The organism is Hoylesella buccalis ATCC 35310 (assembly GCF_000177075.1).
Lineage (GTDB): Bacteria > Bacteroidota > Bacteroidia > Bacteroidales > Bacteroidaceae > Prevotella > Prevotella buccalis.
In genome coordinates, this window is record NZ_ADEG01000039.1 from 57,672 (window position 1) to 115,342 (window position 57,671).

The window sequence follows — 57,671 nt, forward strand, 5'->3', positions numbered from 1 at the left end:
CTCTTCCTCGGCGATCAGCATTTCCAACGCTTCATCTAATTGGCGTCTTGCAATGGACAGTTGATGGAGTTCCGTCAGGTGATGCTTCTCCCCGTCGTTCAAAAAATGCTTGATTTGGTCTTGTGCTGGCTTTATTTTTTCTTCTGAAGTCTGGTCTGTATAATGTTCCAGACACACATCACAGCGCATACATTCCTGCACATCGGTCTCTCCGAAATAGCGTAAAAGCTGCTTACTTCTACACACCTCATCATTTTTGGCATAGTTGATGACCGACCGGACGCGCTTGGTGTATTCTTCTTTTCTTTGCTCGTATACCTCAGCAGGAATGATAAGCCGGTCAATCTCCTCGCGGTCACGGGTGTAAGTGATGAACGGCATCTTGCGTTGTGGTATGAAATGAACGATACGTCGCTGCGTCATTCCACGCAACAGCAGATACACTTGCTCTCTCGTCAGTTCGGTTTGCTGGGCCAAAAGGCCTTCATCAATGTAAACATAATCAGTGAACAATCCGCCGTAGTTGCGCAAAAGGGCCGTGAGGAGTTTCTCTTCATAAGGTGTGAGATGTTCCAATTTGTACAGCTCATTTCGTCCAATGAGGAACATAAGACGCGCGCTGGAGTCTGGATCAGTCTCATAAACGAGATAACCCGCGCGTGCCAATAGATGTAAGGCCGAATTGACAGGCACGGGAAAGTACTTGTATATCATGCAAAATTTGCCGATATCAAAGGTGAATGTGTGTCCTTTGCCACTGTGGATGCCTATTTCATAATAGAAAGCCAGACTCTGATAGACATTCTTGATATACTCCTTTTCCGGGAAGTTGTCCACTATTCGCTTGTCCAATTTGCGTTCATCGCCGCCATTGTAGAGCAAAACAGCGTAGGAACGGTTGCCATCTCGCCCTGCACGACCCGCCTCTTGGAAATAAGCTTCCAGCGAGTCAGGGCAGTCCATGTGCACCACGATGCGCACGTCGGGCTTGTCAATGCCCATTCCGAAGGCATTCGTGGCTACGATGACACGCACCACATCGTTTTGCCAAGCTGTCTGTCGTTCGTCTTTCACGGCGGGTTCAAGCCCTGCATGATAAAAGGTTGCAGTAATGTTATTAGCGTTCAGTATCTCTGCAATCTCCCTGGTACGCTTCCTACTTCGCACATAAACGATGGCGCAGCCACGCACAGAGTTGAGAATATGAACGAGTTCTTCATTCTTGTCCTGTGCATTGCGTACCACATAGGTCAGGTTTTTGCGCTCAAAGCTCATGTGGAACGCATTCTTCTCTTTGAACTCCAGCTTTTCTTGGATGTCTACAATAACCTTAGGAGTGGCTGTTGCGGTCAAAGCCAATAGGGGAGTGTCGGGCTTTTCCTTGCGGATGTTCGCTATTTGGAGATATGCTGGTCGGAAATCATAGCCCCACTGACTGATGCAGTGAGCCTCGTCGATGGTGATGAAGCTGACGTTCATGCGGCGCAACTTCATCAAAAACAGTTCTGAACCGATGCGTTCGGGCGAGATATACAATAACTTCACACCCCCGAAGATGCAATTATCGAGCGCCGTGGTAATCTCCCGTTGGCTCATTCCTGAATAGATAGCTGTGGCCTGTATGCCTTTTTCCCGAAGATGTTGCACCTGGTCTTTCATCAAGGCGATGAGCGGAGTCACCACGATGCACACGCCTTCCTGTGCCAGGGCCGGCACTTGGAAGGTAATAGACTTGCCTCCTCCGGTCGGCATCAGCCCCAGTGTGTCTTTTTGCTGCCCGATACTTTCGATGATATCACGTTGTATGCCACGAAAATCGGCATACCCCCAGTATTGGTGCAGTATGTTCAGGTATTTATCTTCGGCCTGCATGTCGTTAGAAATCCTGCTCCTCTTCTTCGATAGGACGTATATCTTCTATTTGCAATTGCACGGCATTGCGCTTGAATACGTTGTCCTCAAGCGTGTAGGCAATGTCAAAACCGCGCTTTGACTTGATGTATCGTGCCGACGCACTCTGTCCGAAGGCAATGCCGTTGACGATGTTACTCGACTTAGAATCAACCAACTCAAGCTTGATGTGCTCTTGTTCGCGCCCTACCACCTTACTGGTGCCGTAGTCGAACACGCCGAGTGTGCCGAAAAGAGGTTTAGAATTACCCGGTCCAAAGGGTGAGAATTTTTTCAAGTCAGCATGCAACCTTTTGGTGATGTCCTTGAAATCGATGATGGCATCGATGTCTAAGATAGGCTCAGTTTGTTCGGGTTCGATGTGTAGATCCACGTATTTCTGAAACCGTTCTCTGAATTTCTTGATGTCATCCCATCGCAAGGTCAAGCCGGCGGCGTAGGTGTGTCCGCCGAAATTGACAAGCAAATCTCGGCAACTCTTGATGGCCGAATAGACATCAAAGCCCGTTACACTGCGTGCTGAGCCTGTGGCGAACTCGCCGTCGCGTGTCAACACAACCGTTGGACGAAAGTAAATTTCGGTCAACCGCGATGCCACGATACCGATGACCCCTTTCTTCCAGTTCTCATCATACAGCACGATGGACGAATGATGCTTTTGGCTTTCCAGTTTGGCGACTATCAGGTTGGCCTCTTCAGTCATCTGTTTGTCAATGTCTTTGCGCTGTTCGTTGTATTCGTCGATGTGTTTTGCTTGTCTCAGTGCACTGGCAAAGTCTTTCTCAACCAAGAGGTCCACACTCTCCTTGCCATTCTCCATGCGTCCCGAAGCATTGATGCGTGGCCCAATTTTGAACACGATGTCACTCATGGAGATGTCCCTTCCATTAAGGTTGCAAATGTCTATGATGGCCTTCAAACCCACACTTGGGTTCTGGTTCAGTTGTTTCAGACCATGAAACGCCAGTATCCTGTTCTCGTCTGTCACGGGTACAATGTCGGCCGAGATGCTCACTGCGCAGAAATCGAGCAGTGGGATGAGCCGTGAAAAAGGAATGCTGTTGTTCTTGGCAAAGGCTTGCATGAACTTAAAGCCCACTCCACATCCCGACAGATGCTTGAAAGGATAGCTGTCGTCTGGGCGCTTTGGATTCAAGATAGCCACGGCGGGAGGCATCACTTCGTCAGGGACGTGATGGTCACAGATGATGAAATCAATTCCAAGGCTTTTGGCGTAGGCGATTTCGTCAATTGCCTTGATGCCGCAATCCAGAATAATAATCAGTTTAACACCCGTTTCCTGCGCATGGTCTATTCCCTTTTTGCTCACACCGTAGCCCTCATCGTAGCGATCGGGGATGTAATAATCAATGTTGGAATAGAATTGCTGCAGGAACTTATACACCAATGCGACGGCTGTACAGCCATCCACATCGTAATCACCATACACCATAATACGCTCTTTGCGTCCCATGGCGTCGTTCAATCTGTCTACGGCCAGGTCCATGTCTTTCATCAGGAATGGATTGATGAGGTCTGCCAGTTGTGGGCGAAAGAATCGCTTGGCGGCAGACTCCGTAGTGATGCCACGACGGATGAGCAATTGAGCGAGAAGGGGGCTGATGTTCAGTTTCTCTCCTAACTCATTGGCTGCCTTTGTTTCTTCTGATGTAGGTGGTACATAATTCCATTTGAAATGCATTTATATTGTTTTTTTATTTTGTCAAGTTGTACTCGCATGCGGCCATACGAGTGATGGCCTTCATAATAATGAAGACTTATTTGTGTGTAAAGTTACAAATAATTTACCGTAACTCATCGTAATTGTCACAAATAATTGCATCCTTCCCCAGGAATTCTTAAAAAAGTGTCTTGTAATGCCTGTTCTTCTTCCATGAAACTTTCCTGCTTTGTGCTTTTCGCTCCATGTTTTTACTGAAGAAATTAGTTGTCTGTCTATGTGCTGGTAGGAAAAAATAGGTTAATAAATGATATCTTTTCTTTTATAAGGTTGTAAAATACAAAATGACATATTACCTTTGCAAACAAGCTAAACACTATAGAGGTTGGAATCAGGATTTTCACATAGCCACTTACAGTCTTTCCCCAAATATTCTTTGGGGGTGGATGTGTTGCAAAGAAAAAACAACTTTATTTTTTCTTTTAATGCAAATTATTTGGTAGTTCCAAATAATTTTGTACTCACTCATATATATAATAGGTATACCTTCCCTTAAACCTTTTTCTGCGCATCATGTTTTAGTGCGCAGCGAATCTTTGTGTCTGTTAGAGGAAGGCAATTCGTGGCATCCTTATTGGTAGTATATTTAGAAATTAAAAGTCATATTAAAAAATTATTTTAGCGTTATGAGTAAAACAGAAACAAATGACGAACGTATAAAGGCGGCATACATTTGTCCTAATATAGTTTGCATTGCAGTAGAGTCCTCGCTTTGTGCCGGAAGTCCTTTTAATATTGGACATGATCCTGCTCTTCCCGGTGGACCAATTGAGGAAGATGAAGATGAAGTGGAAGAGGCCCTTATGTAGTATGAGGTCAAATCTGAAAAACTTTATGAGTAATCACCATTTTTTATGAATTAATTTTATAAGCGATTGATACAAATGAAAGCAAAATTATTTATCTCATTTGCAGCTTGCGTGGCTGCATCTGTGCTGATGAGTAGCTGTTCTAATGAAGAGAGCACACCTACTAACGATCAGCTTACTGCCTTTACAGGTGGTATCGTAACAGAGGCTCCTATGGAGCGTGTACAGATTGGTACAACTGAAATTTCAACAGTAGTTCCTGGTTTTCTCACTCGTACTTCTATGAATCGTGACGCCATCGGTGGTGAAGGAGCCTTTCTTTGGGAGCCTGGCGACAAGATCTATGTAGAGGACGATAAGAATAAGCTACAAAAGAGTAAGAATGCTGTCACAGAGACAGCTCCTCGCACAACATTCTTATTAGGTGGTTCTTACACCACTAAGGGTCAATACGATGTGTACTATTGTGGTACAAACACCAATGCTGGTGCAAAGAAAGTTGTTATTGCCGGCAATCAGACCCAAGAAGCCTTTAACAATACAAAGCATTTTGGTGCCGCTGGCGATTGCGGTGTAGCAACGGCAACGAAGGTTACAGCTGAAGGTAAGAGTGGTTATAGTTTCAACTTGAAGCACAAGGCAGCTTATCTTTGCTTCCTTCCCTTTATGTCTTCTCAGGAGGATCGCGCAAACTATAAGATCAAAAGCATAGAGATAACCTCTAAAGAAACCAATATCTCTGGTACTTATGATCTTAGCCAAGATGGTCTTTCCGGTACAGGTGATGCAAAGACAATTACACTGAATGTAGGTACTGATGGTCTTGTGCTTGCTGATCAAACTGTAAATGCTGAAAGTATTAAGAACTCACTTTATGTAGTGATAGCTCCCGGCAACCATAGATTGAACGTGAAATTCACAGTCTTCGACAAAAAGAATAATAAGGAATTGACACTGATCAAACACTATAAAACACATGCCTTTGATGCCAATAAGATTTGTGATATTCCCGTTAGTCTTGGCTATGCAGATTTTAACGCTGGACATGACGATACTGATGGCTCTTATGAATTAGAAGATACCGACGTTGCTTTTTATTACACCGGTCACGAATATTATGCGTGGGATGCTAAAGAGAACTATTGGTCTGGTCACGAGTGGGACGTTATTGATGACAAGAAAGACGTTTGGCAGCCAACAATTAATAATGGAGCTAACTCAAATTATCCTAAGGATTCAAAAGATCCTCGTTATTGTCACGATGGTAAGACTATTGAGCCAGCTACCCAAAACTCTCTCTTTGTTAATGAGCTTCCTAATGTTAACGAAATGACTTGGTACGCAATGAAGGGTGATGCTCATTGGGATGAAAGTACTCGGTGGTCAGTTTTCGGTAGGATTTACAGAGGCGGTATATGGTTGAAGAAGCTCAGCGTTATCGCTAAAGAACAAGGCAAGAGTCTTGCTGAGTTAAAGGAGAAAGATCCCGAGGGTACCGATTGGCGTACAACTTCCAATGACAAAGAAGTTATTGCTACAAAAGGCAAGCCTAAGAATAGTGAGATTGATAATTACTTCTTCCTCCCTGCGTTGGGCTATTACGAACTTAATAAATTATTAGTTTTTGGTACCAGCGCATACTATTGGACGTCCACTGGTGACGTATCTACGAAAAGGTACACGCAGGCCTACAGCCTGACATTCTATTTCGATGAAGAAACAAACGAGATAAAGTTGGCCGTGGGTCCCATACAACGTAAATATGGGTGTGTAGCGATGCCGTTCAAGTAGTCTCCTCCTCCCGATAGTTTTATTTTGAGCGGGCTCTTTCAAAGAGCCCGCTCATATTTTATCGCCTTTTGCGATCGATTTTTTAATTTCACTAAAGCCGTAAGAACATGTTGCTTTCTTCTTTTTTCTCACCAGAAACGTATGATGCAGTTTGCATCTATCTACATCGTGATGGTATGTTTTGAAAAGCTCATGAGCGCAGTGCTTATTTGTTTCTTCAAAGGGCTAAGGCAATAAAAAAAAAGAAAGACCGTTTTTCCATACAGGAAAAACGGTCTTTCTTATCGTGGTTTCAAGATCAACTTGAAGTATTTTTTAGATATTTAATTTCTTACGGATATTTGCAGGAACGGCATTCTTGTTTACCATGAAGTCCATCGTCTTGTAAGCTACAAAAGCCTTGGTCATGTACCAAATACCTTTGTACTTACCACTTTCGCCCCAAGAGTTCTTTACCATGTAATATTCTTTACCGTTTTGGTCCTTGGCAATACCAAAGATGTGCATGCCGTGGTCATCGGTTGTTTCCCAATTATCGAATGCTTCTTGGCGCATCTCTTGTGTAGGAACAACTTCAGGAGCATTGATACCTAATGAATCTGCTTTGGCTTTCTTTGAGGATTTGGACATTTTAACCCAGCGGTCAGCATCTGTTCCTGACAAATCGCGTGCTTTCTTCAAATCGTAAGCAATACCTAAACCATTGCGTGTAAATCCATCTTCAGAAACATCTCCGCCCCATGCTACGGTATAACCATTGTTGATAGCGTTATCAATGATGTTACAAATTTCTTCAATAGGAACGTTCCAGCTCAAAGGCCAACGCCAGTTGTCTTGAACTTCAACAGCAAATTGTGTCCAGAAGGGATGGTGTGTGTAGCTGGTGAAGTGTACATAGTCGTTCATGTCCAGTCCCAGACTTGCAGCAAACGATTGTGGCGTATAGGTTTTTCCATCGTATGTAAATGTTTCAGGAGTTTTGCCAAGGTAAGCATCAAGAATTCCTACCATTCCTTTTTTCCATGTAGAAGAAATTTTCTTTTGCTTACTTTTAGCTATTGTTTCAACATAAGGTGTCAGGAGTTCAAAGAATTCGCCAAAGTTAGCCAACGAGTCACCAGTCATTGTACCAGGCAATGGCATTGCTGTTTCGGGCACCATGCCATAGTGTTGCCAACAATAAACAGGGTCGTATGTGCTACCTCCTTGTGCAAAACTCACGTCACCGTGCATGCGTACAGCCTTTTCTGCTCGGTCTTGGTATGTCTTGTGTGCTACGAACATCTCGCATAGGTCGTACGTTTTCCCTGTTTTTTTCAAGATTTCGCTTTCCAAGAAGCTCAAGGTAGAGTAAGCCCAGCACGTACCGCTGCGGTTCTGATCCTTGATACTGGTAATCTTGTTTTGCTTAACAACGGTAAATACTGGCTTGTTGTTTTTGGGGGCAGTCTTTTTCTTAGCTGCCTGTGCGCCCGTTGCCATAATGGCTAAGAGGGCGAACATTAAAATTTTCTTCATGTTTTTGAATAGTTTTAATAAATTATTTAGTTGAATTGTTAGCCATAAATGCTTCTACATCTTTGGGATGATAGGGTATGCGGTCTTTTCCAAGGAAGCGGCATCCGTCTTTGGTAATTAGGATATCGTCTTCAATACGAATACCTCCAAAATCTTTGTACGTTTCCAACTTGTCAAAGTTCAGGAATTCTGCACAATGCCCGGAGGCCTTCCATTCGTCGATTAGTGCGGGAATGAAATAGATGCCCGGTTCGTCTGTTACCACGAAGCCTTCTTCTAAGCGGCGTCCCATGCGCAGGGCATTGGTGCCGAACTGTTCGAGATTGGGACGAGTTTCATCGTCAAATCCCACGTAGATTTGTCCCAAGGCTTCCATGTCGTGTACGTCCATGCCCATCATGTGACCCAGTCCGTGCGGCAAGAACATGGCATGAGCGCCAGCTCTAACAGCCTCTTCGGTGTCACCTTTCATCAGTCCCAGTTCTTTCAGGCGCTCTGTCATAAGCTTGCATACAGAGAAATGCACGTCTATGTACTTCACTCCTGGTTTTGCAACTTCGAGTGCATGGTCGTGGCAAGCCTCTACAATGCTGTAAATCTCCAGCTGTCGTTGGGTGTACTTGCCGTTCACGGGGAAGGTGCGGGTGTTGTCCGAACAATAATTGTTCACCGTTTCAGCTCCGGCATCACACAGTGCCAGCCTTCCAGCTTCAAGCTTGGCCAGTGAGGGATTGCCGTGCATGATTTCGCCGTGCTGTGAGAAGATGGTTGGGAAGCTCACCATGGCACCATACGAGTTGGCAATGCCGTCTACCTGACCGCCTACAAACTTCTCGGTTACGCCGGGTTTGGTGAGGCGCATGGCAGTGGTGTGCATCAGATAGCCAATCTTCGCCGCGCGTTCCAGTTCTTCAATCTCCTGCGGTTCCTTAGCAGAACGCATCTTAACGACGGCCTTGATGAGATCGAGTGAGGCGCTTTCTTTCTGCTGACTGGGATGAATGCCCAGCAAATCGTATATCTGCAACTTGATGTCGTGGCGGTAAGGCGGCAGAAAATGTATCTTGCGCTTGCTGCCGATGGCTGCGTTGCAAAGGGTCTTGAGATGCTTCATCGGGGCCGAGTTGTTCACTCCAACTTGTTCGGCCATGTCCTTGACGCTGTCTACAGAGCCAAACCAAACGATGTCTTCTATGTCGATGTCGTCGCCAATTAAGGTTTCGGTGTCGTTGTCAATGTCGATGACGCCCACCAGTCCGTCTCTGTTCTGTCCGAAATAATACAAAAACGATGAGTCTTGACGGAAAGGATGATAACCGTTAAAAGGTCCGTTGGCAGGCGATTCGTTGTTGCCAAACAGGATGATGATGCCTTGACCCACTTCTTTTTTCAGTTGGGCGCGGCGTCTTATGTAAGTTTGTTGATCGAACATGATAATAATTTTTGTTAGTGTAGTAATCTGTTGCGGCTTGTCATGGACGTTACAAAACAATGATTTGTCGTCCGCGACAACCTTAATCTCGGCAAAGATAATAAAAAGTGATTGAAAAATTGTAACTTTGTATTTCGAAGTTACGAAAAGAGTGTAATTTATTGGAAATGAGCGTAGGTTAATTGCTCTTGATAGTAATAGGTTACGATTTAGTTAGTTATCTACTGCATTATCTTTCTGCGCATTGCGTAACCTTCAAAGAACTCTTCCTATGCAAAAGTAGCTATTTAATTCGAGATTTTGATATAAACTCCCGTTTTTTATCCCCTCATTCATAAGATTTTTCCGTAAAAGCGGTTTTGTTTGTCGGAACACCATTGCCAAAAACGAGTTTTGAACAATCGTGTGCCGACTACCGCATAGCCGGAGAAAAGGGCATTGCCTCACGCCTAAACGATGTTTAGACTGATGACGCAATGCCCCTTTCTTTTGCGTCTATGCCAAGAGGTGCTTTTACGGGCTACCAGATGATTTTTCTTTTTTTGCTGTCCCTTTTGCCGGAAGCGGAAAGTGAATGCAGAGTGTGTCAGCCTGCCTCATGAATGAAACAGGCGGTCACACACAGCCGGACAAACCGGGAAGAATGATTGTTGCCGCCCGGCTGGACAAGTTCCGTCGGAACGGAAACAATCATACTTCCTTTGTCGTGGTTTGCCCTTTTCACGCTTCCGGTGATGTCTTTTTCTTTCAGACGGTTTCCTCTTTTTACGGATTTTCCCCTAAAGTTTTTTCTACCTAATCTGCCTCTGTTTTCGTTTACCTCCATTTTGCGCCTTTCAGTAAGCCGCATCAGTCAGTCATTTTCGTTCTGGGCGCAAAGGTAATTCCGGGATTGGACGGGAAAGCAAGGTCAAGCCTCCTGTTTTCTGCGGAAATCTCCAGCCCTTCGGGTAGTATTTCCCCGAAAAACCTTGCATTCCCTAATCCCTACCTTTTCAAGCACCCGAAACGAAAACGACCGATGCGACAGAAAGACGCATAAAAAAAATGTCGGATAAACGAGAGGCAGATAAGATAGTTTGAAACTCAACTCCCTCAGCTCTTGAATCCGCATAAAAAACAAAAAATTAAAAACAGCGAAGATATGACAGCAACGGCAAATTTCAGACAAGTGGCGCAATACATCGGGTTGGCGATATGCGGCTTGATGATGCGCACCGCCTTCGGGGTGTTCGGCATCCTTTGGGGCATCATCAGAGAGATTGTAAACGGAGTGTTCCGAGTGGCGATAGGTGTAATCGTGGCTATCCTTTCCACCATTGCCTACTTCGGCTTCATCCTTTGGTCATTAACTCTTTAACCCTTACCGACATGACAAAGAGAAACAGCAAGACGGTAGCGCAGCAGTGCAGATATTACGAGGTGGACAACATCTTCGTGTATATGGTGGAAACGTACATCAACGGCAATTTTGAAACGTTCCGAAGATTGTACCACGAACTAAACAAAGACGCACGGAGGGACTTCATGGACTTCCTTCTCAGCGAGGTAGAGCCGACCTATTGGAGAGAGATACTTAAACAGACAATCTAAAAACGACAGCGATATGAAAGGAACAGACCATTTCAAAAGAACGATACAAATGTATCTGGAACAGCGGGCGGAGGAAGATACGCTCTTTGCGAAGAAGTACCGCAACCCTGCCAAGAACATAGACGAGTGCGTGACCCACATTCTGAACCATGTGCAGAAAAGTGGTTGCAACGGCTTCACGGACGGAGAGATATTCGGGCAAGCCATCCACTACTATGAGGAAAACGAGATAGAGGTGGGCAAACCTATGAACTGCCAAGTGGTGGTGAACCATGTTGTGGAACTCACGGAAGAGGAAAAGGCGGAGGCACGTCAGAATGCAGTCCGCAGATACCAAGAGGAGGAACTCCGCAAGTTGCAGAACCGCAACAGACCGTCAGCGAGAAAAGAAAACCACCCCCAACCCTCATTATTTGATTTAGGCTTATGAAACCGAAGACCAAGATACAGAAAGAGGTGGCAAGACTTTCAGCCAACCTCCGCCCCATATCAACGACACAAATTGAATGGGCATACCGCCACTGCGTTGAACATATCGGCTACCGCACCAAGAAAGGGAACATTACCTGCTCCGACTGCGGTCACGAGTGGCACAGTGACAGTGGACTATGCGACACCCTTGAAGGTTGCACCTGTTCCCAATGCCATGCCAAACTCAAAGTGCAGGACACACGCAAACGTATCTACAAGGAAACGCAATATTTCAGCGTGATAACCATCTGCAAAGGCTATCAGGTAATCCGTGTGGCGCAGGTCAGATGCGAAAGCAGGAAAGGCGAGCCGATGCAATTCTACTGCCACGAGGTTGTGCAGCGTTGGATTTCACCCGACGGTAAGGTTACAGACATGGCGTTGCTCCGTGGCTTCACATTCTATTACTGCGATGTATGGGCATTGTGCAGCGCGATGGAGATAAGACCGCACAACAGCCTATACGATGATGTTGTGGCAAGAAGCTGTGCATATCCCAAAATGAGGGTATTACCTCAACTCAGACGTAACGGCTTCAAGGGCGATTTCCACGGCATTTCCCCCGTGCGTCTTTTCAAAGCCTTGCTTTCTGACCCAAGAATTGAAACCCTTATGAAAGGCGGTGAGATTGAGGTTATGAAACACTTTATTTTCAATGCCCGTACTGCCGATGAATGCTGGGCATCATATCTGATTGCCAAGCGTCACAAGTATCTGATAGACAACTTCTCCATGTGGTGCGACTATTTGCGTATGCTCAACAAACTCGGTCAAGACCTCCGCAACCCGAAGAACATCTGCCCCGAAGATTTCATGGCGGCACACGACAACGCAACCCGAAAGATTGAAACCATACACGAGAAGGAATGAGCAGAGCAACGCCGCCGCTGGGAGATTGAAAGGCGTGAGCGTGAGCAACAGCGGCAACTGCAAAGGGAAAAAGATGCGGAGGATTTCATCGCCAACAAATCCAAATTCTTCGGATTGGTAATCACGGACGAGGAAATAATCATCAAGGTGCTTGAAAGCATAGACGAGTATTACAGCGAGGGCAAGGCACAGAACATCTGCGTGTTCGGCAGTGAATACTACAAGAAAGCCGACACCCTCATACTCTCGGCAAGGATTGGCGGTGAGATAATTGAAACCGTAGAGGTGGATTTGCGGACACTCAAGGTGGTGCAGTGCCACGGCAAGTACAACCAAGACACCGAATACCACGAACGCATCATAGACCTTGTGAACAAGAACGCCAACCTTATCCGTGAGCGGATGAAAGCGGCATAGCATAAACCCTAAAACAACATTGATATGGAAGTAAGAATCGAAAGCATGATTTGTGTGTGGGATGATGCAATTCCCACGATGTTCATTGAATTTGTAAATCTCCTCACTCTCACAACGAGTGAGGAGGGATTGAGAAGGAGTGTGAAGGAGTTTGCCGAGAAGCACGAACTTGACAAGTTTTTCCTTTACGGCTTCGGCTCACACCATTTCTACCTGCATCAACGCTACACGAGCAACCCCGAAATGGTGATGAAGGACAGAGTTCTGTCAGTACATTTTTAATCATCTAAAAAGCAACATTATGGCAACACGAATGACCATCAACGGAGTAAGCACCTGTACGGAAGCAGGTACGGAGAAATATGAGCGTTTCCAATCGGGTATCGGCAGACGCAAGCGGACACTTGTGCAGTACGACTACCGCCATACGGACGGAGAACTGTTCGCTTGTGTCAAACCCACATTGGACGAGTGCCGAACCGCAAGGAACAAGTGGCTGAACGCAAAGCAGGGAAAGGAGGGCAACCGATGAACACGACCTATCAAACGCTGATAGTCAAATTCAGCGAACCTATCACGGCATTGGACGGTATCTTTGACGAAGCCCAAGCGTGGGGAACGAACACCCTCAAAGGGTGGATAGATGATTACGAAAGCACACGTTTCACCGCCACCGACAGCCATACGGCAGTCATCACGAGCGAGTATAATATGGAGTGTGTGAAAGAGTGGCTGCAACGACAGACACCCATTGCCGAGATGCGAGAATTTTGAACAAGTTGGCGGTGTCCGCACCGCCAACACTTAAAACCCTAAAACAACGGATATGATAGCACAGACGATATTACAGCAGATAGGCGGAAGACGCTTCACCGCCATGACGGGAAGCCGTGACTTCATAGATATGGGCAACGGCTTACGGATGAGCCTTGCAAGGAACAAGACAAGTGCCAACCGCCTTGACATCATCTATGATGCAGGGGCAGACCTCTACAATATGCGTTTCTACCGCAGGACATTCAGCAAAAAGACATTCGAGAGCAGAACAAAGGACATTGCCATACACGAGGGCATCTATTTTGATATGTTGGAGGAAATGTTCACGATGGTGACGGGACTTTACACACGCTTTTGAGTGGAGGGGCGGCGAGAGCCGCCCTACTTTCTTTCAGTGAGCATGATGGCGGACAAAGAAAGTAGCAAAGAAACCTTTGTTTCAATCGCTTGTTAGCGATATATAAAATATTATGAGTATCTTTGTAAAAGTATTGATACTCATAATCATAGTAATATTATGTGTGAATTAACAATAAGTCAAAAGCACATCATAACAGAACGAAATAATAGTAAAGGTGAATATCAGCCGGCGTTTATGCAGATTCGTATTCACAATTCTTTTGATGGAAACATCGATGAACTTGATGTCCCAACATTAGGAACTCTTGTTCATGAATACATCCACTTTCTTCAAAATGTATCAACTCCGTGGGGACTATATGATAGTATGGTTCGATATAATATAATGGCGGAAACATATGCTTTTGTAGAAAATGCTACATCTACTATCACTCTCCCATTAAATATTGATTATTCTCAAGGATTGAAGAATAAAATGGATATTGTAGAATGTGGAACAGGATATTGCCCACTTTCAGATACACGGAGAAATAATTTTAAAATAGATGTAAGTGAACGGATTTGCATCCATAGAAACTATAAAAAGGTAAATAATAGAAATTTACCAATAATAACATTAGATATCAGTTTTACGGATGGTTCAAAACAAACCATTGTTTTGGGTGCTAACATTATTAAGGAGAGTATGGCAGCATTGTATCAAATGCTCATAGATGAAACTGCAACTCATGAAGAATTTGACCTCCCATATAATTTAATTAAGATTATTGCAGAACAACATTTTTCTGCAATAGCATCTGATAATATAAAACTGATAACTATTTGCTATATATCTTTGTTTAGCCTTTCTCCTGCTGAAGTTCTAATAGATAACTTAGCATACGCGAATGAAAATCCGGATTTATCTGCAATAGAATTGTTTGAACGGTTCGTCAATGAAGATAAAATATACATCAAGGGAAAAGCAATGTCAGTTTGTGACTTTTTTGATACTCTTATAGACACATTCAAACAAGTCTTTTTTAAAAGTGTCCGAGTCGGAATCGATTATATTGGCGAAGTTTTGGAACGAATTCGTCCTGCCAAAGGATTTGTTCCTATCTTAACTTTGATTACTGATTACCAACCCTTATCTAAGGAACGAATTAAAACGTTAATAGATTTTTTAGGAATGCCTTATAGCTATACAGACAGTGGCGATTTTAATCCACACCTTCATCCTCAATAGATTCCGAAAAATTATCTGATGATATGTTGGCACTAATAGGGCACAATGCATTATTTTCATATTTAACGAGATTGCACAAATATGGTTATGTATGCCCATTGCATTCGTTTTGTGAAAAAGAAAAGTATGATAAAGATGAATGTTATGATGAACCTTGGAATGGGAAAATGTGCCCTATGACGATTATGGGAGATGTGATACATATTAAAGAGAAAGAAGTAAAAATTCAATTTTAACAAACCGGAAAACCTCCGATGAAGTTGTGGTTTCATCGGAGGTTCTTTTGTCTATTTACATTTATGGGATATACAACAGCGCAAACTCCGCTTTTCTCCGTTTGAGCAGCATGGCGTGGCGTTTACCCTTGTAGTTGCAGAAGGCGATATACTCACGGTAAATGTTCCTGTCGCCAGCTTCCAATTTCTTGATTAAGGTACTTTTGGGGAGTGTCTTGCTGCCTAACAGCTTCGCCGGTCCCACATTGTAAGCTAACGTGCCAAGCAAAGTCGAATCAACTCCGAATTTACGGAACATGGCGACAAATTTGCGCAGGTCTTTCCGCAAAAGTTCATCCGCGTCCCATTTTGTCATGGTTCGTGCTGAATACTTCTCGTTTGGCAAAAGTTTGTGACCCCAACCCACGTATGGATGGTGTTTTTCTGAGTGCCAGCCCTCAAAATAGCGACAGCATAAAAAAGCCCGTTCCATAAGTGGCAGACGGTAGATTGCCGCCTGCCCGTCCGTTTCCTCTTGGCGGCTGGTCCGTGCAGATACGGAACAGACCGCCAGAAGCGAACAGAGCATTATCATGAATACACGCATCATTTCAACAAGGGGCTGAAGTTGCCGATGGGAACGATGGTCAAACCGTCATCCTTTACATTCCGGTTGTTGAAGTCAAATTCCAACTCGAAGGAGTTGCCGAAGTTGTCCTCCACCACCACGATGAAGTTGTGTGCTTCTTCACCCTCCGCCGTGTAGTACAGACGGAACTTCCCGTTCTCCAGCAGGTAGCGGTCGTTGGGCAGGAAGGTGATGCCGTTGTCCATTTTCAACTTTCCTTCTCCCTCAAACTGAAAATAGCGGATAGTGTAAAGCGTGTTAGCGAAGTCGCCCTTCTTTTTCAGCTCACAGCGGATTTCCACCGTCTGCCCCTTTGTCACCTTGTTCGGCACGGGCATGACCTCCACCGTGAAGGGATAGGACTGTTGAATGTCCATGTCGTCGTCGCACGATACGAGGGTGAATGACACGGCGGCTATCAGGCATAACGCCACCGCCTTGAAGATGGATGTTCTCTTGTTTCTGTTGTTCAGTATGTTCATTGTTCTTCGATTTTTAGATGGTTGTTTTTAATTTTTCGTTGTCAGTTGCAGGTACTTGTTCAAGTCCTTGCAACCGTCATAGAGGGAGGAACGGTCGGTGACACGCTCCCCGTATCGCCCCACAAGTGCGGCAAGCGTCCGCCGTCCGGCTTCGTCACGGTCAAGGAAACAGTCGATGCGCCCGTAGCCGTCCAGCAATCCCGCCGCCTTCTCCACGTTGGCGACGGAGTTCAGCACAAGGCAGTCAGCGTTACCGGTTACGCCAAGCGTCACCGCAGAAAGGAAGTCCATGAAGCCCTCGAACACGAGGCATTCGTCAGCCGGAATTTCTTTAGCCATTACCAAAGACATATCTTTTGGCGGGATGCAACCCTTGAAATATCGGCTTCTGACTTCATAGCCACCTGCCATGTTCGGGAAGCCGACGGCAAAATACCGTTTCCCACGAACGCCGTAGTTAAGACGGCAACAGTGACGGGATGCGATGGCGTAAGGGATGCCCCGTTCTGCCAGATACTCCGTCAGCGGTGAACGAAACAACGGAACTGCCTCCACATCCTCAAAGACGGGTTCAATCGGCTTCGGGAGATAGGCGGGTTTTTCCCATCCGGTCACCGTCATGTTGGCGGCTTCCGCTATGAACTTCGCCTGCGTCCTAAAGTCATCGCTTTGCAGAAACTCCCCGGCAAGCGTGAAGATGTCGCCGCCCTTGCCCAAACCGAAGTCGTACCAGAGCTGTTTCGCCACGTTCACACGGAAAGAGGGTGTGCGCTCGCCCCTGTACGGGGCAAGATACCACAGCTCGTTACCGCTCCTTCTAACAGGCTCATGCCCCAGCCGTGCGAGAAAATCCGCAAGCGGCATCCTTCTGACAGCATCTATTTCCGTCCTTTCCATGCCCGTGTCAGTTGATGATGAACTTGATACCGACCCCGAACTGCGTGTGAAACTTCCGCGTGTCGCCACCCCAAAGGCAACGCTCCCGCAGATTGGCAAGCAGGGCTATACGGTCTGCCACGTAGCATTCCACATCGAGCGTCAGCGCGCCGCCGTAGATGAAGGCGTCCCGGTCGTGCAGCGTGGAGCCGTCATGCAGCATTTTCTTCCCCCAATTCACAGACTCATATCCGGCGAGAGCCGAAGCCCCAGCATAGACGAACACGATTTTTCGGGCGTCCGACAGTATCTTGAAGTAATATCCGCCATCCGCCGTGAACTGCGCCACGGGTATCTTGGTGTCCTTATAGGGGTTGTTCTTCAGGAGGTATTCGCCACCGAACACCCACTTGTTCCCCTTCTTCGTGTAAGTGGAGAGTGCCGCCCCGAAACTGTACCCGCCATCCTTGCCGCCGGGATTAAAGCCATCCGCCATATCCGCCCTCACCTCGATACCCTGCATTTTCGGCAGGCATCGCTGGGCGTGCGCCTGCCCCGTGAAAAGGGCAAGCGACGCGATGATTATTGCGATGTACTTTCTCATGGTCAGCGTACTTGAAGTTCGTTGATGGTACCCGCGCGTACCAAATCCTCGTTCTCAATCACGAAGGACTGGTGACGGCCGCCGTTCTTCTCGTTCAGTTCCACCACAAGGCATTTGTCGTCGGGGATGGTGAACTTAGCCATCGTGAAGACCGTGCGTTCACTTTTCTTGCCCGGCACGAGGGTGGCGTAGTTCTGCGCTCGGAGCGGCAGGATGATCTGCTCCTGCATGGCGGTACGCTTCGCCACCTTCTTGTCCACGATTTTCCATGTGATATAGTCCACATCGAAAGGCACGTTGCTCTGGTTCTTTATCTCCGTGTGGAAATAGAGCAATCCGTTATGCGTGTAGATGCCTTTGAGAAGATACTGGATGCCGAAACGCTTGCAGCCGATATGCTTCACCTCCCGTTTGTTCTGTTTGTGGATGGACTTCATGATAAGGCGCACCAGCATCGGGCTTTCGCTGCCCAGCTCTTTCAGATAGATTTCCTGCGCGTTGTTCGGGCGGTTCACCGTGCTGCCGTCATGGATGAAGTCGCACATCTCCACGTTGAGCAACAGCGGTTCGGCGGCGTACTTCACGTTGAAGGTGTAGAAACTGCCGTCTTCCGTGATGACGGACATATTCGTTTCGTTGGGAAAATTTCTCACGGTAGCCTTCACGCGGATGACGTTCTCCGCTCCGTCGGCTTTCCCGGCAATCAGGTCGGGCGAGCCTAAATCGACATAGCGCACCTCCGCCGGAAAGATGACGTGGACAGTCTTGTCGTAGGTCACTTCCAGACCGTGCGGCGGTATCATGCGGTCGAAGGTCAGCTTGCGTGACAGCCCGTGATACAGGTCGCCGTCCGCCTCCTTCTGCGGATAGACCTCCTTTGTCAAGGTCGGCTGTTCATTACTTCCGTTGGTTGTTTCAACGGTTACATTCTCCTGCGCGTGGGCAGATGCGATGCCCATAGCGAGGGCAAACATGATGATTACTTTTCTCATTACTTTTGGATTTTTAGTGGTAAATGTTTTTTTGATTGATTATTGTTTTCAGTCCTTTTCCTGATAGAGCATAACCCTGTACCCGGCTTTCAGATGCACCTTTACGGTTCGCATTTTCTTGGCTATGTACTGGCTTGTGCCTTGTATCAGCCCCTTGCCCAAGTCGGAGGCGAGCTGCGCCCCGGCATTGGTGGAGATGTTGATGCTGCTACCCAACGAACCTCCCATGTTGGCGGCGACCTCCCTGACGGCGTTCATCTCCATCGAGTTCGGGATGAAGATGCCGGGCTGTCCGTCCGTGTCATAGACCGCAAGCTCCACGGGGATAATCGTACCGTCATATTCCAGCGAGGTAATCTCGATGTCGAGCCGTTCCCCCTGTATCTTGCCCGTGCCGACCACCACCGCATTGCGGGGGATTGTCCTGCCCGCCACCGCCATAGGCTCCAGCAGGCGAAGCCTTACTGTCTGCCCATCCGTCACGCTCTGCGCCCCATGCACACACGCCGGTATGGTGTTCCGGTCCGATACCTCTGTAGTGCCGACAGCCGTGTTGAACCCCCGGTTGCGTTCCTGCGAGAAGGTGGCGACAAACTCCGCGTTGCTCATGGGCTGTGCAAGGAAGGAAACGATTTGGCGGGTCACTTGCCTTACGGGTGTCGCCGTGTTCTTCTTTCCCTTCTGCACGGTGGAAGGCTCTGCCGCCTGTTCCGGCTTTCCTCCGTTCTGACCGCCCATGTACTTTGCCGCCAGCTCATAGGACTTCTCCATAAGTGCCACCTGTTCGTCCATAGATGAAGTCCTGCCTTTTTCGCTTTCCAGTTCCGATTCCAGCGAGGCGATGCGCTCCAACAGCTCATCCATCTCGGCATTGTCGTTCTTCGGCTGTTCGTAGAAGTTGCCGAGGGTGGCGTTCAGGTCACGGTAGGCGGCAGCGGAGGATTGGATAGTCTGCGGTGCGGCAGGCTGTGCCTTTTCCTCCTTGCCGCCCGGATTGGCGAGGTCGAAGTTCGTTCCGTCCTCCGTTCCCGCTATCTCGCGGTCGAACATGTCGCTCAACTGCCCGATGGTACGGTTGCGGCTCTCCTGACGCTCTTCCATCTCCCCATGCTCGTAGGCTTTCAACTTGTCGCCGATAATCTGCTTGTTCGCCTTGTCAGCGTCGGGCATTTCGGTGTTGTATCCGTCCGTTCCCGGCGGTTGTTCCTTGCCGGAGGACGGGGCGAATATCAGCCACATCGCCCCAATGAAGACCAGCACCATAGCGGGCAACACGATCATCTTCTGCCGTTTCAGCCGCTGAGCCTCTGTCAGCGGTTCGCGCCCCTTTTTCGGCTTTCCCGTGTCGGGAGCGGCTTTGTTCTCTTTCGTCGGTTCATTCTTCGTCTGTTCCATATGAATAAGGTGTTAAGTGATTGTCTGTTTCCACCGGGGTCGGCAGTTCCACCCGTCCGGCGTGTCCCGTTTCCATGCGTGAGCCGTCGTTTCTGCCGATGTCATAGACGGCTCTGCCGAAGGTATAGAGGGCAAGCACCGCGAAGGCGGCGAGCATCCCCAGCATGATGCGGCGGCGTGTTTCCGGCGGCAAACCGTCCAAATACCCTTTGAGCCTTGCCACCAGCCGTTTCCGTTTGTCGTGGAGCTTCCAGTATGCGCCCCACATTGTTTTTCTGATACTTTTTACTTTCCGTTTCATAATCCGTTACCGTTTGATTGTCTGTAAATCCTTGTTCTCGATGATGGTGAAGCCCTCGATGGTGAAGCCATTGGGGTTGTCGTCCGACCGCGATGCGTTCAGCAGGCGGCAGGTAGTCACGAGGCTGCGCTCGGTGACGTTGCTCTGCCGGATGATTTTCTGCGTGGCGTAAGTCACGGCACGGTAGGGATAGGCGTTGAAGTCACACACCACGCTGTCCACCTTCAACACTTGGTTGATGTTCCCGGCGATGATGCGGTTGTAGTACCCCTTCTCGGCGAAGTCCGAATAATAGTGGTACACGCTCTTGTCTGCCAGCAGCAAGGCACGTTTTACGTTGTGTTCAATCGCGCTTTTTTCAGGTGACAGCGTGAAGAAAAGCTCGTGGAAGCGGCGCACATGCTCCCGTGCCTCCGCTGGACGGTTCTGCGACAGATCCTGCGACAGCGCAAGCATCAGCGATTTGCCGTTGTCCAACACATAGATTTTCTCCCGTTGCTTCTCCGCGAAACGGTAGGAGTTCCACACGCTCCACACCGTCACCACGGCGCACAGCGAGAGGAAGACGATACCGAACAGGCGTATCTGCCTGAACGATGATTCGATGTTTTTAAGTGACTTAAATTCCATTGTTGTTTATTCGTTTTTAATTGTCAGTTGATTATTTCAGCAGTTTCCCGGCACGTCCGACCACGTTTCCTGCGGCTGCACCCGCCACGCTGCCCGCCATGCTTCCGGCTCGTCCCGCCATCTGGTTCACGTTGCGACCGTAACCGCCCATGCCTCCGGCTTGGATAATCCAGCCGGCAACGGTGGGAATGGTGAAGTAGCCGATGATGCCGATGCAGAGGAACACGATATACACCCCGTCGCTCGAATCCAGCGAGAAGTTCGGGTCTGCCTGCATCCGCTCGATGTCGCTTTGCAGCATCAGCACCTGTATCTTCGCCAGTATGGTGCTGAACATGTCCGACACCGGAAGCCACAGATAGACCTGTATGTAGCGGCATATCCACTGCGTGAGCGTGCTTTGGAAACCGTCCCATACCGACAGGGCGAAGGCTATCGGACCGAGTATCGCCAGCACCACGAGAAAGAAGGTGCGGACGGTGTCTATCACGAGGGCGGCGGCTTGGAACAGCAGTTCCAGTATCTCGCGGAAGAAGTCGCGGATGCTCTTCTTCATATTGTACATTCCCCGGTCGATATACATTCCCGCCATCGTCACCATGTCGGAGGGCGACCAGCCGAGTTCCTCCAGTTGCTTGTCAAATTCCTCGTTGGACACGAGGTAGGCGGTTTCGGGGTTGCGCACCATCGCCTCGTATTCCAGCTTGTCCTTCTGCTCCCTGTATCGGTTCATGTCCAGCGTTTCCGCCTCCAGCATCTTTGCCGTGCCCTGTACAACGGGTGAGAGGATGCTGTTTATCGTGCCCAGCACCACAGTCGGGAAGAACATGATGCACAGACCGATGGCAAAAGGACGGAGCATCGGGAATACGTCTATCGGTTCGGCTCTCGCCAGCGACTGCCATACCCGGTAGGCGACGTAGAACAGCGCACCCAGCCCGGCGATGCCTTTCGCCACACCCGCCATGTCCCCACATAGCGGCATCATCTGCTCATAAAGTGAGCGTAAAATCTGATGAAGGTTATCGAACTCCATAGGCTTACCAGTATCTTTCGTTCATGTTCCCGTACAGCCCCATGATGCGGTCGAGGTCGTTCTTTTTCTTTGCACGCAGATAACTCACGGAGATGTTCTTGTTGGTGTAATAGCTCACAAGGTTGCGGTAACGCTTCATTTTGGAGTAGCAGCGTTCCACCACGTCCATGCGCTCCTTGTCGGTCATGGAGAGCGTGGTGATGTTCACCACATTCTTCAGTTCCGTCAACACTTCGTTGCTCTCTTCCAGCAGTTTCGTGTAACCGAAAGCGATTGCCGACAGCTCTTCTGGTCTGAAATTTCCATCACGGAGCATCCTTTGGAAACTGTTTACATAAATGTCGGTGATGTCGCCTACCATCAGGATGGTCTGCTGCACCTTGCGGGCGTCCTTGACGAGATTGTTCACCGATTTGAGGGCATCGTAATACTTTTTGCCCTGCTGATAGATTTTCACCGTTTCCTGAAAGTTGCTCACCATGTTCGTGGCAGTCTTGGAGGTATGGATGATGTTTTTGGAGGCATTGATGATACCCTGCGCCAGATTGCCCGGATCGCTTACGACCCACTGTGCGCTTGCCCTGCCTGCGAAAAGCAGGCACAGGCAGATAATCATTGTTATTCTTGTTCTCATGTTACTTTGGATTTTAGTGGTTGTTATTCTTCTGTCGGGTGTCCCGGCTGCGGTTTCACCCGCACATAGTCGCCGCCCGGCGAGAAGGTCAGCACGTCCGTGGCCTCGTTGTAGGACACGTCGATGCGGAAGCCGGTGTTCATGAACAGGTTGCCGTTTTCCTCCTGCAAGAGATAGGTTTCCGGTTTCAGCTTGCGGCGCAGACCGCTCCGGCGGAACACCGTCACCTTGTAGGCTTCGCCCTCCTTGTAGATAAGCACATCGGGCTTCCCCTCCACGCTCTCCCAGTTCCCGCACAGCATATCACGGAGGTTGTCGGCCACGTCGCAGGATTGCAGCATCATGACCGCCAATCCGATCAGACACTTGCTGACTTGCAGCATTTTCACTGTCTGTAAATTCATACGCATTTTTCTTTTTTCGTTGATAAATTCATTTTTAATTGTTGGTTGTTTCCTTGTTTCTCCGCTTCTCGGCAAGTTGCCGGATGGCGGCTTCGATGTCGCCGCCCAACTTCTCCGCCAGATGGTAAACCTCCACTTTCTCCGTTTCCTCGGTGGTGTACGCCAGATACTCTTCTGCACTGACCTCGGTGGCATAGACCGCCGATTGTGTGCCACCCAAGCCTATCCACACCTCTTTGTAGAGCCGTGAAGGGTTGTTCGCCATGTTGATGGAGAGTATCTGCGACTTCTCCTTTTCCGTCAGTCCGAGCAACGCCTGTATCTGGTCGAACTTGTTCATATATTTCCTTTGGTCAAGCAGGATTTTACAATCCGAGTTGTTGATGATGCTCTCTTTGACCACCGGAGAACTGATGATGTCGTCCACCTCCTGCGTCACCACGATTGCCTCGCCGTAATATTTTCTGACTGTCTTGTACATATAGCGCAGATATTCAGCCATGTTCGCTGAAGAGAGAGCCTTCCAAGCCTCTTCCACAATAAGCTGTTTCCGTACCCCTTTCAGTCGCCGCATCTTGTTGATGAAGGCTTCCATGATGATGATGGTCACGACGGGGAACAGTTCGCGGTTTTCCTTAATCGAATCTATCTCGAAGACAATGAACCGCTTGCCGAGCAGGTCGATGTTCTCCGTGGAGTTGAGCAGGAAGTCGTAGCGTCCGCCCCGGTAATACTGCCGCATGGTGGTGAGCATGTTGTCGATGTTGAAGTCGGACTTCTCCACCTTGATGTCACGCTGTGCCAGTTCCTTGCGGTAGTCGTCACGCATATACTCGTAGAAGGTGTTGAACGACGGCACGATGCTACGGTCGGATTGGATGCGCTCAATATAGGCACTCACGGCACTGCCCAGCTCGCCGCTCTCCGTCTTTGTCACCTTGTCGTCCTCCGACTTCCAGAGCGTCAGCAGCAGGGTCTTGATGCTGTCCTTCTTCTCCACGTCGAAGATGTAATCGTCGGTGTAGAACGGGTTGAAGCTGATGGGCTTATCTTCCGTGTAGGTGAAATACACACCGTCCGCTCCGCCTGTCTTGCGTCGGATCATGCCGCACAAGCCCTGATAGGAGTTTCCCGTGTCCACCAATACCACATGTGCGCCTTGCTCATAATATTGGCGCACGAGGTGGTTCATGAAGAAAGACTTGCCGCTGCCCGAAGGACCCAGCACGAACTTGTTGCGGTTGGTCGTGATACCCCGCTTCATCGGAAGGTCGCTGATGTCGAGGTGCAGCGGTTTCCCCGTGAGCCTGTCCACCATCTTGATGCCGAAGGGCGAGAGCGAGCTGCGGTAGTTGGTTTCCTCTGTGAACAGGCACACCGCCTGTTCGATGAAGGTGTGGAAACTCTCTTCCGCCGGGAAGTCCGCCGCATTGCCGGGTATCGCCGCCCAGTAGAGTGTCGGGCAGTCGATGGTGTTGTGGCGCGGCACGCATTCCATGCTTGCCAACTGGCTGCCCACGTCGTTCTTGATATGCTTCAGTTCCTCCGCATCGTCGCTCCACGCCATGACGTTGAAGTGTGCCCGTACCGAGGTCAGTCCGTAGGAATGGGCTTCGTTCAGGTATTGGTCTATCCACTCGCGGTTGATGCTGTTGCTCCTTGAATAGCGAGATAGCGACTGCATGTTACGGGCGGACTTCTCGAACTTCTGCAAGGTTTCCTCACTGTTGTCTATCAGCACATACTGGTTGTAGATATGGTTGCAGGAGAGCAGAAGCCCCACCGGGGAGGCGAATGACAGTCGGCAGTCACTCCGGTCGGTGGAGAGCTTCTCGTAACGGGTGTCGGTAGCCACCTTGCCCGGCAGGTCTTCCGCGTCGGAGAGGGTGTGCAGACACAGGCGGTTGTCGCCGATGCGCATCTCCCTTGCCGAAAGCTCGATGTCCTGCAAGGTGGTGTCACCTTCTGGCATGAGCGAGAAGTAGCGTTCAATAAGTCCCGCCTTACCCTCCGTCCCCACGATCTCGTCGGTGGAGAAGCGGCGCAGCCTGACAAGCCCGCTGTCGTTCATGATACGCTCGAACTGTTCGCAGGTTTCCAAGAACTTGGTCGTGGTTTCCCTGTCCAGCTCCATCGGGATGATATGTCCCCGGCACAGCGTGCTGAAATTGCTCTGCATCCGGTTACGCTCCTTTGTTGTCTTGGTCAGGTAGAGGTAGCAGGTGTGTTTCAGGTACGGACGCTCGTTGAAGTGACGCTCGAAAGAGCGGCTTAAAAAGCTCATGTCGTCCTTCTGAAGCTCCGGTTTGTAGCGTTCCTTGATGAACCAGTCCTGTTTGTGTACGACGGAGTAGTCCGGCAGCACCTTGATAGCCTTGCACCAGCAACTGTGTATCGCCTCGTACTCCGCACCCGTCACGGTGTAAAGTTCCGGTAGTTCCACCTCGAAAGCCACCGTGATGTCGGCGTCCTTTGAGATGATGCAGCCATGCTCCACCGCTAAAAGTGGGAACCTGTTTTCCAGTGTTGTCATTTTCGATGTATTCCTCATTGTCTTTCTTCCTTTCGTTGTCGTTTGAACAGACGGGTTATCCGCCGCCGGTTGATAAGGTATCGGGGATGGCTCCGTGCCGCTCCTAATTTCATCAGCCCGTGTTCGCCGTACCGGGCGTTCAGCGCGAAGGTCTGCCATACAAGGAGGGAGGACGATGCCGCGCCGAAGCCGATACATATCCACTGGTCGATACCGACCATGTAGAGGATGACGAACAGGACGAAGAGAGCCAGCAGACCTCCGCAGAAGATGAAGAGGTACTGTGCCTTCAAGCCCTTGAACTCTACCGGACGGCCGATACCCTTGTTGATTGGGTATTCAGCCATACATTATTTATTAAAGGAAGAATGAGCGCAGGATGGTGGCGGCAACAATCAGGAAGATGCACGCGCCGAACCACGAGGCGGCTGTCTTGCTGGTGTCGGGGTCGCCCGATGAAAACTTGCCGTACACTTTTACGCCCCCGATAAGCCCGACGACTGCACCGATGGCGTATATCAGTTTAGTTCCGGGGTCGAAATAAGAACTCACCATAGAGGTGGCTTCGTTGATGCCCGCGATGCCGTTTCCCTGCGCGAAAGCGGAGGCGGTTGCGGCGATGACAAGTGCCGCGGAGAGGATTGCTTTTCTGTTTTTCAAGATGTTCTTGTTCATAAACTGTTCTTGTTTTTTGCCGTCAAAAGGGTGGATGGTCCTTTGTCGGGCGGTTGATACTTTGTTTCTTTACTTTGGTTTTAGTGGATGCCCGTTTGTTTCCACGGACGTGGGCGTGTCCGTTGCGGATGGGGATGCGCCTTGCGTTTCCTCGCCGCGTGGGTTGATGTCATTCTTTCATGTTCATTTCTTTTATTGTTGTCATACATAGTTGCGAATGTCGAACTCCTCGATGTTGTCCGGCACGACGAACTCCTTTTCAGATTTCTTCAGCCGAATCTCGATAAGCCCCTTGATGCGGATGCCTATCTCCGAAGAGCCTTCCATCATTTTCTCGTACAACTCCGTGCCCTCCATGTCGGTGAACACCTTCGCCGCCTTTTCACGTTCCGCCTGTGTCGCGTCCGGGTTTTTGGCGGTCTTGCAGGCGTCGTCAATCTCGTCAAAGCTGCTGCCCGAAGCCCGTGGCGTGTCCGAGGCGTCCTCTTCCGGTTCGTCGTCCCCGTATCCCAGTTCCTCCGGCGGTATGCTCGTGAAGGTCTCATCGAGTTTTTCCTCCGGGACTTGTGCCGGGCGGGATGCGTTTCCCGTTTTTCCGTCGTCAAAAGTAGCCTCTTCCTCCGACAGCTCAATGCCTTTTTCCGAAGTGGCGGCTTCTTGCGTCGGTATGGCAGCGGTTGTCCGGGTGGATGCCATCCTGAAACGGCTCTCGCCGATGATGTCCGCCTTTTCCGCAGGGACTTCCTCGTGTGCCGCTATGCGTTTAGCCTCATTCCCGTCCAGTGACCGCCATAATCCGGCAATGCCCTTGAAGAAGCGGACAATCCGCGTGTCCATGATGCGCTCGTAAAGGAGCAGGAACAGGAACCAGAGGTTGCAGCCGACCGATACCGCCAGCAGAATGTCTGTCATGCTAATTGTGTAATTCATATCCTTCCGTTTTGGTTAGAATACTGAATTGTAATTTCGGGCATAAAGGCTCTTTATCGCATCCTCGCACTGGTTGAAATGGTACGTCAGCACATGGTCGATATAGGCGGACAGCGTAAGCCGGTCATGCCCGATTACACGGGTGATGCGCATGATACGCTCGTGGTACTCCGGGCGCACATACGCCATTTTCCCCTCACGTGCCTTTACTTCCGGGTCGCGGATGAACAGACGTTCATAGTCCTTCTCGCAGCATTTGTCGGTTACCGGGACAGGCGACAGTATTTCCACACTCGCCTGCACTTGGGCAAACATACCTCCGCAGTCTTGCTGTGGTCTTTTTTCATTCGGTGTCATTTCTTTTTCCATTTTCAAATCAGATCTTCACGTTGTTTCTTGTACAGTTCGTTGATTCTCTCCTTGTGCTGTTCCAGATGCTGGCGCAGCACGGTATCCACATATCCGCCTACTGAGATTTCCCCTCCGGCGATGTCGTTCACGATTCTGAGGATCTTGCCGTGGACGTCACGGCTGATATAGACACATTGGCGGGTCTTTATCTCGTTGCGGCGCAGGAACAGCTCGTTGTAGTCCTCGTCCTGCCTTTTCCGGCGTCCACTTTCCCTCTGCGCTTTTTCCCGTGTTACGGGTTGCACAGGAGATGGTTCCGGTGCGGCGGTGTCCTCTTCGGTCGGTGCAGCTGCGGGTACTTCCTGTGCGGGGCGCAGTGTCCCGTCCTGTGTGCGCCGCCCGATGGAGGCTAACAGCAGTTCCTCGTCGATGCCTTCCGTGTTCACTTTCCTGCTGCCCATGCTCACTGCGGTCTGATGATGTCGCTTATCTCTTCGGAAAACTCCCGGATGCCACTCCCTTTCAGCAGTGCCGTGTCCATCGGGAAGATGGTGGAGCGGAAAACGCTCTTGCGCTCTTCCGAAAGGTCACGGCGGAACTTCTTGCTGTCGGGCAAGCGGGTGGAAAGTACCGGAAAGCCCATTTCGGCTATCACTTCCTCGTAGATGCCGTACAAGTCGTTCCTCTCCCTGCCGTCCACCATCGTCCAGAACAGATGCAGCCCCTTTGTTTTCGCCTGTCCGGTAGTCATCAGCCTGTCGCGGAACATCGTGACGAATTTCAGGGTACTCTCCACGACAAAGCGGTCGGCACTCAGCGGAGTGAAGATGTAGTCCATCTGCGAGAGCGTCTTTATCACGCCGTTACTACGGAGCGTGCCGGGCATGTCGAAGAACACCACGTCGGGTTTCATGTCCTCAGTGGCAATCATCCTCTCGGCATCGTCGAGGGCGTTCACCGCATTGCTCTTGACGATGGTGTAGGCGTTCTTTTTGATCCGGCGGAAATGGTCGCAAGCGAGAGCCTTGAAGTAGGTGCTGCTGTCGATAAGCCCCATTTCGTGTTCGCGCAGCCCGTGGATGCTGTGCTGCGGGTCGTCGCAGTCCACGACGGCGACATTGTAGCCTTTCACGTTGTGCAGGTAGCTGGCGGCAAGTGCCGTGACAGTGGATTTGCCGATGCCACCTTTCTGTGTTGCGAATGCAACGAAGATTTCCTTACTCATAGTTCCATTTATTTTAATTGTTGAAGATTTCTTTTTCTATTTATATGCGGATTTGGTTGCTACATTATCCGCTTCAGTGAACAGACACACGGGCGGGTCATCGCGTATCCGGTTCTGTGGTGAAGCGGTGCGGCGAACAAGTGATGAATGACGACACTGCGTCATGAAGTCATTGAATCCGTACTTCACCGGATTGTCGGATAACCGGGGTTCCGACGGTTCGGGTATCCGCTTCGGCAAGTGTCCGAAGAAGCGGTTTTCCGGGTATTTGAATGTTCCGTTTCTCATATCTTCAAATCGTTGGTTCCTTGAATCATGCTGCAAATAAACAAGTATATTTTGGAACTTGTATCACTTCCCAAGCAATTGGCAGCACGTTGCGCCGGTTGGCAGTCATTGACCGGGTCAAGCGTCTGTCCGATACCGCTTTAAGGACGTAACTTTGCCCCCGGACAGCAGGGTTCGCCGATGGTGGCACAGCCGGAGTCCTGAAAGGTATCTTCCCATCCGTCCCCTGACGGATTTTTATGTTCACCTGAACATAGCAAGGTATGTTTTCAGCCGCTCAAAATATTTTGAGCATCCCGGAAAACGCCTTGCCCTTGCAGGGGGCGGGCTTTCCCTCCGAAGTCGGGAAGCCTTTCAAAACTGCGGTGCTGTAATCCGAAGCGGCGGCTTATGCCGTCAATCCGCTAAATCCAAAGTAATATGAAAGAGAAAAGGAAAAGCAAATCAGGGAGAAATCCCAAACTTGATCCGGCGGTGTACCGTTACACCGTCCGTTTCAATGAGGAGGAACACAACCGTTTCCTCGCCATGTTCGGAAAATCGGGTGTCTATGCACGGTCGGTTTTCCTCAAGGCGCACTTCTTCGGACAGCCGTTCAAGGTGCTTAAGGTGGACAAGACGCTGGTGGACTATTACACCAAACTGTCGGATTTTCATGCACAGTTCCGTGCCGTGGGTACGAATTACAACCAAGTCGTGAAGGAACTGAGGCTGCATTTTTCAGAGAAAAAGGCGATGGCGTTGCTCTACAAATTAGAGCAACACACCGTCGAACTCGTGAAACTGAGCCGCCGGATTGTGGAACTTTCAAGGGAAATGGAGGCGAAATGGTCGCAAAAATCAGTGTAGGAAACTCGTTGTACGGCGCGATTGCCTATAACGGGGAGAAGATTAACGAGGCGCAGGGGCGGTTGCTTACGACCAACCGCATCTACAATGACGGTTCGGGAAAGGTGGACATCAACAAGGCGATGGAGGGTTTTCTCACCTTCATGCCGCCACAGATGAAGGTGGAGAAGCCGGTGGTGCATATTTCGCTCAACCCGCATCCGGAGGATGCGTTGACCGATGCGGAATTGCAGGATATAGCCCGCGAGTATCTGGAAAAACTCGGTTTCGGCAACCAGCCTTATCTTGTTTTCAAGCACGAGGACATCGACCGCCACCACCTGCACATCGTGACGGTTCGGGTGGACGAGAACGGGAAATGTATCAGCGACAAGAACAACTACTATCGTAGCAAACAAATCACCCGTGAGCTGGAGAAGAAATACGGGCTGCACGATGCGGAGCGCAGGAACCGCCGTCTTGACACGCCGCTAAGCAAGGTGGACGCATCGGCAGGCGATGTGAAGAAACAGGTAGGCAACACCGTGAAAGCTCTGAACGGGCAGTACCGTTTCCAGACGATGGGCGAATACCGTGCGCTCCTTTCCATCTATAACCTGACGGTGGAGGAAGCGAGGGGTAACGTGCGCGGACGGGAATATCACGGGCTGGTCTATTCCGTCACGGACGGCAGGGGCAACAAGGTGGGCAACCCGTTCAAGTCCTCGCTCTTCGGGAAGTCCGCAGGCTATGAAGCCATGCAGAAGAAGTTTGTACGTTCCAGATCGGAGATTAAGGACAGGAAACTGGCAGACATGACGAAACGTACCGTTCTTTCCGTGCTGCAAGGCACTTATGACAAGGATAGGTTTGTTTCCCAACTTAAAGAGAAGGGCATCGACACCGTACTGCGCTACACGGAGGAAGGGCGCATCTACGGGGCTACCTTCATCGACCACCGCACGGGGAGTGTGCTGAACGGTTCGCGCATGGGCAAGGAGCTTTCGGCGAATGCCTTGCAGGAACACTTCACCCTGCCATACGCCGGACAACCGCCGATACCGTTATCCATCCCTATGGATGCTGCGGACAAGGCACACGGACAGACCGCATACGACCGTGAAGACGTATCGGGCGGAATGGGCTTGCTCACTCCCGAAGGTCCGGCGGTAGATGCCGAGGAAGAGGCTTTCATCCGGGCGATGAAGCGCAAAAAGAAGAAAAAGCGCAAGGGCTTGGGTTTGTAATCGGAGTATCAACAATTAAAAAATCAATGTATGTCACAACAAGAAGACGATTTGAGGGCATTGGCGAAAATCATGGATTTTCTGCGTGCCGTGAGTATCATTTTAGTGGTCATGAACGTGTACTGGTTCTGCTACGAAGCCATCCGGCTATGGGGCGTGAACATCGGTGTGGTGGACAAAATCCTTCTGAACTTCGACCGCACGGCGGGGCTGTTCCATTCCATTCTGTACACGAAACTGTTTGCCGTCCTGCTGCTTGCCCTGTCCTGTCTGGGTACGAAAGGGGTCAAGGGCGAGAAAATCACTTGGGGAAGAATATGGACGGCACTCGCCGCCGGATTCGTGCTGTTTTTCCTCAACTGGTGGATACTGGCTCTGCCGCTGCCGGTTGAAGCGGTGACGGGCTTGTATATCCTTACCATCGGCACGGGCTATGTCTGTCTTTTGATGGGCGGGCTGTGGATGAGCCGCCTGTTGAAACACAATCTGATGGAGGATGTTTTCAACAACGAGAATGAGAGTTTCATGCAGGAAACGAGGCTCATCGAAAGCGAGTATTCGGTCAATCTGCCCACACGCTTCTATTACAAAAAGCGTTGGAACAATGGCTGGATCAATGTGGTGAATCCCTTCCGTGCGTCCATCGTGTTGGGTACGCCGGGCAGCGGCAAGTCATACGCCGTGGTAAACAATTTTATCAAGCAACAGATTGAAAAGGGCTTCTCGATGTATGTATATGACTTCAAATTCAGTGACTTGTCCACCATAGCCTACAACCATTTGCTGAACCACCCGGAGGGCTACAAGGTGAAGCCGAAATTCTATGTGATCAATTTCGACGACCCGCGACGCTCACACCGTTGCAATCCCATACACCCGGATTTCATGGAGGATATTACGGACGCTTACGAGAGTGCCTACACGATAATGCTTAACCTCAATAAAACTTGGGTGCAAAAGCAGGGCGACTTCTTCGTGGAGTCACCTATCATTTTGTTTGCCAGCATTATCTGGTATCTCAAAATCTATCAGAACGGGAAGTATTGCACGTTTCCCCATGCCATCGAGTTTTTGAACCGCCGCTACGAGGATATTTTCCCGATACTGACCTCTTACCCGGAGCTGGAAAACTACCTTTCCCCGTTCATGGATGCTTGGCTCGGAGGGGCTGCGGAGCAGCTCATGGGGCAGATAGCGTCGGCGAAAATCCCGCTTTCGAGGATGATTTCCCCGCAGCTCTATTGGGTGATGTCGGACAGCGAGTTTACGCTGGACATCAACAATCCCGAAGAGCCGAAAATCCTATGCGTGGGCAACAATCCCGACCGTCAGAACATCTACGGGGCGGCTCTCGGATTGTATAACTCCCGTATCGTGAAACTCATCAACAAGAAGGGAATGCTGAAGTCATCGGTCATCATCGACGAGCTGCCCACGATATACTTCAAGGGGTTGGACAACCTTATAGCCACCGCCCGAAGCAACAAGGTTGCCGTGTGTCTGGGATTTCAGGATTTCAGCCAGCTGGTGCGCGACTACGGTGATAAGGAGGCGAAAGTGGTGATGAATACGGTCGGTAACATTTTCTCCGGGCAGGTGGTAGGTGAAACGGCAAAGACACTATCGGAACGGTTCGGTAAGGTGTTGCAGAAACGGCAGTCTATCTCCATCAACCGGCAGGATGTTTCCACCTCCATCAACACGCAGATGGATGCGCTCATTCCGCCGAGCAAGATTTCCGGTCTGACGCAGGGAATGTTTGTCGGTTCGGTGTCCGACAACTTCAACGAACGTATCGAACAGAAAATTTTTCACTGCGAGATTGTGGTGGATGCCGAGAAGGTGAAGCGGGAGGAACGTGCCTACAAGAAAATTCCGGTCATTACCGATTTCACGGACGAGGACGGCAACGACCGCATGAAAGAAACGGTGCAGGCGAACTACCGGCGTATCAAGGAAGAGGTGAAGCAGATTGTGCAGGAGGAACTGGAGCGCATCGCGGGCGATGATAACCTGAAATATCTGTTGCAGCAGAAGTAAATAAAAAAATGAAGAAAGGCTTACCATAAACCTTTCTTCATTTTTTTAGAACTTAAGCATTATCCATACTTACTAAGATTCCGTTTTCCAAAATTTTTTGCAATGGAATTTTCTTTAAGATTTCTTGATAAGTGCTATAGAAGTCATTATCAAGTCCTATATAAACAATATTGTCATGTAATTCTTCTATAACACTAATATGTGAATGCAATTTGCACTTTTTATCAGAACAATCTGATACGATACTTTTAATTCGTTCCAACTTATTTAATAAATCATCATATTGAGATAACCCTTTTGTAGTTGGTTGTATTTGATAATTAGTTTTCTTTGCCGGTTGTATATTATGTTCAGGATCTAATAATACTATGTGAAATATAGAAGAATCCCGATCAAAATAACCTACAATACGCCCCGTACTTTTTGTTATCGAAAATTGCATTATTGGAAAATCTGTCTCATTGTCCAATATTTCTTTTGGTAGCCAATCTAAATCTTTTCGTTGAATAGGAATGTTTTTAGCACTCCAATCTATTGGATGACATCTTAATGCAATACTACCTCTATTTTCTTCTAATACTTCTTGCGGTGTCATAGTACCCAAAGCACCTAATCTTTCAAGAAGCCCAATATGCCATCCCTTAGAACACTCTCCAATCTGAAAATTAGGTATCTGCTTAAAGTAAGAGAAGGAAAAAGTTATCTTCCTTCTCTTTAACTCATTTTCTTGTTCTTTGGTAACTAATGATTTGTTTCCGTATTTAGGAGAATCTGAATTAAGATTTAATAGTTTCCCATTTTTTCCCATAATACTCAATCATTAGTTCTGGAGTAATAACCTTGTCACAACGCTCATTTACATTTAAATCTCCACGTGTTTCAATCCAAGGCATCTCATTGTGGGACAATCGTTCTAATTCAGCACCGCTATATTTAAGATAATTCTCCAATATAAAGTCAATGAATTCAGCGTCTTCTGATGATAAACTCACATTGTGATTCATGCAATCATCAATATTGATTTCTGAATAGAGATATTTTGTAGAATTAAATCGATTGTAGATTTCTCGATTTACCGGACCATGAATCCATGCTTCAAACTCGCCGTCAAACATAGGTTTTTTATTGATACCATAAGACCATGCTTGAACATAATACAATAACTTCTGCAACTTTAAATTTATTAAAGACGCAAATCTATCTTCCGATTTTACTCGTAAGATAATGTAGTCTGTTATATCGTGTATTGAGTTCATCTGAATTATGACTATATCAATTTCAATGCAAAGTTAATATCTTTTTCTAATATAACAAAATAATGAATTGAATTGATGTGATTTATTCTAATGAATTTGTTTTTTATCTCCTCATACGATCCAACTCATCATCGCGCAGCATCCTCTCGTTCAATTTCTCCTGCATTCTGTCAAGGAAGTAGGTGCGGCTTTCGTTCTTCCGGCGTTTGATATCGGTGTAGAAACGGTAGCAGTCCTTCGACTCAACCCCGAATATCTTGTAAAGGAGCGGGGCAAGCTGTTTGAGCGGCATGTTGCCGTTGTTGATGCAGCCCATCTCGTCGATGCCGTAGATAAGTTCCACGAGGTCGATGGCATTGCCCGTCCATTGCAGGAGGCTGGTGGCGGTTTCTGTTGTGTTGTTGGCGGATATCAGTGGCGGCACTTGGGGCGTGGCAAGGAATTTCTGCATCTTCCTCACGAAAGACAGGGCCTTGCTGACATAGGCGGCAATCTCTCTCTTTTCTTCTGACAGGTTGCGCACGGGATGGTGCTGCAACTCGATTTCGATGTAGGCAAGCGCGATGACGGTAAGGTTCGCGTCCATGCTACCGTTACACAGTTCGATCACTTGGGTGGCAAAAGCCGTGTATGCCGTTTCCATATTGCAGTCACCGGCTTCGTTTATCAGGCGGAAAAAGTCGGTTTCCGCCAGCAAGAAATAATTCATGGTTCTGTCAATTTTGAAAATTACACTTTGTTTTCTGCGTGCGCACATGAATATAATTGGCAAAAAACGCGGCAGAAAATAAAAAATCCAACACTCAATTTTACAAAGTACTGGATTTCAGAGGTATAAAATTCAATATTTTTTCACAAGGACAAATTATCTCCGACTTAAATTGTTTGTAATCAGAACATTTATTCTATTCCTGAAAATAGAAATGTATGCTTGCCGCACATTTTGGCTATCTTGCTTTTTTATCAAGGATATAGATAATGCGACATACACCGTTGGAATAGCTTTTCAAGGAGGAAAGCGTCCAGTGTTGCTCTGGCAGAGCCGACTTAAAAAAATGTCGTCCGCTTCCGGATATGAAAGGAACGGTGTATAGTATGATTTCATCCACAGCGTGCATACGCAGTAGTCCGTTTATATAATCTGCCGTATCCAGTGTGGCTTCCGCGAGGTAACGGATGTTTGTGCCGTCTTTTCTCCATTCGTGCAGCATTGAAATGGAATAGTCCGGTGTCACACGGTAAAGGGCTTTCTTCCTGATTTCATCAAGACCGCAACGGTCAAGGCACAAATCCTGATGTGCTTTATCATATAACTCTGAAGAAAGACATCCGTCCATCGTCAGTACGGCGAGAATCTGAACTTTACCCATAATCGTTTCCTTTCGTTAGGCAAGGGTAAAAAAGTAGCGTGCAATTCACACTACCTTCAAGCGATGGCTCTGGTAAAGCCTTTACGGAGAGTACGTGAATGCACGCTATGCGTAAGCATAGCATAAGCATCACGCAATCGTCTCCGTAGTTCCAATTTACCAGATTTTCGCTTGAAACGCCTTGCGGTCTTATCCTATATGTTGGCGGCGAAAAGCTCCTGCCAATCGCCGTTTTTCTCAAATGTTATGCAAAGATAGCCAAATTCAGTGAATTACGGGCTATGATTGCTTGAATTTATATTTAAGTCCATACTCTTCAAGTTTGCTGTATAGTGTTGTCCTGCCTATGCCGAGCAGTTCTGCGGCGACACTCCGGTTGCCGTTTGCCTGTTTCAACGCACGCAATATCCGCTCCTTATCCTCCGCGTCATTGCGCAAGGCGAAGCTGACAGTAGAGGTCGGTTTCGTCACGGCAAGTTCCAGATGCTCTTTCATGACAACACCTTCCTGCGCCTGCAATACAGCACCCATAACTTTCTGCCGAAGTTCCCGCACGTTGCCCGGCCATGCGTGTGTCAGCAACGCTTTACGTGCTTCGGAACTGAACCCGCTCACGCTACACTCCAGCTCTCTGTTTGCCATATCACGGAAGAACTCTGCCAGCGGCATGATGTCTTCCTGACAGTCACGCAACGGAGGAACGGTTATCCCGAAGTCGTGCAGGCGGTACAGAAGATCCTGCCGAAAACGCTTTTCATTCACCGCTACTTCCAAATCTTCATTGGTAGCAGCGATGATGCGGACATTGAAATTCCGGTCTGCCTTGTCTCCGACCGGGCGATACCGCCTCTCCTGTATGGCGCGGAGCAACATCTGTTGGGTTTCCAACGCGAGGTTTCCTACCTCGTCCAGAAAAAGCGTGCCGCCTTCCGCCTCATGGAAATATCCTTTCTTGGCATTGTCCGCACCTGTAAACGCTCCCTTGACGTGTCCGAAGAAAGCCGACGGTGCAAGCTCTTTGGAGAGTGAACCGCAGTCCACCGCCACAAATGGCTTGCCTGCACGTTTGCTCTTGTCATGCAACAGATGGGCAATATGCTCCTTACCCGTGCCGTTCTCACCAAATATCATCACGCTCATGTCGGTGGCGGCTACCAGCCTTATCCGGTGCATGATTTTCTGAAAAGCGGAACCTTCACGGGCGAATACAGGCATACGGCGTTGTCCTGCCTGACGTTCTTTCAGTATGGAACGGATCAGGGGGACAAGTTTATCCTCCACAAGCTGTTTGGGAATATAGTCTATCGAGCCGAGTTTCATGCTTTCCACGGCGGTATTAACTTCGGCGTAGTCGGTCATAATGATGAAGGGCTGCATCTTTCCCTCCTTTCGCATCCAGCACAAAAGGTCTATGCCACTGCCGTCAGGCAGACGCAGGTCGGCAACCACGATATCATTATCTGTTGCCTGTTGCAGATGTTTCTTCGCGGTTGAGAGGTGGTAAGCCTTCATATTGCGGTAGCCCTCCCGTGACAGCATATTGCAGACATATTCGCAATACACGATGTTGTCTTCCACCACAATTATTTTTGTCTTATCCATCTTCGTATTTTCTCCTTTCCTCTTCTGCCAACCGTATTATTTCCACTCCCTTATCCAGCACAGCAGTCACGGCATGGCTTAACGCTTCACCATCCGGGAGAGCATCGCCACGAAGCAATCCGTAAAGTACATTCAGCGGTTGGTCGGCACGGAGCACCTCCCACGAACTGCGCAGGTGGTGGATCAGGGAATCCAGCTTTTGCAGGTCTTTTTCTTTTGCTGCATCCCGTACCGCCTGCATTTCCTTTTCTGTTTCAGTTATCAACTTTTCCAGCATGACGGCTTCATTGCCATAGGACAATAAGGCGGAAAAGTCCGGTTTCCCGTCCGGTGTCGCTTTTATGGCACACCTGTCGGAAACCTCCATCAGTTCCGATATGGAGAACGGCTTGAACAGGCATCCGGCAAAGCCTTTTGCCAATAGTTCCCCTTTGTTACAACTGCCCGAAGCGGTTGCCACAACCACCGGGATTGTTGGTGAATTGCCCACGTTGGACGAACGCAACAGTTCCAGCAATTCGAAACCGTTTATACCAGGCATATTCAAGTCTGTCAGCAACAGGCTGTATTCTTTCTGGCGTATCATTTCCATCAGTGCCGCAGCATCGGTGCAAGTGTCGCAGTGTATTCCTTCTTGGGAATACATCTCTTTCAGCATTAGAAGTAATACCTCATCATTGTCAATGGCGACAACATCATGGAATTTATTGTTATGATAAACAGGTGTATTGCTTGTATATCCAAGCTGTTCTTCAGCTTCCTGCATAGAAATTTCAACTGTGAAACGACTGCCTTTCCCTTTCTTGCTGTCCAAACGGATTGTTCCGCCAAGCATCGACACAATATTACGCATTATGGCAAGCCCAAGCCCGAAACCCTCCTTTGCAGCGGCATTTGATAGACGTTCAAACGCACCGAACGCTTGTTTCTGTTCCTCTTCTGTCATGCCTGTACCTGTATCTTCAATGACCAGTGTCAGAACTCCATTATCATATTCAGTAATCAAAGAAACACCGCCTTCTTCTGTGAACTTGACAGCGTTTGACAGCAGGTTATTCCCGATTTGTATTATTCGCTCTTTGTCGGTCAATACAATGGCATCGTGTCCAGTCTTCACGGACAAGGACAACCCTTTGTTCACGGCAACAGGCATGAACTCCGTTTCAAGTGTGTGCGTGATTGCAGAAATCCGGCAGGGTGACAGACGGGGCTGTTCCTTGCCGTTGTCCAGGCGGAAGAAGTCAAGCAAAGTGTTGAGCATATCCCGCATACGGTCGGAGGATTGCAGTATATTTTGGATATATTGCCCATTATTACCGCTATTGCATTCTTTCCGCAAAAGTTCGGTATAGCCGGTTATTGCCGTCAGTGGTGTACGCAACTCATGGGTAATAGTATATACCGCTTTCTTTCGGGAGGTTATGAGTATCTCATTTTGTTGCACGGACTGTTCCAATTGCTCGATCAAATCCGTTGTCTTGCGTTTGTATCGTTTAATGTTCTTTGCATCACGGTGTATGATGATATAGGAAATGACCAACAGCAAAAGAACAAATCCCATCAAGCCGCCTATCTGCATAAATGATTTTTTACGCATGGCTGTTATCTCGCTTTCTCTATTTTGTAAATCAGATTGCACCTTCTTTTCGATTTGGCAAATCAATCCTTGCAGTTGTCTGTTAAGTTCTGCATTACGGGCAGCAAGACTATCGGCTTGTTCTGACAATCGACGGCTCTGCGCATTCTGTTCGTTGACCATGTTTCTATTGGATGAACGGAGCGTAGTCGTTGTTGTCGTTGGCTTCGTTCCCTCTTTTTTGCCGAAGATGCTCAAGAAACCTTTTCGTTTTGGCTTTTTGGACTGTTCCTGCACACTTTTCTGCACAATAACCGGAATTTGATTGGCTATCTTCTTGTTAATAGATTGTTGTTCATCCATTAACCGGACTATCTGGAACATCTGTCGTTCCTTATCCTCTAAAAGACTGCGCACACTATCGATGCGCTCTGCTGGATAGGTGGCCTTGAAACGGCAAAGCATACTGTCCATTGCCATACGCCGTGCATGGTAATGCTCGATATCTTTATCGTTCCATTCCAGTATTGTTTCACCCAATAGAGAAAATTTTATCATTTGAATATTGATATTGTTTATTTCTTTTCGGAGCTCGTCTATTTTTTTATTGCCAAGTTCTAATGCTTCTATCTCCTGCCATTCATAGAGGCTATTATATGCCATACATCCGATAAGAATGGAGATAAGTATATATCCCAACTGTATTGCCTTATAGAAATTTCCTGACCGCTCCATTATTTTGATGACATTGATTTTTGGAACATGAATAAAAGTTTATCTTTTTCGTTCATGCGGATATTATCAGAATAACCGCCTTTTGTTATTTGATACCCGCATGGCTTAACCATAAAAATGCCTAAGCCCTTAGTGTATGAACTTACTTCTGATGCATAGTCTTTACTTGTATTTAATGGAACTTTCCCTTTAATATGACACCACTCATTATTGCAACTGATGTCTTCAATCTCAGACATCATTTTTTGCAAATCTGTAATAGCTTTGGAACTTGCCGCTTGGGGTATCTGCAACTCAAAATAGAGCATCGGTTCGAGAATGTCCACACCTGACTGTTGCAAGGCCAGCCTGAAGACATAAGGGGTCAGCTGTCTGAAATCAGCAGGTGTACTTACCGGGCTATAATACTCGGCTTGAGTAAAAGTTACTTTCAGATCAGTCACTTCCCATCCATGTAACCCGGATTGGCAAGACATACGAATCCCTTCAAAAACGGCATTTTGAAAAGAATGGTTCAGATAACCATAGGAGATGTCACTTTCGATTTGCAACCCTGTCCCTAACGGTAAGGGTTCAAGAGTCAGCCCTATTGTGGCCCAATAAGGGTTGGGCGGCACTTCGATCTGAATAATCTTATTGACCTTTTTTACAGGTCGTTCTTTGTATATAGTCTTGATCTCATCAAAATGGACCTTTACGGAAAATCGTTCTTCCAGCAATGTCTGTATGATTTCCTTTTGGGTTAAACCATATAACGAGATTTCCAATTCATCACTATATGAGTTTATGGAAAAGGACAAAGACGGGTCTTCAATCCACAATGTATTCAGAGCGGATATCACCTTGCTTCTCTCTTCGGGCCTGTCTGGCCGGACGGAGGATTTGAGAGCGGGATGCTGATGCGATAATCCTTGAATCAAACAAGGTTCAGCACCTAAATAATTTCCGATTCGAAAATCATCCATATCCTCTACAATCGCGATATCATTGGCGCCCACTTCATCAACATTTATCTCTCTGCCCTGATTGATAGTTTTTAGATTTTTAATCTTGATGAATTTTTCCGAATCGTTGATTCTTACAACGTCTCGAAGTCTCAGACTTCCGTCAATTATTTTTAGAAAACTTCTTTTATGTCCTTTGGGGTCATGCTCTATCTTATAAAGATAAGATGAAAGTCTGTTTGAGACCGATGCCGGAGGAAGTATAAAAGAAGTGATGGCGTCCAACAACTCATTGATACCGATATTGAACATTGCTGATCCATGTAGCACCGGATAGACTTTGGCTTTTGCCACAAGAGCGATTATCGTATTCCAATAATCAGCCGGTGAAATTTCGCTATCCGCCAAATATCGTTCTAATATATTGTCGTCATGGTTGCATACAAATTCTTTGTATTCTTCCTTTATATATGTTTGGGAGCAAACCGGATAAACCGATCCATCGACAACATTTTGCATAAACAGGACATCTTGAGACAGATTTGCTTTTATATCCAGATACAAACGCTCCAAATTCACACCGGCTCGGTCAATCTTATTGATAAATATAATTGTCGGGATTTGCAGCTTCTGTAAAGTATTGAACAGCAACTTTGTCTGCGCTTGTATGCCTTCCTTTGCGGATAAGATGAGGACTGCTCCATCAAGCATTTTGAATGTCCGCTCCACTTCCGCAATAAAATCCATGTGTCCCGGAGTGTCAATGATATTGCATTTCACACCATTCCAGATAATAGATGTCGTAGAAGCCCGAACAGTAATTCCTCTACGTTTCTCTATATCCATAGAGTCCGTTATGGTGTCACCATTATCCACACAGCCGCACTTTTCCGTTGCTCCACTGGCAAACAGCAGATTCTCGGTTACGGAAGTTTTTCCTGCATCAATGTGAGCAAGAATTCCTAAATTTATAATATTCATTTGGATTAAGCAATAATATACTACAATAGATGCATTGTCGAAACGCACCTTTTAATACCTCCTCGTAGCATATGAGAACTACAGGATTCCTAACTCGTATTAATATGTATATTATTACTGCCGCATAACGATTACAAAATTACACAAAAAAATATATCTAACAAAAGTAGGAGGATTTTTTAACTTTTTACCATAGACATTTTATTAGGGAAACGTAGGTTCAACTGGTAAGTACAAATAAGTAGAAATGTTTGAACAACACTGTTTTAGGAAGTTGAAAAATCAAGTTTCTCTCTCGGTATAGCGTTTATTTTGGCCAATATCTTCTTTAGTTTGGCATTTGAGTATTTCCCATTCGTGTTCTATTTAGCTCCTTATTATGAGTATGTAGCAAGTTGCTTATCAAATTCAGCCTCTTTGAGGGTCAAATATGGTTTTGCAAATGGTGACTGACAAGACATAAACAAGGTCAGCAGGATTTTTTACATAAATGGACATGAATGTATATAACCTAAAATAAGAATAAATTTTAATAAGGGCTGCCCAAAAAGAAAAAAATGCAGTTGCCATCCTACAGATACTTGCAGAAAGGATAAAATTTACTTTTAGACCTTTTGGGATAGCCCTTATTAATACTTCAGATAAAATTCCTAAGGTTATATTTTCAATCCTTTGAACCGGGTTTCCTCCTTGGCATACAGTCCCGGACGCCCGATTATGACATGGTTGGCAACGATACTATCCGCCGGACTGCGTATCTGCGGCGGTGCATTTTCGGGATATTGCGCCTGCCTGTTCCTCACATCTTCCGCTTCCGGCTTGACCTGTTGCCCTTCTTTCTCCTTTTCGGCGACTTCGGGCGTGGGCGGCGCAAGTTCCAGCTGTATTTTTCGGTCAAGGGCGGCAAGTTCGGATTTCAGCTGCTTCAGCTCGTCCTCCTTCTTCCACACCTTGCCCGCTATCTCCTGCAACTGCGGTATCTCCCTCTCCAGCACCTCGTTCTTCGCCTTGTACTGGTCGATAATGGAGGGTATCCTCTCCATCGCGTTCAGGAAGTTTCGGGCGGCAGCCATCGGATCAGCCATTGCCAGATGTCCGTTGTTATAGGTGTACTTGTAGTTCCCCTCTACCACGAAGCGGTTGTCGGTAAACTCCAATCCCTCTTTGAGTATCCTCTCGCTCACCACCTTTATCGGAAAACCGTACAGTTCTCCGACCTGTGTGTAAAGCCCGCCCGTAGTGGCGTTTTTCGCTATCTCCTGCAAACGCTTTCCGATAACCTTCTCATCGGCGGAATCCACACCGTCCACCTTTATTATATTAAGGCGGTTGCCCTCCCTGTCGGTCTGCGCCACCGAAAGGAAGCGGTTCCAGTCCTCCGTCATGGCATCTATGAAAGCCGTGTTGTTACGCAACTCGCCCGTCTTCGACTCTAACTTGAACTCCGAATCACGCTTGCCCTTGTTAAACGACTTGCGTTCCCCTTCGAGCGAGGCGATGCGCTTTTCAAGTTTCGCCTTGTCCAGCAGGTCGGTGTTGCCGGATAGCAACGCCATATATTCCGAAAAGTTCATGCCCGATTTCTCGTCCACTGCCCCCTCGTCGATGGTACGCGCCCCCATAGCACCGCTTTTGAGCTGGCTGATGAAAGTCTGCTTGCAGTGCAGGAGGTTGAACTTGTAGCTGTCCAGTGACTTCTCCACCGCGTAGATGATTACGTCCACGTTGTTCCCGGCGAAATGCTTGGCAATTTCGTTTCCGGCTCTAACTCCGCGTCCGTCACGCTGTTGCAGGTCGGACGGTCGCCACGGCGTATCGAGATGATGAATTGCCACACACCTTTTCTGTGCGTTCACACCCGTTCCGAGCATGGAGGTGGAGCCGAACAGAACACGCACCGTTCCGGCATTCATGGCGTCTATCACCGCCTTCCGAGCCTTGTCGGTCTTGCACTCCTGAATGAAGCGCACCTCGCTTGGCGGTATGCCGTAATCCTCCGTCAGCTTGCGCTTGATTTCCGAATAGACGTTCCACCCGTCGCCCGGCTGATATGTCCCCAAGTCCGAGAAAACGAACTGCGTGCCTTTCTGCGCGTCGTATTTTTGGTAATACTCCGCGATCATCTTGGCACAGTGGCTCGCCTTGTTATCGGGGTGGTCTTCATAATGCGGGTCTATCATGCGCATGTCGAGTGCCATCTTGCGCGCATAATCAGTTGTTAAGAATCAAGGGAAACAGAGGGAAAAGAAAGGAATGTAACTATTTGAAATAGTATCATTTAGCATTTTCTTACTATTTTAAGGGTAAGCGAAAACGAGCATCAAACGGCAGGAGTTCCGTTACCAAATCGTAACCCATCAAGGAAAAAGCAAAAAGGGGTTACGAATTGAAGGTAAACAACTGTATCATAGGTTTTTATTCTTCATCTTTCATTTTTCTGCATCGCTTGGGAATACTTGTTCATCTGTACCTTTGCAAACAAAGGAAATTTAGAAAAAACGACAGAAAAATGAAGGAAAACAAACTCAAAGTATCATTCTTCGTTCAGGCGAAACGAACCGACAAGAAAGGACTTGTGCCTGTCATTGGGCGCATCTCCGTTGGCAGAACCCATTCGGGCTTCTCCACCAAGTGTAAGACTCCGCTCGCTCTTTGGGACAGCCGTAAGCAACGGCTCATCGGCAAGAGCAGCATGGCTGTGTCCGTCAATCAGAAACTTGGTGAATGCACTGCACTTATCCACACACGCTTTCACGAACTCAGTGAAAGAGAAGAATCCTTTACAGCCACAGACGTGAGGGATGCCTATCAGGGGCAAATCCACCGCCAAACCCTGCTCTTGGAGAGTTTCGGGGAGTATCTCACACAGACAAAGGAGCGCATAGGCATCGACCGAGCCTTGAAGACGTTCAAACTTCGTACCTACCAGCTCTCCCTGCTCCGTGAGTATGTGCAGAAAAAGCATAAAGTAAGCGATATACCCCTTTCACAGTTGGATAAAGCATTTATCGAGGGATTCGAGTATTATCTCACCATCGAACGCAGACTGAAACGCAGCAGCATATCGAGTACCTTGTCTACTTTGCAGACCATTGTCCGCATAGCGGTAAAGAAAGGTGTGCTGGACTTCTATCCGTTCTTGGGCTACAGTTACGAGCGACCAAAGGGTGAACCGAGAAGCATTACGCAGGAAGAACTTGAGCGCATCATCAACTTGGAGATTGAATGGGAGAACTATCGTTTTGTCCGTGATTTGTTCGTCTTTTCTTGCTTTTCAGGGCTTGCCATCTCCGATGTCCGCAATCTGAGAGAGGAAAACATTGTCTTGGAAGAAGGCAAACTCTGCATCAAGGGCAGACGCATGAAGACCAAGACCCCGTATCGTGTACAGGTGCTTCCCCCTGCGCTGACTATCATGAATCGTTATAGAGGGATAAGGGCGGGCTTTGTCTTTGACGTGCCGACCACCGACATTGTCCTCAATGGTATGCACTACATACAACGAAACATCGGCATGGAAACTCCGCTAACCTTCCACATGGCTCGCCATACCTTTGCTTCGCTTATCACGCTCTCGGCAGGCGTTCCTATCGAAACGGTGAGCCGTATGCTCGGACACACCAACCTGAGAACGACACAGGTATATGCAGCGGTTTCCTCCGAAAGAATCCATCGGGATATGCAAGCGATACAGCAGCGAATACAAGATACATTCACCTTAAAACTTTGACATTATGGCACGAAGTACATTCAAGACACTCTTTTATATCAATCGCTCCAAAGAGAAAAAGAACGGCAGCTGCCCAATTATGGGGCGTATCACCATAGACGGAGAACAAGTACAATACAGCACGGGCAAGGAGATTGCTCCTGAACTTTGGGACAGCCATAAGGGACGGTGCAAGGGAACAGGTGAAGAAACAAAGGAAATCAACCGCTACTTGCAAACCAAAGAGGAACAAGCCAAAGGCAAATACCAAGAATTAGTTTGGCAACGTGGCTATATCACTGCCGAGTTGTTGAAACGTGAACTCATGGAAGAGGACAATCCCAAAGGCTTTCTTTTGGAGGAAGCCCGACTATTTATTGAGGAAAAGCGTCCATGCGTAGGACTGACGATTGCCAAGCCTACCTTTGCTAATTACATCTACGCCACACAACTCATAGAGGCTTATCTGCGTGAACGCTTAGGGCTGGAGGATATTCGCTACTCCCTGTTGGACTATGGCTTTATTGAGGGAATGGACTTCTATCTCAAATCAGAACGCAACCTCTCTCTTGCCACTATTCAGGTAGTGGTCATCTTCCTTAGAAAACTCATCGGCATAGGTCAGCAGAAGAAGTATATCCGCATTGATCCGTTTGCAGACTACAAAGCAGAACTTCCACACCGCACAAGGCGTTATCTCACTACGGAGGAGCTGCAACGAGTATTGCAAACGCCCATCATTGACAAACAGTTCGAGCGAGCAAGGCAACTCTTCATTTTCTGCGCCTTCACCGGTTTGGCTCGTGTGGATATGCAACGGCTCAAACCGAAGCATATCACCCATAATGCTGACGGCACGGAGGAAATACGCATCAAAAGGCAGAAAACGGATGTAGAGGCGATTATTCCGCTCCTGCCTATTGCCAAACAAATCCTTTCGCTCTATATCAAGGACAAGAAAGCGGACGACTTGATATTTCCCAATCTCACAATAAGGAAAGCATCCTTTGCGTGTGTGAACATCGGGCAGATATGCCGGATAGATAAGGGCTTGACCTTTCACATGGCTCGCCACACATTCTCAACCACGATATGCCTATCCAATGGTATTTCGATGGAAACGCTCAGCAAGATACTCGGACACAGCAATATAGGTACGACACAAATCTACGGAAAGATAACCGACCACAAGATACAGGAGGATATGACTGCACTCACAGACAGGGAGCATACTGTATTTGAAGGTTATTGTGAGTCGATAGCACGGCAGAACGTGCCACTGCAACACGCATAAAAAGGAAGTAATTACCAAACATTTATTATTCACGATTGAAAACCAAATGATTATGAAAAAGAACAACAAACAGGAACTTTCTTACTTTCGATTGAAATTAAGAAGTTACATGAGTGAGCATCACCCTGAGAGATTGAAAGATAAGGAGTTTATCACTGCACGGGCAGATATGGCTCTCACAGCTTACTGCGATGCCGTGACACAAGGTTTCACGCACCCCGAAGCGGAAAGCATGGCAAGCGAGGTTTTGTATCAAGGCTTGCACTTTTCCAAGTATGATACGCTTGTATCCGTGTTTGAGAATGAGTTTGAAAGGGAACTGCCTGCACCTCTCCCAGAGAAACTCGTACCTATATTGTTGTCGAATAAGGCTATTCAAGCCACATTCGACAAGTTCGGTTTGACGGACACATTTGCTTCTGACGAGCAATACGACCGTCTTTACACCGAACTCACAGGCACGATAGTGCTGCTTACCAAGAGCAATCATTTGCCAATAATCGGTCAGACGGAGAGGTAAGCCCAAAGGCGTTGTAAGCAAAGGCACACGCAAAGTCCCTGATGCCGTTTCTTATCGTGCAAAGGTACAACGGCAGCCAATCTGCCCTGACAAGGTCAAGTCCTGCGGATGGAGAGAAGAATCTCCACCGCAGGATTTTTCTTTTCAAGTTTGTATTGCCATTTTCAATATTCGTGCGGTCGTATTCATCTCTCCCAACCTTGCAGAGCAGGGCTGCCGTAAGAGAGTATAGGCACGACAAGAATACGGCATACTCAGGCTCTTTGGACGCAAGGCGTAACAGCCAACAATAGATAGGACTGACGATAATACGGACTATCTGTTGTTTGTACAATTTATTGTCATGACTATCTGTTGTCAAAACTATATATCGTCAAAACTATATATCGTCAAAACTATATATCGTCAAAATAATCTATCGATAAAACTATCTATCGATAGTTCTACATCTCGATTTGTCGAACTATCGAATTATCGATAAAACAACAAAATAATAAAAGGAAAGAGCCGGCACCTCATCTCATTACCGCAATAATGCAGACAGATTTCCTTTGCTTTTTCTCTTGTTTTCTCTATATTTCCCTGCTTTTCCTCATTTCTTGCAGCGGTGCTTCCGAGGGTTTACTTTTGCATTCGATAAGTACGGCAATGGACTGCATAACAGTTTGTTTGCCGAATAACAATAAAGTAATCAAAACAAAATCAAGGCAATGAAACTCATTATCATCGACCGCAAAGCGTGGGAGCGGCACTGCTCCGAATTTGCAGACTTTATCCACAGTATCGAACAACTCATCGGCAATCCGCCCGAAACGGACGAATGGCTCGACAATGAAGCCGTATGCCGCAGGCTCGGCATCAGCAAACGCACCCTGCAATCCTATCGCGACACGGGTAAAATACCCTTCTCCATCATTGGGCATAAATGCTATTATAAGGAGAGCGACATCGCAGAGTTACTGAACGCAAACAATGAATGAATTATGTCGGAGAATGAAATCATTACGCAGGAAGACCCTCAGATGCAGTTGTTTTCACAACTGATGGAAGGAATATTGAAGAAATTGGAGCGGTATTGCGCTACCGCCCGTCCGATGCTGGGCGGAGAGGTTTACCTCACTGGCGATGAGGTTTGCAGCCAATTACGGCTCAGCACACGCACGCTCCAAGAGTACAGAAACTTAGGAACGCTTCCTTTCTACAAAATCGGAGGGAAGATACTATACAAGCAGAGCGACATACAGACAATGCTTGAAAGGCATTATAATCCAATACCGCAAACAGGTAAGTTATGAGTTAAGTTAAGAAATCAGTCGCGACTTAAGTCAAATGGTCAATTGTGACTTTGGTCAAGAAATTAGTTTCGACCTAAGGTAAAATTAACTTTAGTGAAAAATATGTCAGCTCATAAAGTCAGTAAGTCAAGAGATTAGTCTAAACTTATCTCTTGACTTACTTCTTGAACTTTGAACTCTCGCACCCCAGAAAGGTTACTTTATGGAACATAACAAACTATCTCTTTCTTTATACTGGCAAGGTGTGTCTTTGTACCACAAATTGCCATTTGTACCACAAAGACCCTTGCCCCGAAAGGGGATTAAATCACTCCAAAGTCGTGATTAGAAAGCAATGAAAAAGCAGAAACAAAAGAAGCCAGACGGCAGATGTGCCACCTGCCCACGATGGGACAGATGGCACATTAGGATACCTAATTCCGAAGACCAGCAGAAGCTTATCAGACTCTACCGCAAGTCGGGAGCAAAGACAAAGAGCGACTTTGTCCGAGCAAGGCTTCTTGGTGAAACTTTTAAAGTCATCACGGAAGACCCTTCAAAAGAACCTTACTTAGAGAAACTATCAGAAATCGTTGCCTTGGCTCATAAGATAGGTATTCTGTACAACGAAGCCGTGAAAGTCCTCAATACTTATCATTCTGTCGCCACTGCGCAACAACTGCTCAGCAAACTCGAAACTTATTCCCAACTTCTTATCAGACTGCAACAGCATGCACTGTTTCTGACAAAATCCCTTAAGAATAAACAAGAATGAATACTGATAAATCATAATACCCAATATTCGTGCCGTACTGCGAATGCCCAATCCCTCTTTGGTCAGTTATCAATGTTAGGAAGAAAGGCTTTGTATGTTGTAGACTGTAATAAAACGGTTTTGACAATTCTTAAATCGGTAGCGTTGTTTACCTGTACTACTTTTACCACTTATGACAATATTGGTAGAGTGGCAATGCGGACATTGAAACTCAACTCCCAATCTGGAGCGTAAAGTGCGAAACGTTTTTGTAAGGTCATTTTATCTTTGTTTGGGGTTACAAAAATAGCAAAAGGCAGAGGATTTATCCTCGCCTTTATGCTTATTATGTACGCTCGGCATGAGCATTATCTAACGGGTGGAAGTCCCGAGTAAGCCCTAATAGCGGGAATTACATAGCCAAGAGCAAGGGTGTTCATCGTGAGATGAAATCTGAAGGAAGCTGGCGGCAAACATCTGACCTAACGAACAGAAACTTCATATAAGGCATATAACCATGGATAAGATTGCATAACAAATCAAAGTCCTATAGCTATTCGGAATGGTTGGTGGAGTTTCCTTGAGCTTAGCGAAAAAATGAAGTAGGTATAAGATGGAAAGATAATGTTCTTATCCGAGGAGGTCTCACGGACGTTTCAAATAGTTGTTTTTACGAAAGAAGCGGAGTAAAGCTTGCCGTGAGAAGTCAGCAGACGCCATAGTAGTGGAGTACTCGATAGCGCTCCATGAAGGGCTGAACCTATATATTAAACGATAGTAATTGAAACATACCTTATGAAGGCAAGAATGCAGAAAACATTATCCCAAGTTAATGGCTGTCCCCAAAGAGATAGGTCGGAAACCAAATGGTATGGGGGAGTGCAGACCTTCATGTGGATGTGCGAAGACAACATCGTGGAAGTACCATTTGACAAGGGACACCTCCTCGAGCAAATCCTTAGCCCTGCAAATCTCAACCGAGCCTACAAGGCTGTGATGAGAAACAAGGGATGTGGTGGTATCGACAAGATGTCATGTGAGCAGCTGCATCCATGGCTCTTAACCAATAAGGATGTGCTCATCTGTTCCTTGCTGGACGGCTCTTACCGTCCGAACCCAGTCAAGAGGGTAGAAATACCCAAAGACAACGGCAAGATGCGCCTTTTGGGAATACCTACAGTGGTAGACCGCTTGGTGCAACAAGCCATCAACCAAGTACTGACTCCCATCTATGAGAACCAATTCTCCACGACGAGCTACGGCTTCCGACCGAGAAGAGGATGCCATGACGCACTACGAGGAGCGCAAAGGATAATCAACGAAGGCTACATATATGTAGTAGACCTTGACCTTGAACGCTTCTTCGATACCGTGAGCCATAGCAAACTCATAGAAATCCTCGGTCGTACGATAAAAGACGGCAGAGTGGTCAGTCTTATACACAAATATCTCCGAAGTGGTGTAATGAACAAAGGCTTGTTTGAAGCGAGCGAGGAAGGAACTCCCCAAGGCGGACCGCTAAGTCCATTGTTGAGTAACATCATGCTCAATGAATTGGACAAAGAACTTGAACGCAGAGGGCTTCCCTTTGTACGTTATGCCGACGACTCGATGATATTCTGCAAGTCCAAAAGGGCTGCAATGCGAGTAAAGGAGAGTATAACCCGATTTATAGAGAAAACTCTATATCTCAAAGTCAACAAGGAAAAGACCGTAGTGTCGTATGTGCGCGGAGTGAAATACCTCGGCTACTCCTTTTATGTAATGAACGGCAAATGCCAACTCACGGTACACCCAAAGTCCAAAGCCAAGATGAAGTCAAGGCTAAAAGAACTGACAAGTCGCAGCAACGGATGGGGATATGCCAAGAGAAAGCAAAAGCTGAAAGAATACATAAGAGGTTGGGTAGGTTACTATCACCTTGCCAATATGAAACGTCTCTTACTTGACACAGATGAATGGTTAAGACGTAGAATTCGCATGTGTATATGGAAGGCTTGGAAGAAACCCAAGACAAAAGTGGCAAACCTCATCAAATGCGGTATCAATCAATACAAAGCATACGAATGGGGTAATACTCGCAAGGGTTATTGGCGAATAGCTGATAGTCCTATTTTAACAAGGGCGATAGATAACAATAAACTACGCTCAGCAGGTTATGCCACTTTAATGGGGTCGTATCTCGAATGGCACCCAAAATAGGAACCGCCGTATGCGGAACCGCATGTACGGTGGTGTGAGAGGTCGGTGAACACGAAAGTAGGAGATAAGCACCTATGATTAGTGTTTACCTCCTACTCGATTACTGACATTAATATCAACAGAAACTGTGTTTATTTACAGAGTCCACATTTTGAATTAGCAAGAAGTGCTTTTCCCACTGATCTACCATGCTACTCGAGTTAAACGTCCTTCTACTGGAGGTTCACCATACAGTCCTCTCTGAGAATTAATTTGGTTTTGTAATTGCAATCTTTCTTCCTCTGTCAACAACTTTCCATATTGGTTATAAACATTTTTATCTAGTTCCGTATAGTTGTCCTTGCGAGCAATATATGGAAGATAATGAGAGTTCAAAAATAGCTTATCTTGTGTTGACAGAGTATAGTTAATCGCTATATCAAGCCCAGTCTTAGTTGTTATTGTATTGGAACCGTTCTTTGAAAAGTCCTTAGATGAAGCTAATGTGATGGACGAGGTATCAAAGTTTCCCATAGTAGTATAATTACTTTTTATCTTGTCGAACGCAGACTTACAATTATCTTTTACATTCTCGAGATAAATCTTGACATAATTATCACGATCTGGCCTCTGTTGTTCGTTAAACATACCTGCAGCATTGCAGAAAGCGTGCAAGAAAAAGCGTTTAATCTCATTTGCATCTGCATTTTCAAGCCATGTAGGTACATTGATATATTGTTCACCGCCAACGAGACCATAACTTCCACTACCTTCTCTTCCTGCATCCATACGAACCGCTATGTTTGGTAGTTTTATATGGTATGGCTCAAAAAACTCTTGATCCTCAATAGAATTATAGAAACGCACATTTGTTTGCTCCTCTATTTCATCAATAGCAAGAATTGCACCGTCCTTTATCTTCATCGGCAGCTTTAGCATTTTTACCCTGAGCATGGTCCAATATTGCGCAGGATAAGAGCCCCATATCCCCATAGCTCTTGTTGACGCTGAGATACGGGGGTCGTCAAACACTCCCCAACATGCAGAGATACTAGGAGCAATGATGGATGACCAAGCATCCTTCTGAGGAATCTCTCCATAGGGAGAACCTGTACTCGCCAATAATACTTGCTGTTCTTGACTTAGAGTAGCTACATAAGCTACGTGTTCAACACTTTGAGATTCAACAGTGGGCGTTGCTTCCTCGTTTGAACACGAAGTAATCATTACTCCAGACAATGCTGTCATAATAATGATGATGGCAACATTGATTCGATTGTTTGTACGCATAGTTTTAAATTTATTTATTGTTGTTCATTTGCTCTACATTATGAAGAGCATTATTATACAGTTCAGACGAAATACCCAAAATCTCAGCATCATCTTTTGTAAGGTCAAGATAATATCGACCATTTGCAAAACGAACAAGATTATTCAGCATATTCCCTTTATCTATTTGACTCCGATATATGCTAATACTATCAAGCGGAGATAATCTACTGTCAATGGAAACACCTCTGTCACTGACATTAGGGTAAATATCATCATAACAAGATGTGAAGGAAATTGTCATCATTACCGCCAATAAAAAGAAAATAGATTTTTTCATTGCAATGTTATATTATGAGAGGTTAGAACATCTGAGAAATGAGCCTTCACTGTGTATGAAATTGACAATTTTCCTTGTGAATCAAGATATATATTGCCTTCGAGCTTGTTAGATTGCCTATCATATCTATCAAAGGTCACGTAGCCATCAATTGACGTTGTAAGTAGGTAATATTTACTATAATCAAAAAAAGCAGCAATTCCATTTATTCTTTCTCCGCTATTATTGACCTGACCCAAGAAATGCATGAGATGATAGTCGGTTGTTCTGTCTTCATCGTATTTCTCGTTTTTGGTTAAGAGGTATTCCTTATTTAGTACAGGAAAGTTTTCATTTTGGGGAATAATGAAGGCTCCTACTAATAAAACTTTATTGGTATCATTCCTCAAAGCAAATTGAAATGCAAAGATACTATCATTGACCACTCCCAACCTGTTAGAATTCGGCATAAGAGTGAGTGTGGGTTGGACAGGTAGAAATGCGTCCTGCAAGGAAAAATAATCTCTATAGTTGTCACCATTGATATTAGCTTGACAATAGACAGTCAATGCCCCATCTTTGTCTTGTTTACAACTTGCAAAAATGCTTAATGACAAGACTGCGAATATAATTTTAATCGTAGACATATTCAATGCTTATTTTAATGAAACTGTTACTGGGATAAATTGTATAAACTTGTCTTCGGGATTTAGCAACGCTATTGTATAAAGGCAACTTTTCCCTATTGGAGTATTACTTGTTATAAAATTCATTTCCTCTTGTGGCAGAATGTCTTTAATAGACATTTCTCCACGGGAAACTGGTATTGTATAAGTACTACTAAAGGGACTGTAAACAGTTGCTTTTGTAGAAGTCCATATGGCACTTTGATATTGATCTGGTAACGAAGCATCTCGAGTTAAGTAGATTTTTCCATATTTATAAGAATATGGTGTCCCATCATCTTTATACAGTTTTTGTGCTTTATCCATTAACAATCTATTATTAGAAGCATAAAACACATCCTTAGCTTCACACTTGATATTTTGAATAGGAGACTCATTACCGTTAAGGTCAACGACTTTAAGGTAGACTACGGCATTCTTACCATCTAATGGTACAAACACCGAAGGACTGTTGGTGTCTATCCAATATATATTTTGATTAGGAAACTTTACGCCCCATCTAAATGTTAATATCTCGTTTATTTTATCAATATCATTCTTGTATAATTCACCAAATGATTTTGCTTCTACCAAAAAGCCATTTGGTTCGTGACTTGAAGAGAGAATATAATTTGGCATTCCAACATAGACAGCTTTACTATAAGTGATGCCATTATATCTACATGAAATATAAAAAACGCCATTCTTCAATACAGTCAAGACACCATTCTGATCAATGGTTCCTATAGAGGGGTCTGTAACAGACCATGAAACACCATCAGATATGCCTTTTAGCATGTATTTGGCACCACTATAACCGAATGAGGGACCATCAATGACTTGCGTAATCTGTGACAATATCCAATTTTGAGCTTCTTTTGAGAAAACCATATGCTGTTTGGATGCTTCATTTGACTCCATGAACACATTGCCACCAAAAGCACTTTCTGAAGGACTGGGCATTTTCATAAAAGACTGGGTAGAAGTCGGATTTCTATGAGCCAATGCACTAGATGCAGGAATGAATGGAATTTTTCCAGATACACCATAAGCAGCATAAGCATAGCCTATATAAGGCACAAAGCCACCAACATTGTCACCCTTACTAGTAGAGAGGTAGTTTACAACAGAAGAAGGATATGTATCATACAAAAAATTACTATTATAGTATCCTTCGTATTTGAATACACTTTTCGTAATAGGTATAGTCCACAGGAAATCTTTTTCAAAAGATATTTTTATATTATTAACCCTTTGACCCACAGATGTTCCAGGTAGACATTCAAAAGTTAAATCGGCTGATGTTCTGCCAGGAAGTGCTGTTATTAATCCTAAGATTATATCTTCAAAACTAACGCCTAATGCAATCCCTGTAATAGGTGAAAATGCATCAACCCATGAAAAAGATCCTACATCGCCATTTGCGCTAATATAGCTTTTGGGCACATAGGCTGTGTTATAATCACTATTTGAAATACCAAGCATTTGGAATTGTTTCCCTCTGTCTCCATTTGGGAACCCAAGCTTATCTAATTCCTCCTGCCATTGAATGTGCAAGGAGTTGTTTAGATGTCCTGCAGCATCTATACTATTACAGAGCATCTGTTGAGCTGCTGTAGAAAAAGCCATTTTTTCTCCTAAACTCAACATATCGGAAACATCTACAAACTTGTTTATGAGTTTGTCAATAAGTTTTTTGTCATGTAAAAATTTCCTTATACCATAAAAACCATGTAAAAGTCCCATTGGGACATTTGCACCTAAATGTGGAGAATCATAGCTTACATATGTTCCAACATTGTGTTTCTCACTTTTATTCTCCATGGTTTTAAGTGCATATCTGGCTACTAATCCACCCATACTATGACCTACTAAAAGAGTAGGACTACTATTCTCATCAGACATATTATTTATTGTCTCAATTACCTTGATTAAAGTATAGGCATTTGCTTGGATATATTGTTCTGGGGTATTCCAATCTACATAAATAAAGTCGTAATCGTTATTCTTAACGAAATCATTCCAATCTTTATAGTATGCAGAAACGTATGAAAGACGATTTACCGTATTATTCCTTAACCGCGGGTCAAATCCCTCGACAAAAATAAAAGGCTTAGATATTTTTCCATTCCATCTTTTAGATGGAATTATAGTTACGTCTGCCTTTGTTGAAATTCCTCTATAAGCATCGCCCATTATAGAAAGTTGCATTGGTTGCGTGTATAGTGAAGCTCTAGTTTTGTTCAGATTATTGTCAACAATTACATCCAACCAGGTTGTACTTATACTTGCGTTTCCATCGGAAGCGATAATTTTGATTCTTATTTTATGACGTCCATTTTGTAATTTGGCATTAGCACTAGAATTATACACATCAATAAAACCTTTACCATAATCTACTTCAACTCTTCTAATGCCTGTATTTGTAAGAGCCAAATCTTTGTGATAGTAAAAGGTTATATTATTTGTGTTGCATACATTTTGTAGAATACTTCCTGCGGTTACATTCTTTACCTGAAAAGCTTTGGGATTATTACATTTTACAATTCCATTTGTATAAGTTATACTCCCATCCTTTAAAGCATTAGCTTTTATTTGGGCATAATCATAAGACAATGCACAGATGTTAATCCGCCCATCTTGAGAAGATTTGATTCTATTTTTGTATATTTTATCATACGTTTCAAAGGGATTTCCATATAAGTATGCCGACCTCAATGTTTCTACCAACCCCACATAAGTTTTCAAATCGCACTCTTGTTCAACGTTCTTACCATTAGTGGGACTGAATTTTGACAAACTTTCATACTCTTCTGCATAGTCCAATAAAAAACCCGTCGGTACAATCTTCCTATCGAGCTTACCAAACATCTGATCCAATTGCACTCTAAGGTCAGAGGGATTGCCTTTATTTACAAGACTTTGAGCCCACAAGATAGGAATGTTTAAGAGAATTAGGTAAATGAATGCACAAAAACGAACCCTGATAAGCTTTCGCTCATCATTCAATGACAAATGCTTGTTTACGTGTTTCATATAAAAGTTAACTTTGTGGTTTCTAGTATGTACAAACTTAGTATTTCAAATTGAACCTGCAAACTTTTTGTTGTATATTTATTAATATTTAACGATTCGTATGGCTATTGCTGAATAGTTACATATGGAAATGACAGGAAGAACAAGTGAAGAGAAAGTTGATATGGTATGAAATGTAAGAAACCAACAAAAATAAATGTCTGATTTTCATTGGATGGCACTGTCATATTTATTACCTTTGAAGCTGTAATACAAGGTTCTTTGAAACATTGCAGAATAAAGAAAGGGAAAGAAACTCGCTCGTTTCCAAGTCGTAACCCTTTTACCCTTTATTCATTCTTATTTTATTGGTTATCTGAAAGATACAAATTTATTGAATCTTTTGCGGGCGTAGTCGGTGGCGATAAGCATCTTCGCCTTTTCCTCCGTTTCCGAAAGCGGCAGCCTGCCCAGAAGTGTGGCATCGCCAGTCTTGGCGAACTGCATCAGCTTCTGTATGAAGTCCTCCTGCTCCGGCGTGGGCGGTATGTGGTGCAGTATCTCATTCTTGTTGGGACGGTCCACGCCCACATCCTCCGCCGTGCGGTAGTCCGTGATTTCATTATAGAAGGCGGCAAGCTCCGGCACTTTGATGAAGTAGCGGAAACGCTCCTTCTGCACCACGTTGTTCGTCACGTTGAACTCAAAATCCGTTGTCTTCTTGGCAAATATCGCCGACCACGCATCAAAACATCGAATGTCCTGCCGTTCCAGCTCCTTCGGGCGCAGGTACTTGAACAGCAGGTACAGCTCAGTCAGCGAGTTGCTGATAGTCGTGCCGGAGAGGAAGGTCGCCCCCAAGTCCTTGCCCGTGCGCTCCTGTATGGTGCGGATAGCAAAGAGCATGTTCAGTGCCTTCTGGCTTCCCTCGCTGTTCCCCAATCCCGCCACACGGTCGTGGCGCGTGTTGAACGT

At 46.5% G+C, this 57,671-nt stretch carries 55 protein-coding genes and 4 pseudogenes (2 of these 59 cut by a window edge); 21 read left to right on the forward strand and 38 right to left on the reverse strand.

The genetic code is table 11. The features are described from left to right. Positions 1-1,872, reverse strand: partial view of a RecQ family ATP-dependent DNA helicase gene (locus tag HMPREF0650_RS03440; protein WP_004348408.1) — the 5' portion only. Its footprint begins 39 nt before the window's first position; only the first 1,872 of its 1,911 coding nucleotides appear in the window; its start codon is at positions 1,870-1,872; its stop codon lies beyond the left edge, outside the window. A gap of 4 nt (positions 1,873-1,876) precedes the next feature. Next, complete coding sequence (recJ, locus tag HMPREF0650_RS03445; protein WP_004348418.1) at positions 1,877-3,613, reverse strand: single-stranded-DNA-specific exonuclease RecJ; 1,737 nt, start codon at positions 3,611-3,613, stop codon at positions 1,877-1,879. A gap of 665 nt (positions 3,614-4,278) precedes the next feature. Between recJ and HMPREF0650_RS03450 the strand changes: the two genes are divergently transcribed. Together HMPREF0650_RS03450 and HMPREF0650_RS03455 are read left to right on the forward strand one after the other, a co-directional pair. Then, positions 4,279-4,461, forward strand: coding sequence for a hypothetical protein (locus HMPREF0650_RS03450; RefSeq protein ID WP_040562319.1), 183 nt, complete (start codon positions 4,279-4,281; stop codon positions 4,459-4,461). A 75-nt stretch (positions 4,462-4,536) separates the two neighbouring features. Beyond that, positions 4,537-6,252, forward strand: coding sequence for a hypothetical protein (locus HMPREF0650_RS03455; RefSeq protein WP_004348420.1), 1,716 nt, complete (start codon positions 4,537-4,539; stop codon positions 6,250-6,252). A 315-nt stretch (positions 6,253-6,567) separates the two neighbouring features. Here HMPREF0650_RS03455 and HMPREF0650_RS03460 read toward each other — a convergent pair whose 3' ends face one another. From HMPREF0650_RS03460 to HMPREF0650_RS13240, 3 genes are all read right to left on the reverse strand, one after another. Continuing rightward, positions 6,568-7,770 (reverse strand): C1 family peptidase, encoded by a 1,203-nt coding sequence (locus HMPREF0650_RS03460; RefSeq protein WP_040562320.1) that lies wholly within the window; start codon positions 7,768-7,770, stop codon positions 6,568-6,570. A 22-nt stretch (positions 7,771-7,792) separates the two neighbouring features. Then, entirely contained in the window at positions 7,793-9,202 is a 1,410-nt protein-coding gene (locus tag HMPREF0650_RS03465; protein WP_004348424.1) for an aminopeptidase P family protein, read from the reverse strand. A 586-nt stretch (positions 9,203-9,788) separates the two neighbouring features. Beyond that, positions 9,789-10,052 (reverse strand): hypothetical protein, encoded by a 264-nt coding sequence (locus HMPREF0650_RS13240; RefSeq protein WP_025813562.1) that lies wholly within the window; start codon positions 10,050-10,052, stop codon positions 9,789-9,791. 294 nt (positions 10,053-10,346) lie between these two features. Here HMPREF0650_RS13240 and HMPREF0650_RS03475 point away from each other — a divergent pair, with 294 nt between their 5' ends. From HMPREF0650_RS03475 to HMPREF0650_RS03515, 9 genes and pseudogenes are all read left to right on the forward strand, one after another. Continuing rightward, entirely contained in the window at positions 10,347-10,562 is a 216-nt protein-coding gene (locus HMPREF0650_RS03475) for a hypothetical protein (RefSeq protein ID WP_004348429.1), read from the forward strand. Positions 10,563-10,573: 11 nt separating this feature from the next. Then, positions 10,574-10,795: a hypothetical protein gene (locus HMPREF0650_RS03480; RefSeq protein ID WP_004348431.1), complete on the forward strand. Its 222-nt coding sequence runs from the start codon at positions 10,574-10,576 to the stop codon at positions 10,793-10,795. Between the two features lie 13 nt (positions 10,796-10,808). After that, the gene (locus HMPREF0650_RS03485; RefSeq protein ID WP_007487599.1) at positions 10,809-11,225 is read left to right on the forward strand and encodes a PcfK-like family protein; all 417 of its coding nucleotides are present in this window, start codon (positions 10,809-10,811) and stop codon (positions 11,223-11,225) included. Further along, positions 11,222-12,553, forward strand: a pseudogene (locus HMPREF0650_RS03490) (PcfJ domain-containing protein). Before HMPREF0650_RS03485 ends, HMPREF0650_RS03490 begins: the two are co-directional and overlap by 4 nt. 24 nt (positions 12,554-12,577) lie before the next feature. Beyond that, positions 12,578-12,835 carry a DUF8466 domain-containing protein gene (locus HMPREF0650_RS03495; protein WP_007487603.1) on the forward strand — a complete coding sequence of 86 codons (258 nt, stop codon included), beginning with the start codon at positions 12,578-12,580 and terminating at the stop codon, positions 12,833-12,835. 19 nt (positions 12,836-12,854) lie between these two features. Next, complete coding sequence (locus HMPREF0650_RS03500; protein ID WP_007487606.1) at positions 12,855-13,085, forward strand: DUF3873 domain-containing protein; 231 nt, start codon at positions 12,855-12,857, stop codon at positions 13,083-13,085. After that, a complete protein-coding gene (locus HMPREF0650_RS03505) occupies positions 13,082-13,327 on the forward strand; it encodes a DUF6956 domain-containing protein (protein ID WP_004348437.1) in 246 nt (81 codons plus the stop codon). The genes HMPREF0650_RS03500 and HMPREF0650_RS03505 overlap by 4 nt, the downstream gene beginning before the upstream one ends. Before the next feature lie 52 nt (positions 13,328-13,379). Continuing rightward, complete coding sequence (locus tag HMPREF0650_RS03510) at positions 13,380-13,688, forward strand: hypothetical protein (RefSeq protein ID WP_004348438.1); 309 nt, start codon at positions 13,380-13,382, stop codon at positions 13,686-13,688. Between the two features lie 159 nt (positions 13,689-13,847). Continuing rightward, a complete protein-coding gene (locus HMPREF0650_RS03515) occupies positions 13,848-14,918 on the forward strand; it encodes a hypothetical protein (protein ID WP_004348439.1) in 1,071 nt (356 codons plus the stop codon). Between the two features lie 297 nt (positions 14,919-15,215). Here the strand turns inward: HMPREF0650_RS03515 and HMPREF0650_RS03520 are convergent, their stop codons facing one another. The 18 genes and pseudogenes from HMPREF0650_RS03520 to HMPREF0650_RS03605 form a co-directional block, all read right to left on the reverse strand. Further along, on the reverse strand, positions 15,216-15,743 hold the full coding sequence (locus HMPREF0650_RS03520; RefSeq protein ID WP_004348440.1) for a glycoside hydrolase family protein: 528 nt from the start codon (positions 15,741-15,743) through the stop codon (positions 15,216-15,218). Next, positions 15,740-16,243 carry a DUF3872 domain-containing protein gene (locus HMPREF0650_RS03525; protein ID WP_004348441.1) on the reverse strand — a complete coding sequence of 168 codons (504 nt, stop codon included), beginning with the start codon at positions 16,241-16,243 and terminating at the stop codon, positions 15,740-15,742. The genes HMPREF0650_RS03520 and HMPREF0650_RS03525 overlap by 4 nt, the downstream gene beginning before the upstream one ends. Then, positions 16,240-17,140, reverse strand: a pseudogene (locus tag HMPREF0650_RS03530) (DUF8464 domain-containing protein). Before HMPREF0650_RS03530 ends, HMPREF0650_RS03525 begins: the two are co-directional and overlap by 4 nt. Positions 17,141-17,147: 7 nt before the next feature. Next, entirely contained in the window at positions 17,148-17,723 is a 576-nt protein-coding gene (locus HMPREF0650_RS03535; protein WP_004348443.1) for a conjugal transfer protein TraO, read from the reverse strand. Positions 17,724-17,725: 2 nt separating this feature from the next. Then, a complete protein-coding gene (traN, locus tag HMPREF0650_RS03540; protein WP_004348444.1) occupies positions 17,726-18,715 on the reverse strand; it encodes a conjugative transposon protein TraN in 990 nt (329 codons plus the stop codon). A 48-nt stretch (positions 18,716-18,763) separates the two neighbouring features. Next, the gene (gene traM, locus HMPREF0650_RS03545; RefSeq protein WP_004348445.1) at positions 18,764-20,110 is read right to left on the reverse strand and encodes a conjugative transposon protein TraM; all 1,347 of its coding nucleotides are present in this window, start codon (positions 20,108-20,110) and stop codon (positions 18,764-18,766) included. After that, positions 20,091-20,378 (reverse strand): TraL conjugative transposon family protein, encoded by a 288-nt coding sequence (locus tag HMPREF0650_RS03550; RefSeq protein WP_004348446.1) that lies wholly within the window; start codon positions 20,376-20,378, stop codon positions 20,091-20,093. The genes traM and HMPREF0650_RS03550 overlap by 20 nt, the downstream gene beginning before the upstream one ends. Before the next feature lie 39 nt (positions 20,379-20,417). Then, a complete protein-coding gene (traK, locus tag HMPREF0650_RS03555; protein ID WP_004348447.1) occupies positions 20,418-21,041 on the reverse strand; it encodes a conjugative transposon protein TraK in 624 nt (207 codons plus the stop codon). Positions 21,042-21,072: 31 nt separating this feature from the next. Beyond that, entirely contained in the window at positions 21,073-22,077 is a 1,005-nt protein-coding gene (gene traJ / locus HMPREF0650_RS03560; protein ID WP_002560977.1) for a conjugative transposon protein TraJ, read from the reverse strand. Between the two features lie 4 nt (positions 22,078-22,081). Beyond that, positions 22,082-22,711, reverse strand: a complete 630-nt coding sequence (locus tag HMPREF0650_RS03565; RefSeq protein ID WP_002560978.1) for a DUF4141 domain-containing protein — start codon at positions 22,709-22,711, stop codon at positions 22,082-22,084. 23 nt (positions 22,712-22,734) lie between these two features. Further along, the gene (locus HMPREF0650_RS03570) at positions 22,735-23,115 is read right to left on the reverse strand and encodes a DUF3876 domain-containing protein (protein WP_004348448.1); all 381 of its coding nucleotides are present in this window, start codon (positions 23,113-23,115) and stop codon (positions 22,735-22,737) included. Between the two features lie 34 nt (positions 23,116-23,149). Continuing rightward, positions 23,150-25,666: a TraG family conjugative transposon ATPase gene (locus tag HMPREF0650_RS03575; RefSeq protein ID WP_007487620.1), complete on the reverse strand. Its 2,517-nt coding sequence runs from the start codon at positions 25,664-25,666 to the stop codon at positions 23,150-23,152. Next, positions 25,663-25,995: a DUF4133 domain-containing protein gene (locus HMPREF0650_RS03580; RefSeq protein ID WP_004291514.1), complete on the reverse strand. Its 333-nt coding sequence runs from the start codon at positions 25,993-25,995 to the stop codon at positions 25,663-25,665. The genes HMPREF0650_RS03575 and HMPREF0650_RS03580 overlap by 4 nt, the downstream gene beginning before the upstream one ends. 10 nt (positions 25,996-26,005) lie before the next feature. After that, positions 26,006-26,323, reverse strand: coding sequence for a DUF4134 domain-containing protein (locus HMPREF0650_RS03585; RefSeq protein WP_002560983.1), 318 nt, complete (start codon positions 26,321-26,323; stop codon positions 26,006-26,008). Positions 26,324-26,524: 201 nt separating this feature from the next. Continuing rightward, entirely contained in the window at positions 26,525-27,253 is a 729-nt protein-coding gene (locus HMPREF0650_RS03590; RefSeq protein WP_007487622.1) for a hypothetical protein, read from the reverse strand. A 15-nt stretch (positions 27,254-27,268) separates the two neighbouring features. Further along, a complete protein-coding gene (locus HMPREF0650_RS03595) occupies positions 27,269-27,622 on the reverse strand; it encodes a DUF3408 domain-containing protein (RefSeq protein ID WP_004348451.1) in 354 nt (117 codons plus the stop codon). A 2-nt stretch (positions 27,623-27,624) separates the two neighbouring features. After that, positions 27,625-28,065 (reverse strand): DUF3408 domain-containing protein, encoded by a 441-nt coding sequence (locus HMPREF0650_RS03600; protein WP_004291503.1) that lies wholly within the window; start codon positions 28,063-28,065, stop codon positions 27,625-27,627. Between the two features lie 2 nt (positions 28,066-28,067). Beyond that, a complete protein-coding gene (locus HMPREF0650_RS03605; RefSeq protein WP_004348452.1) occupies positions 28,068-28,829 on the reverse strand; it encodes a ParA family protein in 762 nt (253 codons plus the stop codon). 708 nt (positions 28,830-29,537) lie between these two features. Here HMPREF0650_RS03605 and mobA point away from each other — a divergent pair. The 3 genes from mobA to mobC are packed head-to-tail and all read left to right on the forward strand — an operon-like array spanning position 29,538 to position 33,232. Further along, positions 29,538-29,966 (forward strand): conjugal transfer protein MobA, encoded by a 429-nt coding sequence (gene mobA / locus HMPREF0650_RS03615; RefSeq protein WP_004291488.1) that lies wholly within the window; start codon positions 29,538-29,540, stop codon positions 29,964-29,966. Then, on the forward strand, positions 29,945-31,192 hold the full coding sequence (mobB, locus tag HMPREF0650_RS03620) for a conjugal transfer protein MobB (protein WP_004348454.1): 1,248 nt from the start codon (positions 29,945-29,947) through the stop codon (positions 31,190-31,192). Before mobA ends, mobB begins: the two co-directional genes overlap by 22 nt. A gap of 30 nt (positions 31,193-31,222) precedes the next feature. Continuing rightward, on the forward strand, positions 31,223-33,232 hold the full coding sequence (gene mobC, locus HMPREF0650_RS03625) for a conjugal transfer protein MobC (protein ID WP_004348455.1): 2,010 nt from the start codon (positions 31,223-31,225) through the stop codon (positions 33,230-33,232). A 52-nt stretch (positions 33,233-33,284) separates the two neighbouring features. Here the strand turns inward: mobC and HMPREF0650_RS03630 are convergent, their stop codons facing one another. The 8 genes and pseudogenes from HMPREF0650_RS03630 to HMPREF0650_RS03665 all read right to left on the reverse strand — a co-directional run. Next, on the reverse strand, positions 33,285-34,040 hold the full coding sequence (locus HMPREF0650_RS03630; protein ID WP_004293874.1) for a UU032 domain-containing protein: 756 nt from the start codon (positions 34,038-34,040) through the stop codon (positions 33,285-33,287). Further along, entirely contained in the window at positions 34,009-34,488 is a 480-nt protein-coding gene (locus HMPREF0650_RS03635; RefSeq protein WP_004293873.1) for a Panacea domain-containing protein, read from the reverse strand. Before HMPREF0650_RS03635 ends, HMPREF0650_RS03630 begins: the two co-directional genes overlap by 32 nt. Positions 34,489-34,591: 103 nt before the next feature. Continuing rightward, positions 34,592-35,197, reverse strand: a complete 606-nt coding sequence (locus tag HMPREF0650_RS03640) for an RteC domain-containing protein (RefSeq protein WP_004293872.1) — start codon at positions 35,195-35,197, stop codon at positions 34,592-34,594. A gap of 238 nt (positions 35,198-35,435) precedes the next feature. Then, positions 35,436-35,858, reverse strand: a complete 423-nt coding sequence (locus tag HMPREF0650_RS03645) for a dihydrofolate reductase family protein (RefSeq protein WP_004293871.1) — start codon at positions 35,856-35,858, stop codon at positions 35,436-35,438. Between the two features lie 279 nt (positions 35,859-36,137). Then, positions 36,138-37,460, reverse strand: coding sequence for a sigma-54-dependent transcriptional regulator (locus HMPREF0650_RS03650; protein WP_004293870.1), 1,323 nt, complete (start codon positions 37,458-37,460; stop codon positions 36,138-36,140). After that, entirely contained in the window at positions 37,453-39,771 is a 2,319-nt protein-coding gene (locus tag HMPREF0650_RS03655; protein WP_004348456.1) for a hybrid sensor histidine kinase/response regulator, read from the reverse strand. Before HMPREF0650_RS03655 ends, HMPREF0650_RS03650 begins: the two co-directional genes overlap by 8 nt. Continuing rightward, complete coding sequence (gene tet(Q), locus HMPREF0650_RS03660) at positions 39,771-41,696, reverse strand: tetracycline resistance ribosomal protection protein Tet(Q) (RefSeq protein WP_004293868.1); 1,926 nt, start codon at positions 41,694-41,696, stop codon at positions 39,771-39,773. Before tet(Q) ends, HMPREF0650_RS03655 begins: the two co-directional genes overlap by 1 nt. Positions 41,697-42,352: 656 nt before the next feature. After that, positions 42,353-43,918 (reverse strand): annotated as a pseudogene (locus HMPREF0650_RS03665) (helicase-related protein); the annotation flags it as partial. Positions 43,919-44,205: 287 nt separating this feature from the next. Between HMPREF0650_RS03665 and HMPREF0650_RS03670 the strand changes: the two are divergent. From HMPREF0650_RS03670 to HMPREF0650_RS03680, 3 genes are read left to right on the forward strand one after another with little or no spacing between them, the layout of a single operon-like run. Beyond that, a complete protein-coding gene (locus HMPREF0650_RS03670; RefSeq protein ID WP_025064855.1) occupies positions 44,206-45,426 on the forward strand; it encodes a site-specific integrase in 1,221 nt (406 codons plus the stop codon). A 4-nt stretch (positions 45,427-45,430) separates the two neighbouring features. Next, a complete protein-coding gene (locus HMPREF0650_RS03675; protein WP_004348459.1) occupies positions 45,431-46,699 on the forward strand; it encodes a site-specific integrase in 1,269 nt (422 codons plus the stop codon). Between the two features lie 52 nt (positions 46,700-46,751). Further along, positions 46,752-47,219, forward strand: coding sequence for a DUF1896 domain-containing protein (locus tag HMPREF0650_RS03680; protein WP_008450577.1), 468 nt, complete (start codon positions 46,752-46,754; stop codon positions 47,217-47,219). Here the strand turns inward: HMPREF0650_RS03680 and HMPREF0650_RS13245 are convergent. Then, on the reverse strand, positions 47,173-47,580 hold the full coding sequence (locus HMPREF0650_RS13245) for a hypothetical protein (protein ID WP_162013120.1): 408 nt from the start codon (positions 47,578-47,580) through the stop codon (positions 47,173-47,175). The genes HMPREF0650_RS03680 and HMPREF0650_RS13245 overlap by 47 nt on opposite strands. A gap of 349 nt (positions 47,581-47,929) precedes the next feature. Between HMPREF0650_RS13245 and HMPREF0650_RS12665 the strand changes: the two genes are divergently transcribed. From HMPREF0650_RS12665 to HMPREF0650_RS03695, 3 genes are all read left to right on the forward strand, one after another. Further along, positions 47,930-48,199, forward strand: coding sequence for a helix-turn-helix domain-containing protein (locus tag HMPREF0650_RS12665; protein WP_004348461.1), 270 nt, complete (start codon positions 47,930-47,932; stop codon positions 48,197-48,199). 3 nt (positions 48,200-48,202) lie between these two features. Continuing rightward, positions 48,203-48,514 carry a helix-turn-helix domain-containing protein gene (locus tag HMPREF0650_RS03690; protein WP_004348462.1) on the forward strand — a complete coding sequence of 104 codons (312 nt, stop codon included), beginning with the start codon at positions 48,203-48,205 and terminating at the stop codon, positions 48,512-48,514. A 334-nt stretch (positions 48,515-48,848) separates the two neighbouring features. Beyond that, positions 48,849-49,268, forward strand: coding sequence for a plasmid mobilization protein (locus HMPREF0650_RS03695; protein ID WP_007173255.1), 420 nt, complete (start codon positions 48,849-48,851; stop codon positions 49,266-49,268). Between the two features lie 75 nt (positions 49,269-49,343). Here the strand turns inward: HMPREF0650_RS03695 and HMPREF0650_RS13705 are convergent, their stop codons facing one another. Continuing rightward, a complete protein-coding gene (locus HMPREF0650_RS13705) occupies positions 49,344-49,490 on the reverse strand; it encodes an IS1/IS1595 family N-terminal zinc-binding domain-containing protein (RefSeq protein ID WP_081411464.1) in 147 nt (48 codons plus the stop codon). Positions 49,491-50,042: 552 nt separating this feature from the next. On the opposite strand from HMPREF0650_RS13705, the gene ltrA reads away from it, so the two are divergent. Further along, on the forward strand, positions 50,043-51,449 hold the full coding sequence (gene ltrA / locus HMPREF0650_RS03700) for a group II intron reverse transcriptase/maturase (RefSeq protein ID WP_004348467.1): 1,407 nt from the start codon (positions 50,043-50,045) through the stop codon (positions 51,447-51,449). A gap of 183 nt (positions 51,450-51,632) precedes the next feature. Here ltrA and HMPREF0650_RS03705 read toward each other — a convergent pair whose 3' ends face one another. The 5 genes and pseudogenes from HMPREF0650_RS03705 to HMPREF0650_RS03725 all read right to left on the reverse strand — a co-directional run. Continuing rightward, positions 51,633-52,718, reverse strand: coding sequence for a M12 family metallopeptidase (locus HMPREF0650_RS03705; protein ID WP_004348468.1), 1,086 nt, complete (start codon positions 52,716-52,718; stop codon positions 51,633-51,635). Positions 52,719-52,728: 10 nt separating this feature from the next. Continuing rightward, entirely contained in the window at positions 52,729-53,037 is a 309-nt protein-coding gene (locus HMPREF0650_RS03710) for a hypothetical protein (RefSeq protein ID WP_007173257.1), read from the reverse strand. Beyond that, entirely contained in the window at positions 53,034-53,663 is a 630-nt protein-coding gene (locus HMPREF0650_RS03715) for a hypothetical protein (RefSeq protein ID WP_004348469.1), read from the reverse strand. Before HMPREF0650_RS03715 ends, HMPREF0650_RS03710 begins: the two co-directional genes overlap by 4 nt. A 9-nt stretch (positions 53,664-53,672) precedes the next feature. Further along, positions 53,673-56,717, reverse strand: coding sequence for an esterase/lipase family protein (locus HMPREF0650_RS03720; protein ID WP_004348470.1), 3,045 nt, complete (start codon positions 56,715-56,717; stop codon positions 53,673-53,675). A 381-nt stretch (positions 56,718-57,098) separates the two neighbouring features. Beyond that, positions 57,099-57,671: pseudogene (locus HMPREF0650_RS03725) on the reverse strand (helicase-like domain-containing protein) (its annotated part continues 3,699 nt past the right edge of the window); the annotation flags it as partial.

Coding starts and splice junctions, on each gene's coding strand:
- recJ (WP_004348418.1), bottom strand. CDS start 3,613: ATGCATTTCAAATGGAATTATGTACCACCTACATCAGAAGAAACAAAG.
- HMPREF0650_RS03450 (WP_040562319.1), top strand. CDS start 4,279: ATGAGTAAAACAGAAACAAATGACGAACGTATAAAGGCGGCATACATT.
- HMPREF0650_RS03455 (WP_004348420.1), top strand. CDS start 4,537: ATGAAAGCAAAATTATTTATCTCATTTGCAGCTTGCGTGGCTGCATCT.
- HMPREF0650_RS03460 (WP_040562320.1), bottom strand. CDS start 7,770: ATGAAGAAAATTTTAATGTTCGCCCTCTTAGCCATTATGGCAACGGGC.
- HMPREF0650_RS03465 (WP_004348424.1), bottom strand. CDS start 9,202: ATGTTCGATCAACAAACTTACATAAGACGCCGCGCCCAACTGAAAAAA.
- HMPREF0650_RS13240 (WP_025813562.1), bottom strand. CDS start 10,052: ATGCGGCTTACTGAAAGGCGCAAAATGGAGGTAAACGAAAACAGAGGC.
- HMPREF0650_RS03475 (WP_004348429.1), top strand. CDS start 10,347: ATGACAGCAACGGCAAATTTCAGACAAGTGGCGCAATACATCGGGTTG.
- HMPREF0650_RS03480 (WP_004348431.1), top strand. CDS start 10,574: ATGACAAAGAGAAACAGCAAGACGGTAGCGCAGCAGTGCAGATATTAC.
- HMPREF0650_RS03485 (WP_007487599.1), top strand. CDS start 10,809: ATGAAAGGAACAGACCATTTCAAAAGAACGATACAAATGTATCTGGAA.
- HMPREF0650_RS03495 (WP_007487603.1), top strand. CDS start 12,578: ATGGAAGTAAGAATCGAAAGCATGATTTGTGTGTGGGATGATGCAATT.
- HMPREF0650_RS03500 (WP_007487606.1), top strand. CDS start 12,855: ATGGCAACACGAATGACCATCAACGGAGTAAGCACCTGTACGGAAGCA.
- HMPREF0650_RS03505 (WP_004348437.1), top strand. CDS start 13,082: ATGAACACGACCTATCAAACGCTGATAGTCAAATTCAGCGAACCTATC.
- HMPREF0650_RS03510 (WP_004348438.1), top strand. CDS start 13,380: ATGATAGCACAGACGATATTACAGCAGATAGGCGGAAGACGCTTCACC.
- HMPREF0650_RS03515 (WP_004348439.1), top strand. CDS start 13,848: ATGTGTGAATTAACAATAAGTCAAAAGCACATCATAACAGAACGAAAT.
- HMPREF0650_RS03520 (WP_004348440.1), bottom strand. CDS start 15,743: ATGATGCGTGTATTCATGATAATGCTCTGTTCGCTTCTGGCGGTCTGT.
- HMPREF0650_RS03525 (WP_004348441.1), bottom strand. CDS start 16,243: ATGAACATACTGAACAACAGAAACAAGAGAACATCCATCTTCAAGGCG.
- HMPREF0650_RS03535 (WP_004348443.1), bottom strand. CDS start 17,723: ATGAGAAAGTACATCGCAATAATCATCGCGTCGCTTGCCCTTTTCACG.
- traN (WP_004348444.1), bottom strand. CDS start 18,715: ATGAGAAAAGTAATCATCATGTTTGCCCTCGCTATGGGCATCGCATCT.
- traM (WP_004348445.1), bottom strand. CDS start 20,110: ATGGAACAGACGAAGAATGAACCGACGAAAGAGAACAAAGCCGCTCCC.
- HMPREF0650_RS03550 (WP_004348446.1), bottom strand. CDS start 20,378: ATGTGGGGCGCATACTGGAAGCTCCACGACAAACGGAAACGGCTGGTG.
- traK (WP_004348447.1), bottom strand. CDS start 21,041: ATGGAATTTAAGTCACTTAAAAACATCGAATCATCGTTCAGGCAGATA.
- traJ (WP_002560977.1), bottom strand. CDS start 22,077: ATGGAGTTCGATAACCTTCATCAGATTTTACGCTCACTTTATGAGCAG.
- HMPREF0650_RS03565 (WP_002560978.1), bottom strand. CDS start 22,711: ATGAGAACAAGAATAACAATGATTATCTGCCTGTGCCTGCTTTTCGCA.
- HMPREF0650_RS03570 (WP_004348448.1), bottom strand. CDS start 23,115: ATGAATTTACAGACAGTGAAAATGCTGCAAGTCAGCAAGTGTCTGATC.
- HMPREF0650_RS03575 (WP_007487620.1), bottom strand. CDS start 25,666: ATGAGGAATACATCGAAAATGACAACACTGGAAAACAGGTTCCCACTT.
- HMPREF0650_RS03580 (WP_004291514.1), bottom strand. CDS start 25,995: ATGGCTGAATACCCAATCAACAAGGGTATCGGCCGTCCGGTAGAGTTC.
- HMPREF0650_RS03585 (WP_002560983.1), bottom strand. CDS start 26,323: ATGAACAAGAACATCTTGAAAAACAGAAAAGCAATCCTCTCCGCGGCA.
- HMPREF0650_RS03590 (WP_007487622.1), bottom strand. CDS start 27,253: ATGAATTACACAATTAGCATGACAGACATTCTGCTGGCGGTATCGGTC.
- HMPREF0650_RS03595 (WP_004348451.1), bottom strand. CDS start 27,622: ATGGAAAAAGAAATGACACCGAATGAAAAAAGACCACAGCAAGACTGC.
- HMPREF0650_RS03600 (WP_004291503.1), bottom strand. CDS start 28,065: ATGGGCAGCAGGAAAGTGAACACGGAAGGCATCGACGAGGAACTGCTG.
- HMPREF0650_RS03605 (WP_004348452.1), bottom strand. CDS start 28,829: ATGAGTAAGGAAATCTTCGTTGCATTCGCAACACAGAAAGGTGGCATC.
- mobA (WP_004291488.1), top strand. CDS start 29,538: ATGAAAGAGAAAAGGAAAAGCAAATCAGGGAGAAATCCCAAACTTGAT.
- mobB (WP_004348454.1), top strand. CDS start 29,945: ATGGTCGCAAAAATCAGTGTAGGAAACTCGTTGTACGGCGCGATTGCC.
- mobC (WP_004348455.1), top strand. CDS start 31,223: ATGTCACAACAAGAAGACGATTTGAGGGCATTGGCGAAAATCATGGAT.
- HMPREF0650_RS03630 (WP_004293874.1), bottom strand. CDS start 34,040: ATGGGAAAAAATGGGAAACTATTAAATCTTAATTCAGATTCTCCTAAA.
- HMPREF0650_RS03635 (WP_004293873.1), bottom strand. CDS start 34,488: ATGAACTCAATACACGATATAACAGACTACATTATCTTACGAGTAAAA.
- HMPREF0650_RS03640 (WP_004293872.1), bottom strand. CDS start 35,197: ATGAATTATTTCTTGCTGGCGGAAACCGACTTTTTCCGCCTGATAAAC.
- HMPREF0650_RS03645 (WP_004293871.1), bottom strand. CDS start 35,858: ATGGGTAAAGTTCAGATTCTCGCCGTACTGACGATGGACGGATGTCTT.
- HMPREF0650_RS03650 (WP_004293870.1), bottom strand. CDS start 37,460: ATGGATAAGACAAAAATAATTGTGGTGGAAGACAACATCGTGTATTGC.
- HMPREF0650_RS03655 (WP_004348456.1), bottom strand. CDS start 39,771: ATGGAGCGGTCAGGAAATTTCTATAAGGCAATACAGTTGGGATATATA.
- HMPREF0650_RS03670 (WP_025064855.1), top strand. CDS start 44,206: ATGAAGGAAAACAAACTCAAAGTATCATTCTTCGTTCAGGCGAAACGA.
- HMPREF0650_RS03675 (WP_004348459.1), top strand. CDS start 45,431: ATGGCACGAAGTACATTCAAGACACTCTTTTATATCAATCGCTCCAAA.
- HMPREF0650_RS03680 (WP_008450577.1), top strand. CDS start 46,752: ATGAAAAAGAACAACAAACAGGAACTTTCTTACTTTCGATTGAAATTA.
- HMPREF0650_RS12665 (WP_004348461.1), top strand. CDS start 47,930: ATGAAACTCATTATCATCGACCGCAAAGCGTGGGAGCGGCACTGCTCC.
- HMPREF0650_RS03690 (WP_004348462.1), top strand. CDS start 48,203: ATGTCGGAGAATGAAATCATTACGCAGGAAGACCCTCAGATGCAGTTG.
- HMPREF0650_RS03695 (WP_007173255.1), top strand. CDS start 48,849: ATGAAAAAGCAGAAACAAAAGAAGCCAGACGGCAGATGTGCCACCTGC.
- ltrA (WP_004348467.1), top strand. CDS start 50,043: ATGAAGGCAAGAATGCAGAAAACATTATCCCAAGTTAATGGCTGTCCC.
- HMPREF0650_RS03705 (WP_004348468.1), bottom strand. CDS start 52,718: ATGCGTACAAACAATCGAATCAATGTTGCCATCATCATTATTATGACA.
- HMPREF0650_RS03710 (WP_007173257.1), bottom strand. CDS start 53,037: ATGAAAAAATCTATTTTCTTTTTATTGGCGGTAATGATGACAATTTCC.
- HMPREF0650_RS03715 (WP_004348469.1), bottom strand. CDS start 53,663: ATGTCTACGATTAAAATTATATTCGCAGTCTTGTCATTAAGCATTTTT.
- HMPREF0650_RS03720 (WP_004348470.1), bottom strand. CDS start 56,717: ATGAAACACGTAAACAAGCATTTGTCATTGAATGATGAGCGAAAGCTT.